Raw genomic sequence first — 57,671 nt, forward strand, 5'->3', positions numbered from 1 at the left:
TAATGAGCTGGATGAGCCAGTGGAAGTGACGGTGGTGGGGCAGGACTATACGGCGCCGTTTCCGGATGATGAGGAGCGGCAGTTTGAGATTGGAGACATGGTTTATGACGAAGCTCATAACCGCCTGCTTTTACTGGGTCTCGACCAAGATGAAATGGAAGCTGAGGACCGCTCTGTGTTGGCGGTGGACCTGAGTACTGGTATACGCTCTGTATTCGTCACAAATGGTGGAGAGAACGAGTCTCTTGGTTTTTCGAGTTTGAATGTCGGTTCCATTGATACAAAGAATAATCGATTAATAGCCACCCGTGATATTGGAAGCGTTATCTATGAGATAGATCTTGAAACTGGCGTCGCTGATGAAGTTCTACGGTCAAAATCCGGGGATAGTGCTTCCGCTTTTGACTGGCCTTTGGGGGTCTCAGTAGCTTCTTCAGAGCCGGAGAGCATCTATATTTTCTCGGGAAGTAATGCGGGAAGTATTGATGGCAATTTCAATCGCCTTCTGAAAGTCAATTTGGAATCCCGTGAAAGTGAGGTCATTTCAGATCCGGAAGCGGGCGTGGGTGCGGGTCCTGACTTTGGAGCAGGTGACGGACTTATAGTCAGAAGTGACGAAGAGTTTGGGTATATATACGATCAATCCGCGCTCTACAAAGTTAATCTGACTAGCGGCGACAGGGAAAGTATTCCCCTGGACTTTCCAACCGATAACATCATATCCATTAAAAATATGTTCCTTTCGAATGACGATGACGATCTATATGTTATCGAGTTATACAAGGGGTTAATGAAGCTGGATGTTTCTACTGGGAAATGGGCCGTGTTGCACCCCTACACTGAGAACGATCAATTTGATTCAGGAATGGCGGAAGGCGTTCATTTTATGCCGAAGGACGACTACTTCTTTGTGGCCCAAGATCTTTATAAAGCGGTTTCTGCTTACGATCTGATTACAAATGAGTTTGTAGTCATTACCCGATATTCTGAATAAACGCCGTAAGCTATAGAAATGAAATCAGGCCCGAGCCGATCTCTCGGGCCTTACGTCTGATAAGGATTGTTACCATGACGCCTCTCTCGCCCCGCGCCAACACCCTGATGTCCTTTTCCAAACGAAAGCTTTATATGGCCATGCTGGCCTGTTCTCCTTTGGTTATGTCTCAGTCGGCCGTGGCTGGCCCGGAGGGGGGCCGCATTACCGGAGGCTCAGGGCAGATATCGGCGGAACAGAAGCAGACGTTGATCGAGCAGTATTCGGACCGGATCGCCATCGACTGGGACAGCTTTGATCTGGATGCCGATGAGGTGGTGAGCTTTCTGCAGCCAGGGGCGGATTCGGTGGCGCTTAACCGCATATTAAGTGAGTCGGACTCGGTTATTCGTGGGCGTATTGATGCCAATGGTCATGTGGTGTTGGTCAACCCCCGAGGCATAGTGTTCGGCGAGTCGGCTCAGGTCAATGTGGGCGGGCTGCTGGCCAGCGGTCTCGATATCGGCGTTGATGATTTTATGAATGGCGATTTTGCCTTTTCCGCGCTGGACGGAGCCGAAGGCGCGGTCATCAACCAGGGGACATTGCAGGCATCATTGGGTGGTTCGGTCGGTGAGGGCAAGAACTGAATCACACAATCGCCGTTGAGGTTATGGCATAATTCGCGCTGCAAATGACAGGGATTACAAGGAGTGGCTGAGTCATGCTACCTGCAAGTGTGCCTTACCTGAACGACCTGCTTGGTCGATATTACCGCTTTTATCACCCCAGCCAGGGATCTCGCCCGACATCGCGACTGATGTGGTTTGGCGACAACTTCTATGCGCATCAATTTCTGATCGGCCTGGATTGCGACCCCGATTTCTGGTTGCAACTGTTGGTCAGTCTCGGCGAGGAGTATCCTCCCGTTGACCCCGACGACGCCCGCCGTCTGATAGCCGACTGGATCGCCCAAGGACGCGTGCAGGTGTACCCAAGCGCCAATCCGGCACTGCTCAACAGCCTGAGTGGCCTGACCCGCTTCCGCAATAACCAGGACAGCGCCTGGGCACTGATGCCGGCCGCAAACGCTACCAAGAGCGACCATCCCGCCCGGTCTTTTGTCAGCCTGAGCGACGCTAAAGCCTTTGTGCAGAGCCTCAATCCCAGCGCCCAACAACTCAAAGCCACCGGAAAATTGCTCCCGGCTGGCCAATGGCAAGCACAGGCCCCGCTTCAGTCCATTGCCCAGGCGCTGCACGAAGGTGAGCTGGTGGTAGTGGAGGAGCCAATACAGACGGGCGCCGGTAAACCCGGAGGCGACACCAATCTGGTAGAAGAGCTGCTGGAAGCCACGGCCGGAAATGCTCCCGCCACATTGGGCCCCCACGCCGACGACAGTGGCGATGGCGCACACAATGATGACCCCGTTGAAGAAATTCCCGTGTGCGAGCTGCAAAAGTTCATGCTGCGCTGCGCCCACTACGGATCGCGCGGCTACATGCTCGACGTGCTCAATGGCGAGCCCAATATGAACGGCACCCAGAAAGTGCTGCAGGTGATCACCCAGGACGATCAGCCCGACAAAATCACCGTCGACTTCGCCGGCGCCTGCGGTCACGGCAAAAACGCCTGTCCCTCCATCAACCTGAGCGGCCCCGACGGCGACAGCGTCATCAAACAAAGTGGTAAAGAAGTAGCGGTGCTGCCGCCAAGCAACGACCAGCCGGTGGAAACCTTCCGGGACTTTCTGCGCCGTTATCTGTTACCGGGTGATATCGACTTCAACACCTACCGTTTCAGCTCCTCCGGCTGCTCAGAAATCGAGCAGGTGGAGGGAACTGTACATGCGTTTCCGACGGTTAAGTGGGAAGGTGGGGTTAAAGCGGGGTACAAGCAAATCAGCACCCCGGAAACCGTTATGAGCAACGATGCGCCCACGGGGGAATGGGGCATTTCCGGCAGCATTAGCGGACAAGTCAATACCCACCACTGGAATCTTGGTTCAGATAAAAAGCTGACGGTTAATGATTGCTTCCCCGAAATACGTTCAATGATGGACGGCGTTGTCGAGCGAATAGGCGATTACACCAATCATAAGGGAGAGCGACAAGAAGCAAACAGGACCAAGGTAGAACTCACATGGCCAACGGTGGAGCTAAAAGGCGGTGTTGAGCTCAAAGAGGTTGAGCAGAGCCACGACATAGGCATCGCCGGATCCGTCTCGTTAAATATGGCGCCGCTGCTGAAAGCGGACGTACGTGTTGACGTGTTGAACTATTTGATCAAGTTTGCGGGGCCTCATTCAGTAATCCTCGAAGAGATTCGGGAGCGAGCGCATAAGGGGCTAAAAACCGAGGATATCGAAGCAAGCGCGATTATTGGTTTGGACCTGCTCCTCAACGGCGAAATATCCGGCTCTTTGTCTTGGGAAAAAGAGGCTGGACGGTCTTGGCTTGCCAAAGATGGGGTTTCTGCAACTAACAGGGGAGCTGTTAGCCTGACCGTAGGACTTGATGCGAGAATTGAGGCGAAGGCAAAGATATTCTTTGTTGAGGTCAAGATCGGAATGGCTATGGCCCTGAAGAGTGCTGGCTCCGAGTCGCAAGGAATCGGTGCTGTGTTCGAGCTGGTGTCAACCGTAAAAGATGGTAAGCCGGCGATAGGCGGAAGCATATTGTTTACGGGAGCAGCGCTTTACTATACGTATTATGCGGAGGTCTCTAAGGAAACGGTGGACTCAGAGGGGGCAAGCGATGAAGATTTCTCCAGTATGGGAAATCCTTTTGATGTCGAGGAAAAGAAAATCTCAAAGTACGAAGAGAAAGAGATGAAGAAGTTCAGGGAGTTACTTCCTGAGGCTAGATTCCCAAAGGAGAAAAAAGAGTATGCTCTCGATAGTGCGCCGCTCTAGACTACATATAGTCAGTCTGATTTTTTCGTGTTTTCTAACATCGTGCTCAAAAAGTGAAGGTAAAGAAATGAGTATTCTAAACGGCAAGCCTCTATTTTCTCTATCAATCAAAGCTTCAGATGTGCGCGCATTTATTGAAGTTAATGGAATCTATGTGCACACTGTGAACAGCTCAAGCGGTTCTTCCTCTGTCGAAATTCCCGTCAATCACTACTTTCATCCTGAAACAAACTATTTGGGGGTCGTCGTTTTTCCTCTGGCTGAGGGAGAAAAACGATCAGCTAAGAGCACTGTTAATCTAACGCTATCTGTAAAGTCAGACGAAAATCCTAATAATAAGTATGACATTGCAGAAATAGAATATCGCGCGAGCCAAGATGATCCCTCAGGTTATAATGGCAGTAATAGTCCGGTGTTCTTGAGCTCAATTGATGCGTTCGCTGAGAAGGACGAGGGTGATGTGGTGGTCCACCCTGTGGTAGTGGATGATTCAGAAGGAATTAGTATTTCTAGAAAAATCGAAGTTCCGAATAGTCTTCCAGTTTGGGGGTTCTTTGAGAGTGATGACCTGCCGGACTATTTTCGTATAAGCAAAGACGATTACGCCAGGGATAAAGATGCGCTCTACGAAATCTACAAAGTGATTGAGCAGTCGTTGTCAGTCGGCGAGGTAGATGAAATTCTGGATCTTTTCGAGGAGCGAAATAGAGAAACAGATCAAGCATTTTATCTTGATCAAGGAGAGACAAGGGACTCTCTAAAGCAAAGCTTTCTGAGTAGTGTAAATAACGAAAATATCCAGCTTTTAGAGTCTGATAGTATAAAGTTCGGACTTCGTCCAGAGCCTGGTCGGAAATTGGTTAGATTTATCCGGGCAGACAGGCGCGGTGCCATCGCCTTCAATTTTATTGGCGAAGAAGGCTCAGTGCGGTATGACCTGGTGTTCCGAAAGCAAGATGGAGAATGGATAATATCTCGATGATCGTTGAGCAACCGTTTTCGATCGCTGGTTCTTTGAAAGGGTCTGGTAGACTACTAAAAACTTGTCAATGGATACGAGCAAGATGAATTATACGCCGAATGTGCGACCATGCCGTGGCATCGCACGCCAATTTTAACTGCATCACACAAAAATGGATAAAGGGCTGGCATAATGCCGCCCTTTGAAGACTGACACGGAACACAAGGAGTGCACGTCATGCCCCTCGCTTTACTGCGCCAGCTTACTCTGGCTTCTCTGATGACCTTTGGTTTGACCGCCTGTGGCGGCAGTGGTGGGGGTGGCCCGGAGCCCGGCTCGTCCAGCAGTCAATCGTCCAATTCATCCTCGTCTTCCAGCGTGTCGCAGACAAGCTCAAGCTCGTCTGAGTCCTCTGTCAGTTCCAGTTCCAGCTCAACTTCCAGTTCAGTATCAAGCTCCAGTAGCTCGAGCCAACCCGCTGACCTTGAGCCCGCCCCTTTCTCGTTCGAGCCTCAATTTGATGTAGAGCCTGGTGCCACACTGACCAGCAATACCGTCACCGTCAGCGGTATTGATGCCGTTACCACGATTTCGGTTACCGGCGGTCAATACAGTATCGGCGGTGGCGCTTATACCGACGCCGACGGCGAGGTGGACCTGGATGACGAAGTCAGGGTTCAAGTGACGGCCTCCGGGAATTTCAGCACCGAAGCGTCTGCCACACTGACGATTGGTGGGATTAGCGGCACCTTTACCGTTACCACCGAAGCCGAAGATACGACACCAAATGCCTTCGGCTTTGCCCCCCAGGAAGGGTTGGCGCCCGAAACAGAGGTAACCAGTGAAGAGGTCGAGATCAGCGGGATCAACACCCCCGTGGCCGTCAATATCACCGGTGGTGAGTACCGGGTCAACGGTGGAGAGTTCACCACCGAAGCGGGAGAGCTTCAGTCGGGAGATGCTGTCTCACTGCGTGCAGTAACGCTTAGTGGTCCTGACCAAACCCGGGAGGTGACGATCACCATCGGAACCGAAACCGTCGAGTGGGCGTTGACCACCGCCCCGGATGAAGAGCCTCCGGTTGGTGAAATCGCGTTCCCGCCCCCCATGAGCGCCAGCGGCGCTGAAACCCTGACTATCCGTGGTCGTGCTTCCGATGAACTCAGTGATGTCGCCGAAGTTACCTTGACCGTACACCACCAGGACAGCACCGTTCCCTATACCCTGGAACCTGATGAGGAAACCGGCTTTGCCGAATGGCAGCAGAGCATCACCCTGGCCCCAGGTGAAAACCGGGTATCGCTTCAGGTCATAGACGAAGCGGGCAATGAGCTGGAAGAGCCGGTGGAAGTGACGGTGGTGGGGCAGGACTATACGGCGCCGTTTCCGGATGATGAGCAAGCGCTGTTTTCGATTGAAGAAATGCTTTATGACGAGGTTCATAACCGTCTTCTTTTACTGGGTATCGACCAAGATGGTGGGGAGGCTGGATATCGCTCTGTGTTAGCGGTGGACCTGAGTACCGGTATGCGCTCTCCTTTCGCTGAAAATGACGGAGAGAACGAGTCTCTTGGTTTCTCGAATCTTGGTGTTGGTGCCATTGATCCTGAGCATAATCGTCTGATAGCCGCTAGTAGCCGCGGAGGGGACATTTACGAGATTGACCTCGATACTGGTATTGGCGCAGTGCTTCTGAAATCGAAGTCCGGAGACAGTGCTTCGGCTTTTGACTTTCCTGAAGACATTGTTCTGTCTCGTATAGAAGCTGAGGTTATATATATCCTTTCTGCAAGTAGTGCGGGAAGTATTGACGGGGATCACAACCGACTTTTGAAGGTAAATTTGGCCACCGGTGACCGTGAGGTCATTTCAGATCCAGAGGCGGGCGTCGGTTCAGGCCCTGACTTTGGGGTTTCGTTACGACTTGCAGTCAGTAAAGAAGAAGAGTGGGCGTACCTACAAAATCGTAATGAACTATTCAAAGTCAGTTTAACTAACGGTGACAGGGAAAGTATTCCCCTGGATTTCCCCACCGATAACAGCATATCCATTAAAAATATGTTCCTTTCGGATGAAGATGACGAGTTATATATCATCGAGTTATACAAGGGTTTAATGAAACTGGATAATTCCACAGGCGAATGGACTGTATTGCATCCCTACACTGAAGGTGATGATTTCGATTCAGGGTTGGCAGAAGGCGTCCATCTTGTGCCGAAGGACGATTACTTGTTTGTGGCCCAAGATATGTATAAAGCGGTTTCTGCGTACGATTTGATTACAAATGAATTCGTGGTCATTACCCGCTACTCCGAATAACTTCCGGAAGCTATTGAAATTAAAGCAGGCCCGATCTGATCTCTCGGGCCTTACGTCTGATAAGGATTGTTACCATGACGCCTCCCTCCTCTCGCGCGAATACCGCTCTGTCCTTCTCCAAGCGCAAGCTCTATTTGGCCATGCTGGCCTGTTCTCCATTGGTTATGTCTCAGCCGGCGGCAGCTGGCCCGGAAGGGGGGCGCATTACCGGAGGCTCAGCCCAGATATCGGCAGAGCAGAAGCAGACCCTGATTGAGCAATACTCGGATCGAATTGCAATCGACTGGGACAGCTTTGATCTGGATGCCGACGAGGTGGTCAGCTTTCTACAGCCAGGCGCGGATTCGGTGGCGCTTAACCGCATACTGAGCGAATCGGCCTCGGATATTCGTGGACGTATCAATGCCAACGGCCATGTGGTGCTGGTCAACCCCCGAGGCATAGTGTTCGGTGAGTCGGCTCAGGTCAATGTGGGCGGCCTGCTGGCCAGCGGTCTCGATATCGGCGTTGATGATTTTATGAATGGCGATTTTGCCTTTTCCGCGCTGGACGGAGCCGAAGGTGCGGTCATCAACCAGGGAACGCTGCAGGCGTCACTGGGTGGTTCGATAGGGCTGCTGGGTAAAGCCGTCACTAACGAAGGGCTGATCCGCGCTGAACTGGGGTCGGTAACGCTGGCCGCGGGTAAAGAGGCGGTGATGACGTTCGATAGCGACGGCCTGATGGGTATACGGGTAACCGAGTCCATTCTTCAGAATGAGTTGGGCGTCGATCCCGCGGTACTGAATGAAGGTTCCATTGAAGCCAAGGGTGGCCGAGTACTTCTGACTGCTTCAGCCAGCCGGGACGTATTCTCCCAGGCGGTCAATACTGGTTCGCTGGCGGAGGCGCGCAGCGTGGTTATGCATGATGATGGCAGCTTTACGCTGCGCGAAGGGGCGGATCTGGTCAATACGGGTGAGATTCGGGTCGGGCACTCGCAGCACGCCGGTAGCGCGGTCCTGTTGGGCGAGAACGTCACTCAGAGTGGCCTCGTTGAAGCCAATACCGAAGATGGTGGTGGCGGGCGAGTTGAGCTCAATGCTCGGGATACGACCTTACTGAAACGCGGCAGCGAAACTCAGGCGCAGTCCTCTGTTGACGGGCAGGGTGGTGAAGTCATGGTGCTGGGCCAATATGTAGGCGCTGAGGCCACTGCGTCTGTAGGCGCTTCAGGAGCGGAAGGCGGCGGGCGCATTTATCTTGGGGGCGACTATCGGGGTGAAAATCCCTGGTTGCCCAATGCAGAAAAAACGATTGTGCAGGCACAAGTCGAGCTAAAGGCCAGCGCCGCGGCTAGTGGCGACGGTGGTCGAATTATCGTCTGGGCTGACGAGAGTACAAGGTTTGATGGTCATATCGAAGCTACCGGCGCATCGGATGGCTTGGGTGGCTTTGCGGAGGTGTCCGGGAAGAGACAGTTGGCTTTCTCTGGAAAGGCTGACTTGTTCGGGGGAAACGGTGCGGGAACGCTTCTTCTGGATCCAGACGAAATTGTCATTGTCGAGAGAAGCGACGGGAGTCTGGAGTACGATGAAGACGGAAGTTACCAAATCGAATTTGATGGTGGGGATCCAGTATTTAGCATTTCTCCGGGAACAATAGTAAGTAACTTGCAGAGCAATGGCGGATCAAATGTCATTCTTCAAGCTACTAACAGCATTTCGGTAGATGACGCTATAAATGCCCGTACGAACACATCTGATTCATGGCTTAAATTCCAATCCGGTGGAAGTATATCGATAAAACAGAATATTTCCTTGGGAAGTAGTAGCTTCGAGGCAATCGCTGGGCATGAAACCTGTGGTGATGCGTTATGCCAAGGCGAAGTAGGGAGCAGGGCCATTACTCTTGCTCCCGGGAAATCGATACAGTCGTCCGGAGAGATCGTTCTAAACGCTACAGATAGTATTGAACTGGAGGGAGGTGACGATAGCCAAATTTCAGGTTCCTCCATCACACTAAAATCCCGCAATACCATCAATGTCGGCGCGAACCTTACATCGGAAGAAGGCAGTATCCGTATTCACGCAGGCGACAGCTCCCTTGAGGTCCAGGATCTAAACTATGACTCCGAAGGCGATCATGTCTTCACCGGAGACCTTACAATCTCCGGAGCACTGAACTCCAGCGGCTCTGATATCTTCCTGGACGCCGCAGGCTCGGTCCAACTCTTTGGTGAGGCTCAAACCGTCGGCGGTGACTTTAACGTTGGGAGCTATCATGCTCCAGGGGCATTCTATAGCTTGGAATACGCGGACTCGAATTCAGACGAACGTGTAGCGCTTGACGAAATCACCCGCGAGGGCTCTATAGATACCTCGTCTACTCTTGGCGGCGGGAAGGTTATCATCAAAACCGACGGTTCTGGGTCGGCTAGTGGCGATGTCCGGGTTGGTAGCCTGTTCTTTGGCTACCCCTACAGCGTTGACAGCGAGGACAATGAAAATCCCATTCATCAGCAGACCGGTGGGGTAGATATTACGGCCGCCGGGGATATTAATTTCTCCCGGGTGATCAACTTCAATGATACGGGTCCCAGAGATTCCGATGGGAATGTTGTTGGGGGGCACACTGGGGAGGAAGCGTATTTAACGGCTAAGGCGAACGGTAGTATTAGTTTTGACGCTGACGTCGACTCGCAGAACGCGACTTCGGAAAACGGGTGGTCCAGTACGGCCGGGAGCGCCGTCATTTTTGATCTTTACGGGGATGCTCGGGATGCCCTGAATATTTCGTTGACCGCGGATGCCGATGACGGCGGAGATGGATCAATTACCACATCCGGCGATATCTATACCTCAGGCGGTAATTTTAGCGCCTCGGGTCAGACCATAAACTTTGGTGGCGCCGTTATAACCCGGTACGCAAATGCGCTTGAGGATGGAGAGATTGAGGTCAACGATGAGAAGCGTTATGGAGTGGCTGACTGGTCCACGGGGGGTAACGTCGAACTGAGCGTTTCGGAAGAAGTGTCGCTGGGAACCATTGTGACGGCGGATAGTTGTACTAACGGTGGCTGCGAAGGAAATTTCACCCTGTCGATGGATGTGGAGGGTTCCCCCTCCGAAGAGCTCCTGGTGGATCAAACCTCCGAATCACGCCTGGATATTGTCGGCAATTTCGTATTTGAAAACCTCAATGAGAACGCCGTGGTGAATCTTGACTTGCGTGGGACAGGAAACCGCCTCCACGGAGGGGGCGCGGCGCATTCGGCGAAAATCACCACCACCGGCGATGTGAGTCTATTTAGCACTACGGATCTCGTTCTGACTGATTTTGATGCGGGAGGATCGCTCTCCGCTGCTGTCCTTGGCGCAATCAATATCGACAGTGACAACGATCTGACGCTGGGCTCCATCACCACTCAACAAGAGGGACAGAACGGATCCAATATTACCATCAATTCCGATGGCTCCCTGTCATTGGAGGACGGAGCGGAGATCAATGCATCGGCCGGGTCCCGTACCGATGGGGGCCCCGGGTTTAACGGTGGGTCCATTGTGGTCACGGCCGATGACAATATCGAACTTGGCGGGAATCTGATTTCCACGGGCGGAGCGGGCAATGATACCAGTACCTTTGGTGACGGAGAACATGGTGGGTCCGGTGGAAAGGTGGAAATCAGGTCTGAGGCTGGCCGCGTAACTCTGTCAGAAATAAACACTAGTGGTGGCAATGGACACTCAGAAAGCCACGCTTGGCGGGCCAATACAGCCAACGGAGGCAGCGGGGGTGACATCATAGTTACTGCCGCTAACGGGATTACCTTAACGGGTGACGTGAGATCCTCAGGCGGTGCGCTGTCGTCGAATGACGCTGAACCCGATGCCTCTCATGGTGAAGGTGGACGTATAGGCTTGAATGACGATGTACTCGTTGATTCTTCGGCACTGGTGATTCGCAATGACGCCGGTCCGATTGACGTCGAGGGGTTGGCGCATGATTCCGATATCCAAGCGGGTGACTTCACCATCACCGGGTCGTTGGGTGCGGTAAATTCGGATTCAGCCTTGACCTTGCATACAGGAAAGACCACGTTCGGTGGCACTGTCGGTGACTCCAATGCCGTTAATTTTACTGAATTGACGATCAATAGCTACGGCGATGTCCAGTTCGGTGGAAACTCGGCCCCGGTCGCGGACAGGATTCAAGTCAATGCGACTGGCACTGGCGGGCAATCGCTGGCGCTGACGAATACGGTCAATCATTGGGTTCTGAATGATGGTGTTGAGAGCGACAGCTCTATAACGTTCAAAGAGGAACAGAATCCCCACTTTCATTTCAATGGTTTCTCCGCGCTGATTGGCGGTAGCGGGACAGATCACTTCGCGGTGTCGCATAGTGATGCGGTTTACACCATCACGGACAATGGTGGTGAGGGAAATTCGGTCTCCTCTTATTCTGAAGACGCCCACCTGTGGACTTTGACCGGCGACGGTTCGGCGAACAGTCTGACGTCACGAACGGGCTCATCCACCAGTATCACGTTTTCCGGTATCCAGGTGCTGAAAGGCTCTGGCGACGACCACCTACAGGGACGCAACAGCAACACCGATTGGGTCTACAGCGTTGACGATCGGTGGACGCTCTTTGAGCCGGACACGAACACGAATCCATTGGTTGCCTTTGATGGTATGAGCACAGTGGTCGGTGGTGACGGCAATGACCGCTTCACCCTGTCGGTCGATGCGGTCTACACCGGCGCAATCGATGGCGGTGAGCAAGCGGCTGGTTCGGCCAGCACCAACAGCCTGACCATTAACGGCAATCCCAATCTTTGGTATCTGGATGGTCGTACTGAGAGTGCGGTGGTCGAGCGTGATGCAACAGCCAATTTACGACTCGGGAGTTTCAGCCGTATACAACGGCTGGAAGGTACGGGCCAAGACCAGGTCCAGGGCCGCAATGAGGCCACCGATTGGGTCTATGGCGCTGACAGTCAGTGGACCCTCTATGAACCGGATACCACCAATAACGCCCTGATATCGCTGATTGGCATGAGCAAGGTTACCGGTGGTGCGGGTGCGGATCGGTTCATGCTGGTCGAGAACGCCTATTTCGCGGGTGAGGTCGACGGTGGGTCTGAAGCGGGCAATACTCTCTCGGTCAATGGCGGGACCAATCACTGGTACCTGGACCACTCGGCGGCCGATAGGGCGGCCGTACAGGAAGGGGGTGATACCCGGGTCGAAGCCTTTCGTGGTATTCAAACACTGGAAGGCGCGGGAGCAGACACTTTTTACGGACGCGACCAGGGTACCGACTGGGAGCTTACCGCGGGTACGACCTTGTCGGATAACCAATGGACTCTGAACGAAGTCGACGCGGAGGGTCTTAAGAATCTGACACTGTCGGGTATGGCTTCGTTGGTGGGTGGGTCAGCCGAGGACAGCTTTACACTCACAGCCGGAACCGCGTTTGACGGCGCACTGGATGGAGGCCTCACGGCGAGTAACAGGCTCAGTCTGGCCAGTGATGATAATCACTGGACCGTCACGCACTTTGGCGATAATGGCGCGACCGGTTCTGTGGTCGATCGAATCAATCAGTTTGTATCATTCGGCACGCTGTCCGGTAGTGGTGGAGATGTATTTGCCGCACCTGATGTCGCCAATGTGTGGATGTTGGGCGGCGCTGGTTCGGGCACTCTGGCCCCCGTTTCTGATCCCGACGAAATGATTCAGTTTGATGGTATGGCAGCCCTGGTCGGCGGCGTTACTACCGATACCTTTACCGTCTCAGGTGATACGCTCTTTGCTGGCGTGATTGATGGTGGTGCTGGCGCTAACGACACGCTGAATCTTGAAGGCCTGACGCAAGCCGTCACCGTGGGGATGCTGGCGCCGGATAACCAGGCGTCAGGTTGGGTGGCCCGGACTGACGACGATATCACTATCCGCAATATCGAAACCCTGACCGCCGCCGAAGCTGGCAATGACGTTGCCGGCGGTACCGGCAATCAGCTTTTGGGGCCCCTGTCGGGCTATTACCTGTGGACTCTGACCGGCGAAAATACCGGCACTGTTCAACCCACCTCGGGCGAGTCCCAACCCAATAACAGCGCTGATCGCGTACTGGATTTTTCCGGCTTTGCTTATCTGGTGGGTGGCGAGGACAGCGATTTCCGCTTTGACGGCGGAGATGCCGTGGGCGGAATAACCGGTGGTAGCGGCAATACCTGGCTGGATTATTCACTGGCGATCGGAGACCTGTGCGTCAACCTGCTTGCGGGCAGTGAAGCCTGCGATGGTCCTCTGTTGGATAACATCGATGGGGTGATTGGCAACAGCAGTTCTGGCTTCAACAGTCAGTTGCGGGCCAATGGTAATGAGGATTACGTCTGGCGAATTCAAAATAATGGACACAGCCGTGCTGATGGGATCAATGACGGGGCCTTCGAATACGACGGGGACGACGTCGAATTTATTGACTTCAATCAGCTGGTGGGTGGTGCCAGTGTGGATACCTTCCTGTTTGAAAGTGGAGGAAGACTGACCGGTTACGTCGATGGCCGGGCCGGCAGTGACATCGTTGATACCCGGCAACTTGGTGCCGCCGTGGCGTTTCGGCTCAGGGAGCAGGCTCCAGACGGCACCAGTGGTTCACCCTTATGGCTCAAGGGTATGGAAACCATTCGGGCCCACACTGATCGTGAGAATCTGTTGATCGGCCCGGACCTCCAAAGTGACTGGATAATTGATCGGGCCAATGGTGGTCGTCTGGTAGCCGAGGGTCAGACGGTCAGCTTCACGGGCATCCAGACCCTTTGGGGTGGCTCGAATCAAGATGATTTCACCTTGGTACGAAATGGCGGGCAGACCGGCTCCTTAAGCGGCGGCGTTAATGGTGGCGAGGGCACAGATACTCTGACCATTGGCAGCGCCGATGGCGAGGCAATCGACTGGACGGTGGACGGTTTTGCCGCAGGCAGTGCCGATCGGGCTGGTACCTTCACGGGTATCGAGGTTTTGGCCGGAGGTCAGGGGGATGATCGCGTTACCTTGACCGGCGCTCAGGCCTGGGTGCAAAGCATCGCCGCCGGCGCCGGTACCAACACGCTCACCTACGATGTCGATCCTAACGACGTGAACGCAGCGACCTGGGCTTTGAGTGGGCCTCGCAACGGCTCGGTGACATTGGGTGATGCGGAAAACGGTATCAACTTTACCGCCACCAGTGCGCTGACGGGGTCGGGCAACGACACTCTGCGAGGTACCGATAACCCCAGCGAATGGACCATCTCCGGCGCGCATGAGGGCACGCTGGAAACATCGGCTTCGGGCGACGAGCAAGCCCTAAGCTTCGCCGGCATAAGCACCCTCTCTGGTGGCAGCGGTGACAATACCCTGACCGCCAGCGGCCCAAACACTTGGGTGCTGACCGACACAGGTACCGGCAGCCTCAATGAAGTGCTGAACTTCAATGGTATGGATGAATTGGTCGGTGATGGCGAGAACAACTCCCTGCAGGGTCCGAACCGAGATAACTATTGGCTCCTGACCGGTTCGGATCAGGGAGTAGTTTCTGCTGCGAGCGGAGATGCAGCCAGCCCCGCCGTGGAAGGAACCGCCACTGACTTTGTCGGCATGATGACATTGGTTGGTGGGCAAGAGGGCGACCAGTTTGTGGCGTCAGCCACGGGCGCTTTGTTCTCCGGTCTGCTCAACGGAGGTGAGCCCGTCGGTCAAGTGGATGATCGAGACAGTGTCGACCTGAGCCAACGTTCGTCAAACGAGCGGATCACCGTGGGAATGGGGGATGCCCTGGATGTCGATGTGAGCATCGTCAATATCGAAACCCTCACAGCCAACCCTGATGCCAATAGCGGGAATCAGGGACACATTCTGAAAGGTCCTCAAGAGGGTACCTACCAGTGGATTATTACCGACATTAACACCGGTAAGGTGTTCCCCGAGAACAATGAGCGGACCGACACCATCCTGGCCTTTCATGACTTTGCTTTTCTGGAAGGCAGTGAGAACAATGTGTTTGCCTTCGAAGGCGGAGACCTGACCGGCGGGGTAACCGGTGGCAGTGGCTCCAACTTCCTGGATTACTCCAATAGCGACGAGGATATCTGCATCGCCCTGCTGGGCGGAGTCTCCGGGTGCGATGGCATGGCCATGGAGGGGATCAACGGTATTATCGGCAATCACACCGATAACGCGTCACCCAACAGTACGTTGCGCGTGGTGGGTGACGGCGATTACACCTGGAGCGTGCAGAAACTTGACGAGCTGGCCTCCAGCGATGGCATCAACGACGGCATCTTCGACATCGGTGGCGATAATGAAATCCGTTTTATCGACTTCAATCATCTGGTGGGCAGTGACGGCAATAACCGGTTCGAGTTTGTCGGCTCCGGCGAGATCACCGGCTCAGTGGACGGCGGTGCCACTCGCGGGAATGGCCGCAATGTGATCGATACCACTGGCTCTGATTATGGTTTTGCCTTCTGGCAGTCAACGCCGTCGGGGTCAGGCGAGACGGACACCGCTTTGAGGGTACAGAACATTCAAACGCTGAGCGCACGCAACGACCGGCATAATGTGCTTCACGGTGTTGACAGCGAGGCTACCTGGACGGTCACCGGCACGGACTCGGGCTACCTGGGTAACGATTCGCTTCGCTTCGAGGGGGTTCAACATCTGAAGGGCGGTTCTGCAAGGGATACCTTTGTGGTGAACACCGGGGGACTAATCACCGGCGCCATCGACGGTGGCGGAAACGATGACACCCTTGAGGTAACGAGTGAAGGTGACGACTCGATTCACTGGAGGGTCAGCGGGAAAGATCAGGGCTCGGTCGAGGATCGTGTTGCGTCCTTTACGGGCCTGTCCGACCTTCTTGGCGGTGAAGGCGATGATCGCTTTACCCTGACATCGGCGGCACAGGTCTCCGGCATCGACGGTGGTAACGGCGACAATGGATTGGCGTATCAACTTTCCGATAGCGAAACTGCCGAGCAGGCGGCCCAGTGGCGGCTGACCGGTCAGTATGACGGCGAGATTGAAACGGCGAATGGCAGGATCAGTGGCTTTGAAAACATTCACTCACTGGCTGGTTCCGGTCACGATACTCTGACCGGCGACAATGTGGCGACGCGTTGGCTGATCAGTCATTCGGATGGCGGTTCGGTGGGGGCGGAATCCACGGTAAGCCAACACTATATGGCCTTTGAAGGCATGGCCACGCTTGTGGGCAATACCCAAGCGGATCACTTCTCGATTCTCGACAGCGGCAACGACTTCAGCGGTGTGTTGAAAGGCGGTGCCAGTGGCAATAATCGTCTCAGCGCAAATCAACACAATAACGCCTGGGCTCTGAGCGGTGCTGGCCGTGGAACGCTCAATGAATCAATTGTATTCGAGGCAATCCAGACGCTGGTCGGCGGTGGTGAGGGCAACACCTTGAGAGGGCCCAACCGGGATAACCGTTGGTTATTGACGGAGGCAAGGCGCGGCACGGTATCCGAACAGGGCATCAGTGGCACCAGCACTGAGTTTGTCGGGATGGAAACCCTGGAGGGCGGCGCTCGCAATGATCTGTTCGTAGCGGGCGGCGCACTGACGGTCGGCCAGTTGGCCAGCTTTGAACAGCTACGCGGCGGAACTCAATCTGAGGGAGGCGTCAATGCGTTGGACCTTACCGCGCTGTCTGACAATGGGCCGGTCTCGGTCGGACTCGATGGGCTCAACGACGTCGACATTCAGGTGGCCGGAATTGAACAGATTGATGCCCAGGGCGCTGGCAATCGCCTGTACGGTGCCTCCGACGCGGCCTACTCCTGGGTGGTTAATGCGCTCAATGCCGGGCAGGTTTCCCCAACCGCATCCGGCGCGAGTGACGCGGGTGTCACATTCACGGGTTTCACTGAGCTGACCGGCGGCACCCATAGCGATACCTTTGCATTGCTGGGCACCGGCAATGTGGACGGTACTATTGAAGGCGGCGATGGCGATGGTATCGATCTGGTGGACTATTCCAATCAGGCCGGCGATGTCGTGGTCACCGTGGGCGATATCGATTCGGATATTCTCGGCATTGAGGGCGTGGTCGGAAAAAGTGGCACCGGTGCCAGCGACACCACCAGTACCTTGAAAGTTGCAGACGGAGTGACGGATTCGGTTGCCTGGACCATCCAGCGATTGGCCGATCTGCCTAACAGCGATGGCGTAAACGACGGAGAGGTGGCCATCGACAATCACCAGCCGTTCTATTTTATCGACTTCAATGTGCTGGAAGGTGGTGACGGGCAGGATGCGTTTGTTCTTCGGAACGAAGGCCAGCTGGTCGGTCAGATCAATGGGCGGGGCGATTTCAATACGGTATCCACTCAGGAAGCGGAGCTGGCGCACCGGTTTACGGTGGGCGATCGCGAGAACAACGAAACCCGGTTGGTCAATATCGACTCGTTGACCGCCAGCCTGGATCGCGACCATCAACTGGTCGGTACCGGCGAGGGAAACACCTGGCGTTTACAGGAGCGCGGTGCGGGTGAACTCGAAGGACAATTGAGCTTTCGGGGTATCGATCATCTGGTGGGTGGAAACGGTACTGACAATTTCATTTTTTCGGGCGATGGTCTGGTCAGTCGCATTGAGGGGCGCGGCGCTCTGGCAGACAATATCCTCAATATCGAGAACACCGCCGAGCCGCTGCTGATCTCCCTGGACCTCAACAACCAGGGCGCTGATGTTCGTGTCAGCGGCGTTGGTAGCCTGGTTGGCAACCGCGACATCAATCACCGGCTTCAGGGCGAAGACCGATCCAACACCTGGGTGATCGATGGTCAGGACAGCGGTTCGCTCAATGGTGATATCCGTTTCGCCGGCTTTGTCGACCTGCTCGGCAATAGCAAGACGGATCGTTTCGAACTGCATGGTATCGGAGCCGTGAGCGGCGCAATTGACGGCGCGGGTGGTGAAGACACCCTCGATCTGTTTGAGCTGGCCGACGATCGAAAACTCAAGTTGGCGGTGGAATCTCCGTCCTCAGAGGACGCACCGACGGCTGATCTGCAGGTGTTCAATATCGATACCCTGGCGGCACCTACGGCCGCCGGTCATACCCTGATCGGGCGCGCGGACGAAAACCTCTGGGTGCTGGACGGCGAGAATCGGGGCACACTCGGTGACCTCAATTTCACGGGAGTGGCCAATCTGATCGGCGGTAATGGCACCGATGTCGTCGAGTTTCTGTCGGGCGGGTCGTTGCAGGGCTATATCGATGGTCGCGACGGCGACAACACCGTGGACATGTCCGAGGTCAACCGGCTCGTGGCTGTGACAGTGGGGGAAGCCCGCGGAGACCTGCGCAACATCACCCATTTCATCGGGAACAATACCAAAACCACCTTGACTTCTCTGCACGCCGACAACAGCTGGCGGCTTGATCGGGGCGAAAACGCCGGTACGCTCAACACCCGCCTGAGTTTCGAGGGCGTTACCGACCTGATTGGAGGCGAGGGCGTTGATACGTTCCGTCTCGACGGCGGTGGCGTGACCGGCCTGATTGACGGTGCTTCCGGCAATGACCAGTTTCTGATGAACCTGCCCACCGGTGTCGAAGGCAATCAGCGTCTGAGCGGCGGCGCAGGCGATGATGAGTTGCGGGTGTCTGGCGGTGATGCCGATTATCAGGTGACCTACAGCCCGCGCACTGGTGGTGAGGAACAGCTACGCTACACGGCCGGCAATGGCAATGTCTTCGGTGTTGAGTTCTCGCAGCTGGCACAGGTGCAGGATAATGTGCTGGCCAATGTGTTGACCATCAATACTCGCCTGAATCCGGATACGGTGGTGGCGAACAATAATCGGGTTCAAGTCAGTGATCTGGCGCAGCTCAATTACACCAACAAAACCAACCTCACTCTCGCCGCCAATACCGACGATGTGGTGGATCTGGTCGGTGCCCTGTCCGTGCCCGGGCGCCTGGAAATTCGCAACGCCCGGGTAACCCAGAGTGCGGACGAGGCCTTGTCCGCACGCGAGCTGCGTCTGGTCTCGGTCAGCGAGTTTGGCTCCGTCGAGAGCCCCATCGAGACCGGGATTGAAACCCTGATGGCGGATGTCGGCACCGGTGGCCTGGCGCTGCGTAATAGCGAAGCCCTGGTGTTGAAAGAACTGCGCAGCCTGGGGCGTGCGCAGGTGACGGCTCGAGGCAATCTTACCAGCGACGCGGATCTTTCCGTCGCGGGTGTCACTCACTTTGCGTCCGAGCAGGCGGGTATCTATCTGGATGGCGGCAACCGTTTCAGCAATACCGTTCATCTTGATGCCGCCCACGACATTGAGCTGCATCATCAACGCGAGTTGTTGTTGGGCGATGTGCAGGCTCAGACCTTCGCACTCAGTAATCGCGGCGATGTTACCCAGAGTGATGGCACTTGGACGATCGACATCCTGGATCTGTCCGTTGATGGAAACCTGCAGGCCATGAACGAGAACAACCGCATTCAGGGACTGCGTGCGGACCGGGTGGGTGATCTGACGTTGAACAGTCGTGAGGCATTGCGTCTGGATAGCATCGACAGCGACGGTCAGGTGCGGGTTGGTGGTCGGGGCCTGTCGATTGAAAACCGGATCAGCGCCGAAAGCCTGAATCTCGATGCACAAAACGGCAGCCTGGCCATCAATCGTTCAATAACCGCAAACGATATTCAGCTTGCCGGTGAGCGGATCGTGCAGGACGCCGAGGTGATCAGTGGTGGCGCCCTGAGCATTAACGCCCAGGACGCTATTGAACAGAATGCTCGACTGACGGCGGTGGCGGATATTCAGTTGGACGCCGGGGGTGAGCTGACCATGAGCCGCTCGGCGCGCACCGAAACCCGATCCGGCAACATTGAGTACGCCGCGGGCGACAGTCTGACCGTCAGTTACCTCGACAACCCTGAGGGCACCATTGCGCTGCGCAGTGGCCGGCGCATTGAATCCGCTCTGGAAGCGCAGACGACAGGCGTGATTGCCCAGCGAATCGAACTGGCGGCCATTGACGGCATCGGTGCTGGACAGACCATCGCGCTTGATACCCGTGAACTGCACGCCACCAATAACCGGGGCCGGATCGACCTGGGCAATACCGGGGACGTGCGGATCGATCGCCTGGCCAACAATGACGATATTGTGTTTTTCAACGAAGGCACGGTGACCCTGGATAACCGGGAAGGGCCGGTATTTGATCGTTCCGCCGAGGGTGCCATTGAGGCCGGCGGTGTGGTGAATGCCAACTACGATGTCGGTACCGTGCGTTTTACCGTCGCGGAGGGCAGCCTGCTGGGACTGGGTGCCATCAATGTGAACAAGCCGGACCTGGTCGGCCGGCGAGGCCTTTTTGTTGTGAGTGGCGATATCGGGTCGGTGGCCCGGCCGCTGGTCATGTACTTCAAGGACTCGCTGGTTCTGCAGGGCATTCGGAGCTGGCAGCCTGTCTGGGGCTTTGGCCAGATACCGGAAACATTCGAAAACAACTCGGCCATTCAGTTCAGCAATCAGGAGCTGACCAGTGCCGGTGAACAGATGGTGGAAGTGGAAAGCCTGGAAGACATTGACCCCGCCATTTTCACCGCAGTACGCAACTACAGTTTCGACGAAGTCTCGATTCTTATGCCACCGGATCAGCGCTACGGCAATGAGGAGGAAGACGAGGAACGGTATTCCGCGTACTGAGTGTGTTCAATCATAACGATCAAAAAACAGGGATTAAAGGACGTTTCATGAGTGCCGTATCAACAGCTCTGAAAGTGGTGGGTCTGGCCTGCCTGGGCTTCGCCACCACGCCATGCCTGGCGGGCAGTTTTCTGGAAATGCCGGATACCACCGAGGTGCCGGATCTGGAAGAGCAGAGTCTGCGTCTGGATCTGGATGTGCCCCCCGTGCGTGACCGCAGCCCCGACCCCCAGGCAGGCCCCCGGCTGAACGTGCGCGAATTTCGCGTGCAGGGTCTGGTGGAATACCCGGAACTGGGCATTACCCGGGCCGAAGTGATGGAGAAAGTCGAAGCGTTGCGCTTCGATATGATGGATGAGGATGCCATGCTGGAATCGGGCTATACGCTCGATGAGCTGGCATCGCTATCGGATCTGATTGCGGAAATCGAAGAGGACACCAAAGATCGCCACGTCGGTCCGCTGGAAGTGCAGCGCGTGGTGTTTCATGTGCGTGAGCAGCGGCGGCAACGGGGCATTACTCTGGGCATGATTGAAACCGTTGCCGATACCATCACCCGGTATTATCGCGAGCGGGGCTTCATTCTCGCCAAAGCCTATATTCCCGAACAGCGTGTGCGCGACGGCGTGGTCAACCTCACCGTGCTGATGGGCAACCTTGGCGAGGTGCGGGTGGAGAACAATGACCACTATCGGGACCGTACCCTGGCTCGGGTGTTCGATGGCGTGCTGGATAAACCGGTAAAAGCGGGCGTCATTGAAGAGCGCCTGTTTTTTGTCAACGATTTGCCCGGTGTGCGGGCGCGCGGTTTCTTTGAGCCCGGTCAACAGGTGGGCGATTCGCGCATGGTCCTGAATGTCACCGACGAGCGTCGGCTCGATGCCAACCTGCGCATCGATAACCACGGCTCGGAATCCTCCGGCGAGTATCGACTGTACGGCGATGTCTATTGGCACAACCCACTGGGTATTGGCGATCAACTGCAGGTCGGGGTGCTCAACTCCTACGAGCCGGACAACTCCCTGTATGGCATGTTCCGCTACCGGGTGCCCGTCTACTTTCCGCGCCTGAAGTTTTCGGTGGGCGCCTCCAGCAATGACTTCGTGGTCGGGCAGTCGAGTTCCGATGATATTGATGCATTGAATATTGAAGGTCGTTCAGAGGTGCTCGACGCGGCGCTGGACTATCAACTGCGTCGCACCCGTCTTAAGAACCGGTCGGTACACCTGCGCTGGGCGGAAATCGGCTCGGAAATGGACTTTGTCAACTCGGCGTTGGTGCGGCACAGCGTTGTTCGCAATCTGACGCTGGAGTACCGCTTCGATCGCCTGGATGAAGCGCGACGCTTGCTGCACCAAGGGGGGCTGAGCGTTACCCGAAGCGAGTTCAGCAAGGTGGACCCGATGGATGAGCAGTTACCTCAGACGCCGACCCTGGTGAATATGGACTATACCCTGCTCGGCTTCTGGCGGTTACCCTTCACCGAGTTGGGGACCCGGGTGATCAGTCGCACCTCACTGCAGTACTCGGGCGAAGCGCTTTCGTCGGTGAATCAGTTCTCTCTGTCCGGTCCGCGCAAGGCGCGCGCTTATGCCCTCAATGCCTATTTTGCGGACGACGGTGTACACACCGGTGTCGACTGGATTTTCCCCGGTTTCGGGCCACTGAAAGACGCGTTGCAGCCCATGCTGTTTGCTGACTATGGCTACGGGCAGCGTTACGCGATCCTGGAAGGGGATGAGGACACCGAGGGGGAGTTCAGCAATATTGGTCTGGGTTTTCGGGTCAGTGTGGCCGGGGTGCGTGGCTCGCTCACCCTGGCTAAGTCCCTCGCGGCCCGCAATACGGCGCTGGAGGATGATAGCGATATTGAGGACGACGTCCGGGCCTACTTCGATCTCCAGTATAGTTTTTAGATGTCGTAGACCACTTAACATTCGAAAAAAGGTGCCGGTTGGGGTATGGTTACCCTCAAGTAGATGGTCATATTGAATATAAGGGCCTTCTGCGATTCCACGATAACGAGGGGTAACCATGATAAAGAGAGTGAAGTCCTTATTCAGACCCGTGGCGGTCGGGCTATGCGCCGCCGCGCTGGTCACGGCCTGCGCGACCCAGCCCGGCAGCGACACCCTGACGCTCAACGAGCGTGACTACTTCGAGCGCCCCGGCGTCAACGTGTTGGCGTTCGCCAACCCGCCCGGCGGCCTGTTCTTCGACGCCAAAACCAGTGGTGTGGAAATCATCCACCACGGTGAACGCACCGCCACCAACGGCGATGTGCGCCTGCTGCCCACCCCCGAACAGTGGGACGGTATGGGCCAATTGGTCGAGCGCCGGGTCATTCGGGACGGCCAGCGGGTGGAAACCCAGTTGGCCTATCCGGAACACGACTTTGAATACACCGTAGTGACCGAGGCCCACGGCGACAAGGTGCGGATGCGCGTGGTGCTTGATGAGCCGCTGCCCGCGTCCCTGGAAGGCAAGGCTGGCCTGAACATGGAATTTGTCCCGGCGGCCTATTTCGGCAAGGGTTACCTGGCCGATGGCGTGGCCGGCACTTTCCCGCGCCACCCCGCCGGCCCGATGATCGTCAAAGATGGCCTCACCGAGTCCACCCCCTTTGCCCAGGGCCAGCACCTGGTACTGGCGCCGGAAGACCCCAAACGCACCGTGAGCATCCGCAACCTGCGCGATGAGCGCGAACTGATGCTCTACGACGGTCGCAACAAGGCCCAGAACGGCTGGTACGTGGTGCGCAGCCTGCTGCCCGCCGGGGAGTCCGGGGTGGTGGCCGAGTGGGAACTGGATATCAACGGCATCCCCGGCTGGACCCGGGATCCGGTCATCAGTTATTCCCAACTGGGCTATCATCCGGCGCAGAACAAGCGTGCCATCATTGAGCTGGACGCCAATGCCCAGCCCGAGGGGGCGGCGCGTCTGCTGCGGGTCAAGGACAGCGGCGCCACTGAGGTGGTCAAGCAGGGTACCCCGGAGACCTGGGGCGACTACCTGCGCTACCAGTATCTGACCTTCGATTTCTCCGATGTCACCGAGCCCGGCCTTTACCAGTTGGCCTATGGCGACCAGACCACGCTGCCCTTTCCGATTGACGATAAGGTGCATGAGAACACCTGGCAGCTGACCCTGGATGTGTTCTTCCCGGTGCAGATGGACCATATGAAAGTGCGTGAAGCCTATCGGGTCTGGCACGGTGCTTCGCATCTGGACGATGCCCTGCAGGCACCACCCAACTACGAGCACTTTGACCTCTTTGCCCACGATGAAAATACCGATACCGACTTCGAGCCCTTCGAGCATATTCCGGGCCTGAACTACGGCGGTTGGTACGACGCCGGTGACTACGATATCCGCACCCAGTCCCAGTACTTCACCGTGCAGCATCTGGTGCACACCTGGGAGCAGTTCGGTATCGATCGGGATAACACCACCGTGTTGCAGGATAAGCGCTACGCGGAAATCCATCGCCCCGACGGCAAGTCCGACATTCTCCAACAAATCGAACACGGTACCCTGGCGCTGATCGCCCAGCACCGGGCCATCGGGCACGCCATTCCGGGCATTGTCGCCTCGCACCTGTACCAGTACCCGCACCTGGGTGACGGTTCCACCAAAACCGACAACAAGGTCTACGACCCGGCGCTGGATCCTCACGCTGACGAACGCGGTGTGGGCGAGATGTACGAGCCATCCACCATTGATCCGACGCCCACCGAAGACGTGATGCCCTCGGACACTATGCGCAGTGGTCGATTTGACGACCGTTGGGCTTTCACCACCAACACCACCGCGCTCAACTACGGCTCCGCCGCCGCATTGGCCGCCGCCAGTCGGGCCCTGAGCGGCTACAACGACGAGCTGGCTGAAGAGAGCCTGCAGACCGCCCGGAACGTCTGGGAGTACGAGCAGGGGCGCGAGCCCAACACCTTCCGCAACGCCAACACCACCGGCGGACGGATTGAGGAAGAGCAACTGAAAGCGGCCGTGGAATTGTTGCTCAGCACTCAGGAGGAAAAATACGCGGACGCGGTGCGCGCGCTGTTGCCGCAGGTCTCCGAGCGCTTTGCCCAGAACGCCTTCATGCTGGCGGCGGCCCTGCCGCTGATGGATGAGGCCTACGAGCGCGACCTGCGCGAACTGACCCAGGCCTATCGGGACAGCATCGGCGAGTTCGAAGCCGAGAACCCCTTCGGCGTGCCCATCACTCGCGGCGGCTGGGCCGGTGCCGGTACCGTGATCAGCTTCGGTATTGCCAACTACTGGTTGAATCAGGCCTTCCCGGAGATCGTTGAGGCGGACCTGGTGCACCGCAGCCTGAACTTCGTGTTCGGTCAGCACCCGGCCTCCAATTACTCGTTTGTGTCGGGCCTGGGGCCGGACTCGGCCACTGTCGCGTACGGCAACAACCGGGCGGATTTCTCCTTCATCCCGGGCGGTATCATCCCGGGCATTCTGGTGCTGCCACCGGACTTCCCGGAAAACAAAAACAACTGGCCGTTCTTCTGGGGTCAGAATGAGTACGTGATTACCGTGGGCGGCAGCTATCTGTTTCTGTCCAACGCGGTGCGCTCGATGTTTGCTCAACCCTGATTGACGCATCAGCCACGCATCGAAAGCGGCGCCGGTATGGCGCCGTTTTTTCTGGAGCGGGAAAAGTAGCTCCGCACCGGACTAACAAAAAATAACGCGGATTTTCCGCAACCCGCTTTGAGTCCTGCAGTCAAACCGTTAAAGTACCCCTTCGATGGATGACCTGTGCCCGGACTGACGTTTTGCTGACTTTCTGCTCCCGCCCGATGTCCACTCTGGCCAGTGCCACTGTGGGCGCCTTGCTGATTTGCTTTGCCCCCCTGCTCTGGGCCGCATCGCCCGACATCCGAATAGAAGGCGGCAGCGATCGCCTGCGCGACAATGTGCGCAGTTTCATTACCATTGCCGATGAGCCATGCGACACACCCCTGTGGCGTATGCGCGCCCGGCTGCGGGAGTTGAACCGTCAGGTACAGTCGGCAGCCCAGGCTCTGGGTTACTATCACCTGAGCAGCGACCATGAACTCAGTCGGAGCGAGGACTGCTGGGCACTGACCCTGACCCTGGAGCCCGGTGAGCCGGTCCGGCTGGCGCAGGTGAAGGTGGTCATCAAGGGCGAGGGCGAAAACGACGGGGCGTTTCAGTCCATTCGCAATCAGCCGGGGCTGCGGGTGGGGGATATTCTGGACCACGGCCGGTACGAATCGCTCAAAAGCCGCTTCGGCGTGATCGCCTCGGCGCGGGGTTATTTCGAGGGACGCTTTGAGCGCTCTCGGGTCGTTGTCGATAAAGACGCGAATACGGCGGATCTGGAGCTGGTCTACCACACCGGCCCCCGGTATCAGTTTGGCGAGCTTCGCCTTGAACACGACATTCTCGATACCTCCTTCATCCAGCGTTATTACACCTTCCAGTCGGGCGCCCCCTATGACACTGAGCCCATGCTTGAGCTGAAAAGCCGGCTCAATGCCAGTGATTACTTTCGCTCGGTTCGGGTCAACCCTCTCCTTCAGGAACTCGACGGTCAGACGGTGCCGGTGTCGATCGAACTGGAAGGGCGCAAGCGTCACGGCTATTCGATCGGGGCCGGTTATGCCACCGACACCGGACCGCGCCTGCTGCTGGGGTACGAAAACCGCTATGTGAACAACCGGGGCCACGCGTTCAACGCCGATATCAAAGTGTCGGAAGTGGGCACTAATGTGGAAGCGGCCTACAGCATTCCGATGAGTCGGCCCGCCAATGAGCTGGTGCGCCTGTATACCGGTTACCAGAACGAGAAAACCGACGACACCCTCAGCGCCATCAACACTGTGGGTGCCAGCTATACCCGCTCCGAAGAGGACAGCGACTGGCTGCAGACCTACTCGCTCAATTATGAACGGGAATACTACGAGGTCGGCGGGCAGCCGGAACGACGCTCGGACCTGTTGATCCCGGCGTTCAGCCTGTCCCGCACCCGCAGTGACGGCAACAACTACCCGCTCTCGGGCTGGAGCTTTCTGGGGCGGATATCCGGTTCACCGTCCAGTCTGGGTTCCGACACGAGTTTTGTGCAGCTCTACGCTCGGGTCAAAGGGGTTTACGGCATTGGCCCCGGGCGGTTGCTATTGCGCGCCGAAGGGGGCATCACCGAAGTGGCCGAGTTCAACGACCTGCCCGTATCACAACGTTTCTTTGCCGGTGGTGATGCCAGCGTGCGGGGTTACGACTACAAGTCCATCGGGCCCGTGGAGTTGAGCGAAGAAGACAACGAGCCGGTCGTGGTCGGGGGCAATCACCTGTTGACCACCAGTGTGGAATACGACTACCGCATCATGAATAACTGGGCGATCGCCGCCTTTGTGGATCAGGGCAATGCGTTCAACAATTCGGATTTCGATTTCAAACGCAGCGTCGGGTTGGGCGTTCGCTGGATTTCCCCCATTGGCCCGGTGCGGGTGGATTTCGCCCGGGCGCTGGATGACCACGAAGGTTGGCGCCTGCATTTGAGTATGGGGCCGGATCTATGAAGCCCTGGTTCTGGAAGGCGTTCAAGTACCTGCGCTGGACGCTCTATAGCGTCCTGACGGTATTGATTCTGCTGTTGGCGCTGGTCAGCGCGATCGTGGCGACCGAGCCCGGCAGCCGCTGGGCGCTGAACCAGGTGGCCCAGCGGCTGCCCCTGACCTTTGAGCGTATGAGCGGCAACCTGATTACCGGGCTGGACCTCGGTTGGGTGGAATACCGCATGGAGGACCAGCACTACCGGGTGGAAGACCTCTCGTTCCGCTGGCAGCCCCTGGCATTGCTGTACAGCGCCGTGTCGGTGCAGTCCCTGCGGGCCAGTGCGGTGGAATTACACCTGCCACCCCCTGCGGAGGAGGCCGCCCCGGAACCCGACGGACCTCGGGAGTGGCCCACCCTGGCGCTGCCGGTGCGGATTGAATTGGGTGGAGTCGACTTGCGCAACATCCGCATCCGCCAGCAGGAACAGGTAACCGAGCTCTACGGCATCAGCGGCACGCTCAGTCTGGGAACCTTCAACCTGCGGGTGTGGGATCTTGCCGCCGTGGGGCCGGAGTTCGAGGTGAGACTTAACGGTCGCACCGCACTGCGCTACCCCTACGACTCGAATCTGGCGTTGGCCTGGCGCTACACCCTGCCGGAGTTGGGAGGACAGCCCATGACCTTCCGGGGGGAGGCGGATATCGAGGGTGATCTGACCAGCGTCACCGCCGAGCACCGTCTTACCGCACCGGCCACCATGACCAGTGATCTTCGCTTCTGGCCCAATCTGGATGACGAACAAACCCAGCCACAGTTGGTGCTGGATACGCTCTGGCCGGAGCAGCTGTTGCCGCCGGCATTGTTCCCCGCCGACTGGCCGGCGCTGGAAACCGGCGGACGGCTGCAGCTGTCCGGCTGGCTCAACGATTACCATCTGGAGGTCGCCTTCTCTGGCCAGGGGCCGGGCCTTCCGTCGGTGAGCGCGCGTGCCAAAGGGCTCGGCAGTCTCGAGCATGTAGCACTGGAAACGCTGGCCATTGACCTGCCCGACGGAGGGCTGAATGCCAGCGGCACACTGCGCTGGGCGCCGCAACTGGAATGGGATGTGGGCGTTGAGTTCCAGAAAATCAATCCCGCCGAACTGCCGGTGCCAGCCCTCGCCGGTTGGCCCGGAGAGATAGAGGGGCAGTTCAATAGCGAGGGGCAGCAGGTGGATGGCGACCTGCACGCCTCCGTAACCGACCTCAATGTCGCCGGCCAGTTGCGCGCCATGGCGTTGCTGTTGCGTGGCGATATCGATGTGGAACAGGGGCGACTGCTGACCCGGGAGCTCAGGCTGGCACTCGGAGCCAATCAGATGGTCCTGAACGGGGCCCTGGGGGAGCAGCTCGACCTTCAGGCGCAATTGCAGGCGCCCATTCTCTCGCAACTGGATCCCGCCCTTCAGGGAAGCCTGAATGCGGACCTGACATTGAGTGGGCCAATGAAAGATCCCCGAGGCGAGGTGACCTTGAGCGGTCAGTCCCTGGCCTGGACGGACTATCAGGTGGGCCAGTTGGACCTGAGCCTGGCGCGCACCGGTGGTGACTTCAACGCTCAGTTGAGCGCCTCGCACTTGACGCTGGCGGGGCAGTCGCTTGAAACGATATCGCTGGAGGGCCGGGGACGGGTGCAGGAGCACCAACTGGATCTGGCGCTGGTTTCCGAGAACTGGGGCAGCGCCGCCGCATCCCTGTCCGGCGGTTACAGTGAGGAGCGCTGGGAAGGGGCTTTGACCCGCATGGACCTGGAACCCCCCGACCCCCTACTGTGGGAGCTCGATCGCCCGGCCCCTCTGGTGCTGTCGGCCCGCGAGGTGGTCATTCAGTCGCTCTGTCTGAGCCCGGTACCGCGTTGGCAGCGTCGGGAAGGGGTTGCCGCCACCGAGGCGCCGGAAGGACGGATCTGCCTGGATGGACAGTGGCAACCGGATGGCGGCGCCAGTGCCCTGGCGCTGGTTGAGGGATTGCCGCTTCGACTGGCGCAGCGTTGGCTGGAGCCCGAAGTATCGCTTGAAGGCACCCTGGAGGGTCGGCTGGAGTTGCTGATGCCGGCCTCGGGGGCTGCCAATGCCCGGCTGAGACTGGAAACCCGAGAGGGGGCCTTGCGCTATCAGTTCGGCGAAGATGATGAGGAGGTCTACCCCTGGCAGACCACCCGTCTGGAGGCTGACTGGCAGAATCAGAAAGTCGAGGCATTGCTGGAGAGCGACTGGGGCGAGATTGGGCGCATTCAGGCGAAGGCCGACTGGGCCACGGATAGTGGCGCTCTCGAGGGAACCCTGCAGGCGGGTATCGACTCCCTGACTCCGCTTGAGGCTCTGGTGCCACAGTTGCAGGATGTCGCAGGCCGTCTGTCGGCGGATATGACGCTGGGCGGGCGTGTCAGTCAGCCGCTGTTGACCGGTGAGATCACTTTGCGCGAGGGCGCCGCCAAGGTGCCGGCGGTGGGTCTGAGCCTGCAGGGGTTGCAGCTCTCGGCGCGCGCCATGGAGCAGCAGTTGGCGCTGCAGGGGCAGGTGACCTCGGGCGACGGACAGTTGCAGCTCGAGGGCCGGGTCGAGAATCCCTGGAGTGCGGATCGGCGGGTGACCGGCCAACTGACCGGCGAGCGCTTTCAGGCGCTGAACACCCGGGAGCTGATGGTCCTGCTGAGCCCGGACTTGCAACTGACCATGACTGGCGAGCGCATCAATCTGAGCGGCAATGCGGTGATCCCCAAGGCATTGGTGCAACTCAAATCCCTGCCGGAGTCGGCGACCCGGGTGTCTGACGATGTGGTCCTGAAGGATCCGAACGGCAATGGCGAGGAGTCCAGTGGGCCCCAGTTGTTTGTGGATCTGAATCTGGCCCTGGGCGATGACGTGCGCTTTGAGGGGTTCGGCCTGACCGCCCGCCTGTCCGGTGAGCTGCAGGTACTGCAAAGCCCTGAGCGGGGGCTGCTCACGGTGGGCGAGGTCGGGGTGGCCGAGGGGCGCTATAAAGCCTACGGTCAGGACCTGGACATCGAAAGGGGCCGCCTGATCTTCCAGGGGCCTTACGACAATCCGGGGCTGGACATTCGCGCGACCCGCGAAACGGATGACGTGACCGCGGGGCTGGAAATTGGTGGCACCTTGCAGCGGCCCCGTAGCCGGGTATTTTCCACGCCATCACTGCCGGACAGCGAAGCCATGGCGATACTGCTGACCGGCAAGTCCCTCAACAACTCCTCCTCGGCGGATGCCTCCATGCTGGTTAACGCCATCGGCGGACTGGGGCTTGAACGCAGCGGCTTCATCACCGCCGAAATCGCCGAAACCTTTGGCCTCGACGAGTTTCGGATTCAGCCCGAGGATGACGTGACAGAGAGCTCCTTGCACATTGGCAAATACCTGACGCCGCGACTGTTTGTCCGCTACGTCGTGGGGCTGTTCGATCAGACCAACAGTCTGGGACTGCGCTATGAGATTACCGAAGAGTTACGGCTGGAAGCTGAGTCCGGGGTCACCCAGAGCGTGGATATGATCTACAAATTCGAACGCTAGAATTGCCCGCATGGGGCGCTAGCGCAGGGACGCCACCGTCTCGCGCAAAAACGCCTCCGCATCGGCGGCGTTGATCGGGCGGCTGAACAGGTAGCCCTGAATGTCGTGGCAGCCGAGACGACGCAGAAATTCCCGCTGTGCCTGGGTTTCCACCCCTTCGGCGATGACGCGCAAGCCCAGGCTCTGGGACAGAGTGATGATGGTACTGATGATCACCCGATCGTCGTTGTCATTGGTAATGTCGCGGACAAACGACTGATCGATTTTCAGCTTGCTGATCTTGAACCGCTTCAGATAGCTCAGCGATGAGTAGCCGGTACCGAAGTCATCAATGGACAGGCTGATACCGGCCCCATGGAGACGGTTGATCATGGTGATCGCCCGCTCGGGATCATCCATGGTGATGCTCTCGGTCAATTCCAGCTCCAGGTATTCCGGTGGCAGGGCCGCATCGTCCAGAATGCTCAAGACCATATCCGGCAGGTTGGGCTGGTGGAACTGGGCTGCCGAAAGATTGATGGCAATTTTCGGCGGCGCGATGCCGGCATCGATCCAGCGTCTCAACTGCTGGGTGGCCTCGCGTAGCACCCACTCACCAATGGGCACGATCAACCCACTGCTCTCGGCAATGGGAATGAATTCCGCCGGGGATACCCGTCCCAGGTCGGGGTGGTTCCAGCGCAGCAGCGCCTCAAAACCGATGACGGTGCCGGTGTGCAATTCCTGTTGCGGTTGGTAGTGCAGCTCGAACTGGTTGTGCTCCAAGGCCTGGCGCAAGGCATTCTCCACTCGCATCAGCCGGACGTAATGGGTCTGCAGTTCGGGCGTGAAAAAGCTGTAGGTGTTGCGGCCTTTCTGTTTGGCCCGGTACATGGCGATGTCGGCATTGGTGTACAGCTCACTCAGATGGGTGCCGTCTTCGGGGTAAAGGGCGATGCCCACGGAGCTGGTAACCGAAAGATCGTAGCCGTCAATACGGAAGGGGCGGTTCAGTAGCGATAACAGTTTCTGCGCCGCATGAGCGGCGCCGCTGGCATCGGTGGCGGGCAGCAGCAGAATGAACTCGTCGCCGCCGGGGCGGGCGAAGGTGTCTTCCTCGCGCACCATTCCCTGCAGACGATCGGCGAAGGCCTGGAGCAGGCGATCGCCGGCTTTGTGCCCCAGAGAGTCGTTGATGTTCTTGAAGTTGTCCAGGTCCAGAAACAGCAGCGCCAGGGTATCGTTGTTGCGCTGTGCGATTCTCAGGGCAAAAGCGGCGCGCTCTTCCAGTAAGGAGCGGTTGGGCAGGCTGGTCAACGGGTCGTAATAGGCCAGGCGGTGAATTTCTTCCTGGTCCTCTTTCAGCCGACTGATGTCGCTGACAATACCGATGTAATAGGTGGGCACACCATCGTCGGTGGTGATCTGGCTGATGCTCAACCACTCCGGGTAGATTTCGCCGTTCTTGCGCCGGTTCCACACCTCGCCCTGCCAGAATCCGCGGCGGGTGATATCATGCCACATCTCTTGATAGAACGCCTGGTCGTGACGCCCGGAGGCGAGCATTTTGGGAGTCTGACCCAAGGCTTCCTCCTCGGTGTAGCCGGTGATCCGGGTGAAGGCGTTATTGACCATGACGATTTTCTGCTCGGCATCTGTGATCAGTACCCCTTCACTGCCGCGCTCGAAGACCTTGGCTGCCAGCTCCAACTGCGCCTCGCTTTGTACTTGCTGGCTGATATCAATATGGGTACCCACGGTAATTCCCCGCAACTCTCCTTCCTCGTTACGCAGGGACTGCCCCCGGGACAGCACCCACACCCAGCGGCCATCGGCGTGGGTCATCCGGAAGCGGTTTTCGTAGGTGCCTTCGGCGCCCTGATCGATGTAGTCCTTGAACACCGCGACGGCGTTGGCGCGGTCCTCGGGGTGGATCAGCTCGGCCCAGACCTGGGTCAGGTTGGGGCGGCCGTCCATGGGGTAGTCGCTCAGGTAGCGGCCCAGCATGGAAAAGTACTCCGGACTGCACTCCAGGTAGTCATCGGCGTGGAAGTATTCCCAGGCGCCGGTATTGGACGCGGCGATCAACGAGCGGTAGCGGTCCAGACTGGTCAACAGCTCGTCGGTTCGGCTGGCTACCTCGCGCTCCAGATGGCGCTTGTGCCAGCGCAGCTCGAACAGTACCTTGGCGAGATAACCCAATAGCATGGGAAGTAGCAGAGCAATTCCCCAGGCCATGTAGTACCAGGAACCCTGAAGCCAACCGCCGGCGGGGGCAATGGAGAGTATCCAGGGGTTGTTGGGCACGTCAATGCGCTGCTCCACCGGCTGATTCAGAGGCTGAGGTGCATTGCCCGAGATGATGGCAGGTTCGCCGGGGGCTTGCTCCAGCCGTTTCAGCTCATAGTGGTACCCTTGGCGCTCCAGCTCGTCGAGCCGGGCGACCTCCAACAGGCGGTCCAGTCGCATAGTGACGTTGGCGAACCCCCAGAAGGCACCTTTTACCTCAACGGGGTAGCGCCCCACGATGCCGTCCATACCTTGTACCAGCCGCAAAGGGCCGGCGACTCGCAGCTCGTTGTCCTCCAAGGTCAATCGGCTTTCCCGTCCCTGTATCGGGTCGGCAAGTTGGTTGAATCCGATCGCCGCACGGTTTTGGTCCAGTGGGCTGGCATAGCGAATAATGCCTCCCGGTGACAAGGACAGGCTTTGCACGTCCGGGAAATAGCGCAGCATATCGTCGGTCACGGCCTGAAACCGCTCACCGACATTCTCGACGTTGCGCACGTAGGTGGCCAGGGTGTAGGCCGCCGAGAGCGAGTGGCGCAGGTTGGCTTCAATGATTCGGGCGTGGTTGGCCGCAAGGGTGCTGGCGAGCAGTCGCTGCTCGCGAATCAGGGAGTCGCGCTCCTTGCTCATCCAGGCGATGGTCAGCGCGCCGCTGGCAATCAGGGTCACGAGTGCCACAATCCAACTGAGGGTTTTGGGGTGGCGCTGTTCAAGGGAGCGAAAATTCATGGGTAGCCGTGGGTAACCCTGGTGGGGGATGCGTCGGTCATACTGGCGAGTATAGCGGCAACGGCGCCGGTTTGGCCAAGTATTCGAGTCGAGAGGCTGAGCGACGCTTTGTTATGATGGCCGCCGATTCTGCAAGTGGGAGCGTCATCATGATCGATATTGGAGTGAATCTGACCTCGGGCCGTTTCAACAAGGACCGCGAGCAGGTGCTGGAAAGCGCCTGGGCGCAGGGCATCAATGCGCTGATCATTACCGGCACCTCGGTGGAGGGCAGTCGGGACGCGGCGGCGCTGGCGGCGTCGGATAGCCGGCGATTGTTCGCGACCGCCGGGGTGCACCCACATGAGGCGAAAACCTGGGATGAGGCGGCCGCGCAGCAGCTCCGGACTCTGGTACAGCAGCCCCAGGTGGTGGCGATAGGGGAGTGTGGGTTGGATTTCAACCGCGATTTCTCCCCTCGCCCCGATCAGTTGGCCTGCTTTGAGGCGCAACTGGCATTGGCGGCGGACGTCGGCAAACCCGTATTTCTGCATCAGCGGGATGCTCACGCGGCGTTTATGCCCATTCTCCGTCGCTATCGGGATCAGCTGCCGGGTGCCGTGGTGCACTGCTTTACCGGTACGGGGGAAGAGCTGGAGGATTACCTGTCACTGGATTGCCATGTCGGCGTGACCGGTTGGGTGTGCGATGAAAAGCGCGGTGGCGAGTTGCGTGAGCTGGTGAGCCGGATTCCGGCCGATCGCCTGTTGGTGGAAACCGATGCTCCCTACCTGACGCCTCACAATCTGCCCAAAAAACCCAAAGGCAATCGCAACGAGCCGGCGTTTTTGACTTATGTAATCAGTAAAATTGCGGAGTGCCGCGACGAACCCTTTGCGATGGTGGCCGAAGCAACGGCTCACAACGCCGAACGATTTTTCCAATTGTCCCGGGGCCGAGAGGTTGCGTAGGGCGGGTAAGGCCAAAGGCCGCACCCGCCGTAACAAAAAGCTCACCTACGGCACCCAGCGGTGCGGTTTAACGACGCACTACCAGACCTGAGGCGGCGTATCCGGATTGATCACTTCTTCGGAAACACCGCTGCCGAGTTGGACCTCATCTTCCTCGATGTTGCCGCCGTCAATAAAAATGGCACCGGAGTACCGGCCCTCAACCCGCAGCGGCCCGCCGCTGACATTGTCGGTCAGGCTGACGTTATTGAGGTGCACCTCGTAGGCATCATCAATAGTCATGGCCAATGAGTCGGACTCAATGGAGACGTTTTCCAACGTCAGGTTTTTCATGCGCACGATACGCGCGCCCATCTCGGCATTTTTCACCGTGACATTGGTCAGGGTCACATCTTCCACCCATTTCTCGGGCAGGCCGATCAGGGAAATGGCCGTGGGCACGCCATCAATCGATACGTCGCTGATATGGATGTTACGGGCGGTCGGTGCCACGCCCATGGCCTCCGGTCCGGTGTAGAAGCTGTTGAAATTGATCGCCTCATAAGTGATGTTCTTCATCACCACATCGCGCACAAAAATATTCTCGATCACATTGCCCCGGCCGCGCTCAGTCTTGAAGCGAATGCCGCGATCCGCGCCATCGAAGTAGGCGTCGTGGACGTAGACATTGCGAATGCCGCCGGACGTCTCGCTACCGAATACCACGCCGCCACTGCCGGTACGCACATTTTTCGCTTCGAAATGACGAACGACGACGTTTTCGGTGGGGATGTTGATCTCCAGCGCCTCTTCATTGAAGCCGGATTTCAGCACCACCGCGTCATCACCGGTCTGGAAGTGGTTGTACTCGATCAGGACATTCTTCGAGGAGTCCACGACCACTCCGTCACCATTGGGCGCGCGCAGACTGTCAATGCGTACATCGCGAACAATGATGTTCTCGCTGTAAATCAGGTGCACGTTCCACATCGGCGAATCGAGCAGCTTCACGCCCTCGACCAGAATGTCCTCGGACTCCCAGAACACCATAAAACTCGGGCGCATGCCTTCTTTCTCGGCGCCCTTGCCCCAGTCACGGCGGGACAGGGGCACCTGGGTGGCGATACCGCGAGGCGGTGGGCCGTACTCTTCGAACCACTCCCACCAGTGATCGCCCTGGGCGTTCAGCAGGCCTTTACCGGTGATGGCCACATTTTTGACATTGGCCGCATAAATCATCGGTGCATAGTTGTAGGCTTCGACGCCCTCGTGGCGTTGGTGCACCACCGGCAGATAGTCGTCTTTATCGGTGCTGAACAGCACCTCGGCGCCTTCTTCCAGGTGCAGGTTGATATTGGATTTGAGGTGCAGTGAGCCGCTGAGCCATTTGCCCTTGGGGATAACCACCCGGCCGCCGCCGGCGCTGTGGGCCGCATCAATGGCCTGATGCACGGCATCGGTAATCTGGTTGCGGCGATCACCCGTCATTTCGCTCGCGCCGAAATCACGAATATTGAAAGTCCGGTCGGGGAAGGTCGGGCGCTTGAGCTGGGGCATTTCAAAGGGCGGGCTCAGGGGGGCGATCTCCTGCGGGACCGGTCCCATCTGGGCTGCCAGAGGCAGGCTGGTGGCAGCGAGTACGCCGGCGACCAGCCAGGCTCGCAGTCTCCCCAGGGACCCTCGCCGATGTTCAGGTGTTGATAAATGCATAGGTTACTCCCGGTTAAACAACACTGTTGTTGGTTGTTTTTGGTTATTGGCATAGCGCACGCCCGGTGCGGGCGAGCCCGGAGGCTCTCACTTCCTCCGGGAGAGGGAATATTAGCACTTTTGACCGGGGCTGTTGACTGATTGGGCCCGCTATGGAGGGGTTAAGTTTTGTCAAAAACGCCAAAGACGGGTGATCAGCAGCGCCGCGGCGCAGGACAGTCCGACAATCAGGGCCAGCCAGAAGCCATCCGCCCCCTGGGCGGGCACCAGCCAGTCGGTGAACGTCAGCACATAACCCAGCGGCAGACAGATGCCCCAGAACGACAGCAGCATGATCAGCAGGGGCAGACGGGTGTCCTTGTAGCCGCGCAGCGCACTGATTGCGGTCACCTGCAGAATATCCGCGAGCTGGAAAATGGCGGCAAATACCAGTAATTGTGCGGCCACCGTAATTACCGCTGAATCACTGGTGTAAAGAGACACCAGCAGGTGCCGGCCCAGCAGCAGGATGGGCATATGAATCAGGGCGATGGTCAGCCCCAACAGCAGCGTGCTGCGCGCCAGCAGACGGGCGGTGTCCGGAGTGCCGGCACCAACCAGAAAGCTCACGCGCAGGGTAAGGGCCATCCCCAGGCTGAGGGGCACCATAAAGAGCACGGAGGTGATGTTGAGCACGATCTGGTGCCCCGCCACCACAATGGCGCCCAACGGTGCCAGGAACAGGGCGATGACACCGAACATGCTCACTTCGACAAACATGCTGGCGCCGATGGGCAGCCCCAGTTTGAGCAGGGAGCGGATGCGGTGCCAACTGGGGGCCACCCAGTCGGCCAGCAGATGATAGGCACGGTAATAGCGGCTGAAATTCAGGTAGCCGAGCATGACCAGGGCAGCCGCCGTGTTGGAAATGGCCGTCGCCCAGCCACATCCCACGCCACCCAGCTCCGGGGCGCCCAACTTGCCGTAAATCAGAATGTAATTGAGCGGCAGGTTGATCAGGGTCGATATCAGCGAGATCACCATGATCACGCGGGTGTGGCCCAGACCATCGGTCAGGCCGCGCAGTGAGGTAATCAGCAGGAGCCCGGGTATCCCCCAGACAAAGGCCTGCAGGTAGCCTCGCGTGACGGCTGAGGTGACCTCGTCGAGCCCCAGTAGCGGCATCAGGGGGCCGGCGCTGAGGAGCAGCCCGGCCATCAGCACCATGGACACCAGAGCAATGTACAGTCCCTGCCAGGTGACCGGCATGATCTGCTCCTGCTGGCCCGCGCCCCGGTGCCCGGAGATGGTGGGCTGTTGGGCGCTCAGCACGCCGTAAAAGAACAGTAGCAGGGGCATCCAGAGGCTGCTGCCGATGCCGACCGCGGCGAGATCCTCGGCGCTGTAGTGGCCCGCCATGATGGTATCGATCACACCATTGGCCATTTGCGCGAGTTGGGCAACCAGAATCGGGCCGCCGAGCAGCGCCAGGGTTTTCCACTCGGTCAGTATCTGGGCGACGCGGCCACCACTGGGACGTGTAGGGAGTGGCTGGTGGTTTTCGTCCATCGGGACAGCATTCCTGGTTCAGAACAACGGACGCATCACTATACCCGAGTTGCGCACCGGTTTGGCAAAAGCCCTTGACCTTGGATGGGCAAGCGCCACAATAGGCCGGCATTCGGCGGCCGGTTCGGCATTAGAAGGGTGCTCCTGCATGTTTGGTTCTGGCTGCGGCGGATGCGGGCTTTGCCCTTATCCGTATATGGTCTCCTCCCCGTTTGCAAGGTCTCAGTGCTCGATGTCAGGGACAGGTTGGCTCCCGTATATCCGGCCTGTTGAACGAGGCGGCTTTGTCGCCTCTGGCCTTGATGGAAGATGCGCGCCTGCCGTCCTCATCGCCCTAACGGCCTTTGGGGCCCTCGGATAAGTCAGGTTTTCGGCAGGCCGGTCTGACCTGTTATGCCATCGATCGCTGTGACCCTCGCAACCTGAGGGAAGGTTTACCTCCGTAACTATCTACGTCGCCTCGTTTGTCTATTCCACTCGCTCCCTGATTAACTTATCCGGCCATTCGCTCCTCGATCGGCCGGTACCGCTCGCCTCGGGCGATGATCACCCAGGCCATGCGGACTAACTTGTTGGCCAGCGCTACGGTGGCTTTGTTGAACCCCCGCTCGGCCTTGATGCGCTGGATCCAGCGGCTGAGCGGGTCGCTTTTCTGGTCCGCTCGTGACACCACCGCCCGAGCTCCGTGGATCACCTGCGCCCGCACATAGGGATCACCCCGTTTGCTGATCCCCAGAAGGACCTCCTTGCCACCGGTGCTGTTCTGTCTCGGTATTACCCCCAGTGCCGCCGAGGCATCCCGCCCCCGGCCGAACTGCTGGCCATCGCCCATCCAGCCTTTGAGCTGGCTGGCTACCACCGGGCCAACACCCGGCAGCGCATCCAGGCGTTGGCAGACCTCATCGGCTTTGGCCTGTCGCTTCACCTCCTGGTCATACCAGGCCAACTCCTCTTCTACCTCCAGGAAGCGCTGATACTGACGGTGCAGCAACTGCCGAGCCCGTGGGCTCAACTCGTTCTCGGCATCCTCCAGCGCCAGGGGCAGTTCCCGGCGCAGGGCCGCTATCCCCTCAGGGATGATGACACCGTACTCGGCGAGCAAGCCTCGCAGCCGGTTGCCCATCCGGGTGCGCTCAGCGATCACGCTGCGGCGCAGCTTGTGCAGCATCTGCTCATCCTGCTGCTCGATACTCTTGATCGCCACCGGGCGGATTCGTCCGTGCTCACAGGCCTCGGCGATCGCCTGGGCATCGTTGTAGTCGTTCTTCTGGCCCCGCAGATACGCCTTCACATGCTGGGCCGGCAGCAGCTTCACTTCGTGCCCCAGTGCCTGTAGCTTGCGCCCCCAGTAATGGGCGCTGGCGCAGGCTTCCATGGCTACCTTGCAAGGGGCCAGCTTTGCCATCTGATTAAGCAGTTGCTTGCGGCGCAATTTGCGCCTCCACCCGCACTGGCCATTCGGGCCCAGTCCGTACACTGCAAACTCATTCTTTGCGAGGTCAATGCCAATCGTTGTAAGCTTTGCCATGGTCTCCTCCCACTCATCTCAGATAGGAACTTATTCCTCCCCTATCTTGGCGCATCGCGACGCCGATTAGGAGGGGAGGAGACCATCTCATCGCCCTACGCAACCCGCCGTGCTATCCGTAGGGCGGATAAGCGCCGATAGGCGCGCATCCGCCGTTCCCCAAACCGCGATAACCTATCAACCCGGAGCTCAATCTTGGCCAGCAAATCCAAAACCAAAACCGCCTACGTGTGCAACGAGTGCGGCGCCGACTTCACCAAATGGCAGGGCCAGTGCAGCGAATGCGGCACCTGGAACAGTCTGTCGGAAGTGCGCCTCGGGCCCACCCCGAGCAATCGCAGTGCCCGCTTTGAGGGCTATGCGGGGGCGCCGGCCAGCGAGGTGCAGACGCTGGCGGAGATCAGCCTGGAGGATCTGCCGCGCCTGAGTTCCGGGGCCGGGGAGTTCGATCGGGTGCTGGGCGGTGGTTTTGTGGCCGGCTCAGTGGTGCTGATCGGTGGCCATCCGGGCGCCGGCAAGAGTACCCTGCTGCTACAGACCCTGTGCCATCTGGCCGGGCAGATGCCGGCGCTGTATGTCACTGGCGAGGAGTCCCTGCAGCAGGTGGCCATGCGCGCCCAGCGCCTGGGGGTGCCCACGGACAAGCTGCAGATGCTGAGCGAGACCAACGTCGAGAGCATTTGCGCCACGGCCCAGAAGATTGCGCCCAAGGTGATGGTGGTGGACTCCATCCAGGTGGTGCACATGAGCGATATCCAGTCCGCGCCCGGGTCCGTCTCCCAGGTGCGGGAAAGTGCGGCTTACCTGACCCGGTTTGCCAAGCAGACCGGTACCGTGGTGATTCTGGTCGGGCACGTGACCAAGGACGGCTCCCTGGCCGGGCCCAAGGTGCTGGAGCATATGATTGACTGCTCCATTCTGCTGGAGGGCGACAATGACTCGCGCTTTCGCACCCTGCGGGGCAATAAAAACCGCTTTGGGGCGGTGAACGAGCTGGGGGTGTTCGCCATGACCGAACAGGGCATGAAAGCGGTGAACAACCCCTCGGCCATCTTTCTCCAGCGCGCCGATGAGATCGCCTCCGGCTCGGTGGTGATGGTGATGTGGGAGGGCACCCGTCCGCTGCTGGTGGAAATTCAGGCGCTGGTCGACGACAGCCATACCGGCAACCCTCGCCGGGTCGCGGTGGGGCTGGATCAGAACCGCCTGGCCATGCTGCTGGCGGTATTGCACCGTCACGGCGGCATCATGATGGCGGATCAGGATGTGTTTGTGAACGTGGTCGGCGGTGTGCGGGTAATGGAAACCAGCGCGGACCTGGCACTGTTGCTGGCGATTGTGTCCAGTTTCCGCGATCGCGCCCTGCCGGAGGACCTGATGGTTTTCGGTGAAGTGGGCTTGTCCGGGGAGATCCGCCCGGTGCCCAGCGGCCAGGAGCGGCTGCGCGAGGCCGCCAAGCATGGCTTCAGAAAGGCGATCGTGCCCAAGGGGAATGCGCCCCGCGAAAAAAAAGAAGGCCTGGAAGTGATCGCTGTGCGCTCTTTGGCCGAAGCACTGGATGCGATTGAATAGTGCCTGGGCGCGGGATGACGGCCTGCGGCCTTATGCCGCCCTACAATTGCGCGGCACCGAACCACGCGGTGCCGATTTATACACTATAGTTTCTAAAGCCGGTGTGACCTGACACCGAACACCTAAGATTCAAAGGCATACCGGTTCTCCCGCGCATCGACACCCGGTGTCGATTTTCACTTGCATAAGGAGGACGCGTGGCAAAGCGATCATCGCACTTCTTGGGGGCCACGGCGCTCACCGCGGCCAGTCTGATTCTGCCCGCGACCGCCCTGGCGGAAAACACCTTCTCAGCCGGCGTCTGGGGCACCTACGCCTACTTGCCGGACGACGATACCAGCCAAGACACTTGGGGCGCCTTCGAAGGTGAAGCCCTGATCCTGTACGCTGACGGTAATGCCGAGCCAAATGAAGGGCGCTGGCTCTATTCGGCGGAAATGCGCCTGGGCCCGGGCAGCTTCACCGATCCGGCCAACAACTCCACCGGCGATCAATTCACACTGCACAAGGCCTGGGTGGGCTGGCAGTTGGATGATGACCATGTGGTCAAGGTTGGTAAGAGTCAGGTGCCCTTCGGTTGGAAGACCGTCAACTTCTGGCCCGGCGACGTGCTGCTGGCCGGGTTTGGCGATCAGATGGACGTCGGGGTCAAACTCTCCGGCGAGCGCGATGCCTGGCACTACGATGCGGCGCTGTACCTGGCTGATGACTGGGGCGGCACCAGCACCGATACCGTGGATGACAACGGCCACTGGGGTAGCTCAACGACTTTCCGTAAGGTGCAGACCTGGGTCGGCAATGTTGAGTACGAGTGGGTGGAAAACCACTCCGTTGGTCTTTCACTGCAGAGCGGCAAGCTGCAGGATCTGACCGGGCTTGGCAACAACGGTGTGGATGGTAGCCATGACGCCGCGGTGTTGCATTATCAGGGGCGTTTCGACGCCTTCTACGCCAAGGCCTCCTACATCACCATGTCCCGGGATTTACCGTCGCTCTATCGGGACGATGCCGGCCTGCCGGGCACCATTGAAAACCAGCGCGTGGCGGTGGAGCTTGGCTACGATGTCGGCCCCTGGTCCTATTACATCGACCTGAGCAATGCCAACCCAGACACCGCGGGCAGCTCCGCCGGCCGGGTCAATGCCATTGCGCCCGGATTACGCTATGACTACGGCCCCGGTTGGGTGTATGTCGAATACCTGACGCAAGACGGTTTCGTTGACCGCAATGGCCAGGTCGGCGAGGGCGACTTCGATGCGCTGTATGTCTCGTTGGACTTCTATCTGTAAGTTCGTCCATTTGTAAATTCACATTCTCTAGCTAGGGGTTACTATGGCTGACGATAACACCAAACCTGAGCGTGCCTCCGCGACTCCGGAGGAGGCTCAAAACGCGTTACCGAGCTGGATCAAGATCAATCCGCCGGTCTTTTACGGTTCGGCCATTTTATGTCTGCTGTTTGTACTGGGAACCATCATCGCCCCTGAGCGGGCCGGTGAACTGTTCACCAGTGTGCAGGACTGGGTGGTTAACACGGCCGGCTGGTTCTACATTCTCGCCGTTGCCCTGTTTCTGATTTTTGTTGTAGTGCTGGCTATGTCCAGCTACGGAAAGATTAAGCTTGGACCGGATCACAGTGAACCGGATTACACGTACATGTCCTGGTTTGCCATGCTGTTTTCAGCCGGTATGGGGATCGGGCTGATGTTCTTCGGTGTAGCCGAACCGGTGATGCACCTGATGACGCCGCCGGGGGCCGATCCGGCGACGGCGGAAGCGGCACGCGAGGCCATGCGCATTACCTTCTTTCATTGGGGGATGCATGCCTGGGCCATTTACGCCGTGGTCGCGCTGTCGTTGGCGTACTTTGCGTTCCGTCAAAACCTGCCACTGACCATCCGCTCGGCGTTGTATCCCTTGATTGGCGAACGAATTTACGGGCCTATTGGTCACGCGGTGGATATTTTTGCGGTGTTGGGCACCCTGTTCGGGGTCGCGACGTCGCTGGGTCTCGGGGTCATGCAGATCAACTCCGGGCTCAATTACCTGTTCGATGTCCCCAGTAACGTCGCCGTGCAGATTTTGCTGATTGTCGGGGTAACCGGTTTGGCTACCATTTCGGTGGTGCTCGGTTTGGATGGCGGCATTCGTCGGATCTCGGAGTTGAACCTGATACTGGCGGTTGTTCTGGTGCTGTTTGTGTTGGCCGTCGGCCCCACGGTGTACCTGTTACAGACGTTCGTTCAGAACACGGGTTACTACCTGTCGCGCCTGGTGGACACCACCTTTAACCTCAACGCTTACGAGCCCAAGGGCTGGCTGGGCGGTTGGACACTGTTCTACTGGGGTTGGTGGATTGCCTGGTCGCCGTTCGTGGGCATGTTTATCGCGCGGGTGTCCCGTGGGCGCAGCATACGTGAGTTCGTCACCGGTGTGCTTTTGGTGCCGGTGGGTTTCACCTTTATGTGGATGACCTTTTTCGGTAACACCGGTATCCACATGATTCTGGAGCAGGGCATTACCCAGCTGTCAGATGCGGTTGCGGCGGATTCGTCGGTGGCGCTGTTTCAGTTCTTTGAGTATCTGCCGCTGACCACCATCGCCTCCCTGATTGCCACGGTGCTGGTGATCACGTTTTTTGTTACCTCCTCGGACTCCGGTTCCCTGGTGGTGGATATGCTCACCTCCGGCGGCACCGACGATGAGTCGCCGGTATGGCAGCGAATTTTCTGGTCAGTTACCGAGGGTGTCATCGCCGCGGCGCTGTTGTTGGCCGGTGGTTTGAGTGCCCTGCAGACGGCGACCATTGCCAGTGCCTTGCCATTTACGATCATCATGTTGCTGATGTGCTGGGGATTGTTGCGTGCTCTGCGGTTGGAAATCGCCAAGCGTACCAGCCTCAAAGAGGCCATGCTGGCCCCTCGGGTGTCCTCTCAGGCGGATTCCTGGCAGCGGCGTTTGGCGCGGGTCATTCGCCATCCCAAGCGCGATGATGTGCTGGCGTTTATCGAACAGACCGTTCGTCCGGCCCTGGAGCAGGTGTGCAAGGAATTTGAGAAGCAGTCCCTCACCGCACGGGTGGCGCAGGATGATCAGGACCGCTGTTGGATTGAGGTGTCCCACGGTGAGGAGATGGACTTTTTCTATTCGGTGCATGCCCGGCCCTATACACCGCCGACCTTTGTGATGAGCGATGTTCGTACCAAGCGCGGCGAGCAGCTTCGCTACTATCGGGCGGAGGTGTATTTGCGCGAAGGTGGACAGGATTACGATGTCATGGGCTGGACGCCGGAGCAGATCATTGCCGATGTGATTGATCAGTACGAAAAGCACATGCACTTCCTGCAAAGCGTTCGCTAGTGTTCGCTCCGGGCCTTTAAGAGCCCAAGGATTTTCACGCCGTTTCCGGATCGGGACGGCGTGAAAATTTTCCTTCCCTGTTAACCACCCCACATTGTCGATAATTCCTGGCATTGATTGTCACGACTGACTGGCGCTGCGGTGTTGAGCCGCTATCATGCGCCCGACAATTTTGGTCGTGATCGACAGGGTGGATTTCATGGCGACAATAACAATAATCCGCTGGTACCGCCTGGCGGCCAGTGCCGTCGGCGGTGGTTGTCTGGGTGTGTTTCCAGCGTTTTCTCATGCACATGTCAAATGGTTTTCGGAACCCGTGGCCGAGCCGGCGCCAGCGTTGCCGGACCGCACCACCTTGATAGTACTCTGTGCTCTGATTGTGGTGGGTACCTTAGCGGCAAAAGCGGTGGACCTGCTGAGCCGGGCCTATTCCCTGACTCCGCGCTGCCTGTGCAGTCGCTCCACGGGCCCGCTGCGGCTCGTGTATTACCTGATCGCTGGCTATTTTCTCGGCGCGGCCCTGACCGGAACGTTTCTGGTGCCTCACCTTCAGGTTGCCGAACCCTTGTTGACCTTGGGGGTGGCGGCGCAGTTGGTGATTTATAGCGCCTTGTTGCTCGAACGGGGTCGGGCGTTGTGTGCGTCGCTGATTGTGGTGCTGTTTGTCCTGGCGGGGCTGCACGATCCGCTTTTTGTCATGGAATACCCGGTGCTGTTGGGTCTGGCGTGGGTGGTATTGTTCGCCGATAAAACGCCCACGCCGCTGGGCATTTTTCTGGTCCGCTGTCTGCTCGGTGCCTCACTGATCAGTCTGGCCTTTACCGAAAAACTGCATGATCCCACGCGAGCCGTCGCGCTTCTGGATCACTACTCGCTCAATTTCATGAGTGAGTTGGGGCTGGCCTACAGTGACCGGTTGTTTGTCTACTCGGCCGGCGTGGTGGAGCTGCTTATTGGGGTGGTTTTTCTCAGCGGCTGGGTGACCCGGCTGACGGTTGGCGTTCTGTTCGCCTTTATGGTGGCCACCAACAGTTACTTTTTCTGGATCGGAGAGTACCGCATGGCGATGATCGAACTGGTCGGACACTTGCCGATCTTTGCCTGTGGAATACTGTTACTGTTTTATCATCCGGTCAGTGATAAAACCGGTTCTGTCATCAGTCATCCGGGCGTGCCAGCAACAGCGTCAGAAGCACCTGGTCGACCTCGCTGAGCGGGCGGTACTCCACTCCCGCGGCCAGCCCGCTATCGGTTTCCTGACAGTGCACCAGAGTTCCGCGCAGGCGGACGAGTTTACGCGACTGGTACGCGAGTACGTCGGATACGTCGGGTGAATCAAAGTCTTCCAGCTCGATGGTCAGTGTGATTTCATCCCCGTCGTCCAGGGGTAAGGTCTCCTGAAGGTAGAGGCGTGCCCCGTTGAATGACATATCCACCACTTCAACCGAGCAGCAACGGTTGGCTTGTGCCACCCGGGCTATGGCTCGAACCGGGTGACGAGCGTGCTCGCGACGTTCTGGGGGCGCCATAGCGGGCATGGTGGCATCCTCGAAGTACGACGGGTTCAGGGTTGTTGACTGGGGGCGATGAGCTCGCACAACTCCCGTTCCATGGCGTCCGAACTTCCGATGTTGAGCTCAATCAGACGACGCAAGTGCTGTATGCTCTCCAGATCAATGGATTGGCACTCCAGGCCCAATCGGCCCGATTCCTGATGGGCCACGCGGCCCTGCATGAAGATATCGATCTGGTCGCTCAGGTGGATATCGACGGAAATGGGGGTGTCGACGTTGACCGAGTGGCTGGCGGGCCACTCAAACAAGGCGCCTTTCAACGACAGGTCCAACACCTCGGCTTCAAAGGTGTCGGAGCCAATGGTCAGTTGTGCGGGAGCATTGAAATGAATGCGGCTGAACGGGCGTCGCTCCTGATGTTGCGGCATACCGGGCCTCACTGACGGGGTTATCTCCTAAGTGTAGTCGTTTTTTGATTGGCCACAAGGGGTGTTTGCTCTGGATGATACCGGTTACCTATAATCGGACCCCCGATAATGAACGACGAGCCCCTGTTATGACGCAGTTTCGAATCGGTATTGATCTCGGTGGTACCAAAACCGAGGTGATTCTTCTCAATGGCGACAGTGACACGCTGTTCCGCACCCGTATTCCCACGGTCAAGGGGGATTATCAGGCGACGCTGTCGGCCATTGCCGATCTGGTGGCGCAAGCGGAGGCAAAGGTCGACCTGCAGGGGTTGCCGGTCGGCGTGGGAATTCCCGGGTCGGTTTCCCGAAAGACCGGGAAAGTGAAAAATGCCAACTCGACCTGGTTGAATGGGCAACCGCTGCATACGGACCTGTCCCGCCGGCTCGAACGCGATGTCAAAGTGGTCAATGATGCCAACTGCCTGGCGGTGTCCGAGGCCACCGATGGTGCCGCCGCCGGATACGAGTGGACCTTCGCGGCGATTCTGGGCACTGGCTGTGGCGCCGGACTGGCCTGGCGCGGACAGGCAGTGGTAGGCCCCAATGGTGTTGCCGGGGAGTGGGGCCACAACCCGCTGCCCTGGACATCGGACACCGAGTTGCAGTCCCGCCGCTGTTACTGTGGCCGCTTTGGCTGTCAGGAAACCTTCCTCTCGGGCACGGGGCTGTGTCTGTCCTATGAACGGATGACCGGAGAGTCTCTCACGGGGCAGCTCATTGCGGAACGGGCCGGGTCGGGTGAGTGCGCAGCGGTGACGGTGGTGAATCACTATCTGGATGGATTGGCGCGCGGGCTGGCGGCGGTGATCAACGTGCTGGACCCGGACGTGATTGTGCTCGGCGGAGGTGTGTCCAACCTGTCGGTGATTTACGAGCGGGTGCCCGAGTTGCTGCCGCGCTATGTGTTTGGAGGGGAGTGCGACACGCCGGTGGTGCAGGCCGTGCACGGGGATTCCAGTGGTGTGAGAGGGGCCGCCTGGCTGAACCCCATCGTGTCATGAGGGGCAACCAGGCGGAAGCGTTTTACCCAAACAGGTTGAAGCTCTTTATCCAAATAAGCTGAAGCTCTCCACATTCAGCCACAGGTGGACAAAGATACTGGCGATGTAACCCAGGGCGATTACCGGGGTCCACTTCAGGTGGCCGAAGAAGGTGTAGGCACCGCGGGCCTGGCCCATCAGGGCCACGCCGGCGGCGGAACCGATCGACAGCATGCTGCCGCCGGTACCCGCGGTCAGGGTGATCAGCAACCACTGGCCGTGGGACATTTCCGGTTCCATGGTCAGTACCGCGAACATCACCGGAATGTTATCAATCAGCGCCGAGGCGACACCCAGCGTCACGTTGGCGAAGGTCGGGCCCCAGCCGTTGTAGAGAATGTCGGACATCATCGCCAGGTATCCCATAAAGCCCAGGCCGCCCACACACATCACCACGCCGTAGAAAAACAGCAGGGTATCCCATTCCGCGCGGGCCACCCGGTTGAACACATCGAAAGGCACCACACTCCCCAGTCGACGCAGGGCGGCCTCGTCACCCGCGCGTTCGGCGAGCGCCCGTTTGCGGGCGAGGGAGCCGGGCAGGGTGCGGCGCAGGAAGTAACCGAAGAACTGCAGATAGCCCAGGCCCATCATCATGCCGGCGACCGGGGGCAGATGCAGGAAGGTGTGGCAGGCCACGGCGGTGGCGACGGTAAACAGGAACAACGTCATGATACGCAGGGCGCCGCGTTTCAGTTCCACCTCTTCCACCACCGCGTGGGGTTTGCGGTTCTCGACGAAGAAACTCATCACCAACGCCGGGATACCGTAATTTACCAGGGCGGGAATAAACAACGAGAAGAACTCCTGGAATTGAACAATGCCGGCCTGCCAGACCATCAGGGTGGTGATGTCGCCGAAGGGGCTGAAGGCACCGCCGGCGTTGGCGGCGATGACGATATTGATACAGCACAGATTGATGAAACGGTTGTCGTCCGGGGCCATTTTGGTGACCACGGCACACATTAGCAGAGCCGTGGTCAGGTTGTCGGCAATGGGCGAGATCATGAATGACAGTATCCCGGTCATCCAGAACAGCGTTTTGTAGTTGAAGCCTTTGCGCACCATCCAGGCCCTGAGCACATCGAACAGGCGCCGCTCTTCCAGGGCGTTGATGTAGGTCATGGCCACCAGCAGGAACAGCATCAACTCGGCAAATTCCAGCAGGGTATGACGGAAAGCAGACTCGGATTCGGAGGACATGCCGCCCTGCACATACACCCAGCCAATCATCATCCAGATGATACCGGCCGCCACCAGTACCGGTTTGGATTTACGCAGGTGCAGTTTTTCTTCGCCCATGACCAGCAGATAGGCAATGACGAAGACGGTCAGGGCCACATAGCCGACACCGCTGTCGGTAAGATTCATGCTGCCGACGGCAGCGAATGTCTGGGGACTGAATAGCGCGAGCAAAACGCCCGCTAATACCGAAGTAAGCGCGAATGTTTGGGGCATTGTGAATTCCGTGTTGTGAGAGTCGGAAAAGAATAACCGAGGGCGGATTAACGCGGGCGCGATACTACCATAACGTCTTTCCAAAATCCCCTCTAAAGCCCGCCACTCTGGGGTTTGCTACCCATTGAGAAGTAGTCCGAATTACCATTTTTGTGCTGTGAGTGGCGATCAAAGTGTCTGCTCAGTCACAGCATTGCCCGGTCATGAGGTGTACGCTGACGTCCATCGATGTATTCAATGAGGCAATCCTCCCATGGCCCTTTTATCTCGTACCCAATCGGACGCTCCGGTCGAAGAAACCCGTGACTGGTTGGTCGCGGAAATTGCTCCGCATCAGTTCAGTGCCCACCGCTCCGCACTGGTTCAGGGGAGCTGGACGGGCTGGTTTGATATGGCGGTCTGGCTGAAAACGCCGGCGGGTGCCATGCAGCCGCTGCAACTGGAGTTGGTCTATCGCGATAGTACCGGGGAGCAGCGGGTGGCCATTGACCGGTGTCCGGTCGGGGGGCACCGCACGGTTCTGTTGAACGCCTCGCTACCACTGACCTTTTCCGGGCGTGTCCAGTGGGCGGCCTTTGTCCTCAAGCGGCTGGCGCCGGAAGCCAAGGTCAGCCTGGATATGTGCCACCTGGTTCCCCAAGAGCGTCGCCCGCGTTTCGCCTGATCCATTGCCCTGATGACCGCCTGCTATACTGAGGGCTCTGTTCGGAGTCCTCAGTATGTCTATTGTTTTTCTACGGTTGGGCGCGTTTGTGATTTGGATGGCCTCCCTGCCGGTTTTTGCCACCAATGTTCAGCTCGGCACCAATGTGTCGGACTTTGAGCAGTTCTACAATCGCGGTGGCGGCTCCGTCGAACACATTCAATGTATTTTCGACCACTTGGGATATACCCCCGAGGTTCAGCGTATGCCCTGGAGACGCGCCCGACAGGAGGTGTCCACGGGCAAGATCGATGGGTTTTTTACCGCGATTCACACCCCTGAAGTGGACAAGTACGCCACTCTGTCGTCTCCCCTGTTACTGGAAAACTGGTACTGGTATTGGCCCGCGGGCACGAAAGCGCCGGGCGAAGCGCGCCGTGGGGGACTCCGGATAGGCGCCATTCTGGGCAGTCACCAGGCGGTCTGGCTGGATCAGCAGGGCTACCCGATCCACATGCGGATCAACAGCTTGCCGCAGTTGCTCAAGCTGCTCTTGAGCGGCCGCATTGATGCGTTTATCGCCGACCGGGACCACATGAGGGCGGTGGTCGAGGCGCTGGGGGTCGACCAAAACCAGTATCAGGAGCGGTTTTTACGTTACATGCCGCTGGGCGTGTACTTTGGCGACGAGTTTCTGACCTCCCGTCCGGAATTTCTGAAGGCCTTCAACCGGTATATCATCGAGTGCACGGAGAGCGGGTTTGTCATGTCCGCCCTCGAGCAGGCTGAGCTGCACAGCTGGCTGTCGCCCCTGTTGAGTGAGTGGCAGCACACCCCAGGGTTGGTCACAGCACTGAGAGCACAGAATCGGCGGCACTCCGACCTGGTACAAGAGGCGTTGGTGCAAATGGATCAACTTTGGCAGGAGGCCTTCCGCCAAGGGGCTTATGAGGAGGTTCAATCCTGGCTGGATCGGGGACTGTCGGATCGACTGCGGGCCCTGGCCGTCGATGCCGATGGCCGCATCACCGAGGTGATTCTCGCCGACTTGAAGGGCCTCAATGTGGCCATCAGTGATATGACGTCAGACTATTGGCAGGGTGACGAGGCCAAATTTCAGCGGGCGCTCGCGCTGAGCGCCGGGCAGTTGAATTTCGAACCGGTGGAGTACGATGAGTCCACCCGGCGCTTTCAGGTGCATGTCAGTCAGCCGGTGATGGACCCGGACAGTGGCGAGCTGCTGGGGGTGCTGATTGTCGGAGTGGACATCGACAAGGCCATGTCCCGCCCCCACTGACCGGGGCGTCTTAGGCCTTGACCACCTCTGGTTCGGTGTCGCCCGCCTCGGCGGCCCGGCGCACTTCGTTTTTGCGCTGGGTTTCGGCCACCAGCACCGAGCCCCAGCTCCGCAACCGCTCAAACACCCACAGGCAGAAGCCCAGGGCGGCCACCGCCAGTGCGATTCCGACCAGCCCCAGGGCCTCCTGTTCGGCAAAACAGGTCCAGACAAACTGCCCGACACACAGGGTTGCCACCACCAGCAGGATCGGCTTGCGGCCGACTTTCTCAACGATGAACACGCCCAGAGGCGCGCCCAGAGCGACCACCGGTGCCGCGGCCAGCCAGTTCTCAAACACACCGGGTTGCCAGCTGTGGGTGACGCTCTTGATCAGGACCCCGTACACGGAGGCCAGGGCCATAATGACCACCGAGGTGGGAATCGCGATCTTCAGGTCCGCCCGGCACAGCAGTACCAGGGCGGCGTAGAGCACCATGTCGACGCCCACCCCGGTGACCGATACGGCCAGCAGACAGGCCACCAGGCCGAGGACAAAGCCCACGCGGTGATCCCAGTGCTCGTCGAACTCGGTCATGCCGACATGGCCCGCAATTTCACCAATCCGGTACAGGTGCAGCACGCCAAAGCTGCCCCAGAGCACCGCGAAGGTGACCTTGATCCACAGGTCCGGAATCAGGGGGGCGAAGAAAATGATGCCAATCGGGGTGCCAATCAGACCCCCCACCACGGCGCCCTTGAGCATGGACCAGGCCAGTGGCTGGCGGCGCGCCAGGATGAAAATGGTGGCGCTCACCATGCCGATGGACTGCACGGCGAAGCTGAAATCCCGGCCGAGCGTGGCGGGCATATCGAACAGCAACACCAGCACCGGAAAGCCGACAGTGCCCCCGCCCATGGGGGTGGAGCCCGCCGCATAGCTGCCGACCGCCATGGCCAGGGCCATGGGCCAGTGATCCTTCGCCGTCTGCCAGTGGCCGTCCATCTGCACCAGAAACAGCCAGGCGGTGTAAAACAACCCCAGCCAGAGAAACCAGACCCATAAGTGGCGCTTGGGCGGCGCTTTGATGTTCATCTTATTTCAACGGCTTGTACTTCACCCGCCGCGGCTGCGCATTCTCACCTTTACGCTTCACAAAGTCCTCGTGGTACTCGGTGTAATTGCCCTCAAAGAACACCACCTCCGAATCCCCCTCGTAGGCGAGAATGTGGGTGGCCACCCGGTCCAGGAACCAGCGGTCGTGCGAGATCACCATCACACAACCGGGGAACGCCAGAATGGCCTCCTCCAACGCGCGCAGGGTTTCAATGTCCAGATCGTTGGACGGTTCGTCCAACAGCAACACGTTGGCGCCCTGCTTGAGGGTGTTGGCCAGGTGCAGACGGCCGCGCTCACCACCGGAGAGTTCGCCCACACGTTTCTGCTGGTCCGAACCCTTGAAGTTGAAGCGGCCCACATAGGAGCGCGAGTTCACTTCGTAGTTGCCGATGCGCAGAATGTCCTGGCCACCGGAGATGGCTTCCCAGACGGTCTGGTCATCCTTCAGGTTTTCCCGGCTCTGTTCCACGTAGGCCACCTGCACGGTCTCGCCCAGCTCGATCTTGCCGCTGTCGGGCTGCTCGGTACCGGCGATCATCCGGAACAGGGTGGACTTACCGGCACCGTTACCACCGACAATACCGACCACGGCACCTTTGGGAACGCTCATGGTCAGGTTGTCGATCAGCAGGCGGTCGCCGTAGCCCTTGGAGACATTTTCCAGTTCGATCACTTTGTCCCCCAGGCGCTCGCCCGGCGGAATGTAGATTTCGTTGGTCTCGTTGCGGGCCTGGAATTCCTGGCTCTGCAGCTCATCGAAGCGGGACAGGCGGGCTTTGTTCTTGGCCTGACGGCCCTTGGGGTTCTGACGTACCCATTCCAATTCCGCCTTCACGGCCTTCTGATGCGCGGCTTCAGACTTGGCTTCCTGCTCCAGGCGCTTCTCTTTGGCCTCCAGCCAGTCACTGTAGTTGCCCTCATAGGGAATGCCGTGGCCGCGGTCCAGCTCCAGAATCCAGCCGGCGGCATTGTCCAGGAAGTAGCGGTCGTGGGTGATGGCCACCACGGTACCGGGGAACTGCTGCAGGAACTGCTCCAGCCAGTAGACACTCTCGGCGTCCAGGTGGTTGGTGGGCTCGTCCAGCAGCAGCATGTCCGGGCGGGACAGCAGCAGGCGGCACAGGGCCACCCGGCGGCGTTCACCCCCGGAGAGTTTGGTTACATCTGCATCCCAGGGCGGCAGGCGCAGGGCGTCGGCGGCCACTTCCAGCTTGTGGTCCAGGTTGTGGGCATCCCAGGCGGAGATGATGTCTTCCAGCTCGCCCTGACGCTTGGCCAACGCATCGAAATCCGCGTCCGGCTCGGCGTAGGCGGCGTAAATCTGGTCCAGCTCAGCCAAGGCGTCCACCGCCTCGCGCACGCCGTCTTCCACATTGCCGCGTACGTTTTTTTCCGGGTCCAGTTGAGGCTCCTGGGGCAGGTAGCCCACGGAGATACCCGGCATGGGCCGCGCCTCACCGTTATAGTCCTTGTCCACCCCGGCCATGATCCGCAACAGGGTGGATTTACCGGCGCCGTTCAGGCCCAGAACACCGATTTTCGCGCCAGGGAAGAAGGACAGGGAGATGTCTTTCAGGATCTCTTTCTTGGGCGGCACCACCTTGCCAACCCGATTCATGCTATAGACGTAAGAGCCTGTTTGTCCGTGTTTGTCACCTTTTGCCATCTTAAATAACACCTATAAGTCAGAGATTGCGTGGCTTTTGGGGGGTTTTTAAGCACACGACACAAGTTTAAAAAAGTACGCTTTTGATTGTGCGGAATCCAATTCGTTACTATACTGAAAAAAGTTACGTTTTGGAGAAGAATCGTGGGTCATCAAACCGCAGAGATAAGGATCAATGGTGCTAGAAGAAAGGTGTTAGTGCAAGAGCGCATGCCTGTCTACTACCCAAACCTTTATGTGACTCTCGAACAGTCAGGTCGGGCATTATACACACAGCAAAAGTATCTTGAGCACATCGGACGGTTTGAGGACTTTCTGGAATATGAGTCGATTGACTTGATCAACCGCCTGGAGGAGCGCCCCGAGTCGCGCTACTTAACTGATAGTGAGATTTCTCGCTTTGTCGTGAACGCGACATTAAATAAATCAACCCTGGACAGTAAGTATATAGGCGCACGCCTGCTTCCAGCGGCCTACAAAACAGTGGGTAGGGCCCATGCGCAGCAGCGACTCGAAGCCGTGCGTGACTACCTCAAGTTCCTGTACGACAAGCTGGGTGACGAGGCGACGCGAGATGCAGCCGTTGATGATGTCGAGCGGCGCTTCAACCGCAAGATAAAGGCGGCCAGGCCAGCCTGGAAGAAGAGCAAAAATGATGACATGAAAGGGCTGACCAATCAGGAGCGAGATCGCTTGTTGGAGGTTATGCACCCTGAGAGTGCCGAGAACCCCTTTACAAACGAAGCACTGAAGCTGCGTAATTACATAATCTTACTCTTGGGTCTTGATATGGGGCTGCGTCGCTCTGAAATGCTTCTGATTAAGCTCAGCGATATTCATTGGCACAACGGGCAGCTCTCTGTTGTCGATCTTGAGAGTGATGAAATAGATCCGCGCACCTTGGCTCCGCAATTCAAGACACACGAGCGCATGCTACAAATGAATGACGACCTTGTCTGGGTAATACGCGAGTATGTGGACACCTACCGAGTCTTGAAGAAGGGGCCTTCTAAGGCAACAAATCATCCTTTTTTGCTGGTGTCCCATCGACGTAATGAAGGCAGTCCGATGAGTGTTAAAGCGCTTGATGGCATTCTGCCTAGAGTTCGCAAAGTAGTACCTGAGTTGGCGCATGTTCATCCTCATATATTGCGTCATGATGCGGTCTACACACTATTAGAGAGCATGCGAGAGGAGCTGGAAGCACTTACCCCAGAGGACCGCACGACACAAGTTCAAAAAGTCCTCACATATGCCTTTGGGTGGAGTCCCGAATCTAATATGCCGAGCCTCTACGGAGCGAAATTCTGGAAGGAAGAAGCCGATAAGGCGATGAAAAAGCGCTCGGATAAATTCAAGGCAATCAGAGAGGGTGTAGAGACTGAAATTCGCAAGGGAGACGTTAAATGAATATCGAAGTTTCAGCACTTAAAGCACCGACGCAGGACTCTCTCGATGCGTGGCTGAGTAAACCTAGACCCGCGAAATGCGGTGAATTGTTCACTCCCACTGAACCGATGTGGTGGCCTGACAGGGCAGCTCGCAACTCGGTCAATTGGCAAGCCGCAATCGCTTGTGTTCCGTCGGATAGGCAAAGCTGGTTACACGCCGCCTTAGCCTACCGAATGGGGGAGGTCTCTCAGGCCACTATTGGACTAACTACTTCAATTCTGTCGCGCGCGGCGCAGGTGGGGTTAGATCCCCTCAATGAGGACCATCTAATCGATTTGCGCGTGCGCTTTAATATGGTCGAATTTTCTTTGCTTGTCGGTTTTATGGAGTTCTGGCAGGCGTGCGAATCACTTGAACAGCGACCTTCGCAAGCCCTGATTGATGCTTATTGCGCGCTGCCCAGAAAGAAGCGGCGCCGCAACGATGTCATTTTACGCTTAGATCCAAAGCAGGGTCCGTTCACGCAGGTGGAACAAGATGCCCTGCACCAGTGGGCGCACGAGCAGTTCTCTCACGGCAATTTAGATCCTGAGCGCTATCTCTATTTGCGTCTGGCGATGATTTACGGGCAGCGTGGTACACAGTTGCGCATGATGGTCTTTGATGACTTTATCAAAACCGAGCGGGGCTGTCAGATTCGAATCTTCTGGGCGAAGCAGAAAGGCGATGACGCGGGATGGCGAACAAAGTCCGAGACCTTCAGCTTGGATGAGGATCTTTACGATGCGGTTCAGGCCTACAAGGCGATTGTCCTCGCCCGGCTTGAGCAGGAGTATCCTGGTCGAGCCGATTGGAATAAAGCGATTAAGCATGTGCCACTCTTTCGTCGCAAGCTGGATCGCCCAAGAAGAGGTTCCGAATCACTCCCCGTGCTAGTTGACTTTCCTGATCAGAAAGCGTTGGAGCAGGCACCAAAAGTGCAGTTTCATGCTGCCGCTATAGCTATAAATCGTTGGCTACTCCAAATGGAGAGTATGCCTGGCTTTCCAATTTCCTCGCGTACACATCAACCTCTGAAAATCAGTAAAGGCCATCGCTTCAGGCATACGCTCGGCACCGATCTTTCAAATGCAGGGCTGGATGAGTGGTCAATCGCTAGCGCATTGATGCACTCTCGTACCACCACCGTCCGTAAATACCGAGCGGTATCGGCTGAGTTGATGAATTTGATTGACGAGAAGATGACTGATCATCTCGCACTGGTCGTGAGTGCTTTTACGGGCACCATCGTGAAGGATCGTGCGTTAGCCAAAAATGGGGATCGAATGGACCGTCAGATTGAGGATGTTGCTGTTTGCGGGGCCGATAAAGTCTGCCATCTGGATGCCCCATTTACCTGCTATGGATGCAGCAAATTTCAGCCGCTACTTTACGCAGATCACAGCGCTGCACTTGAGCGGATGGAACGTCGCCGTGCGCAAACCATCGCCAATGATAAAACCACGGGTGTGCTCTGGGATCGTGCTATCTTGGCGTGTCGCAAGGTAATTCTCGATTGCAACGCGCTGCGTGCATTAGGAGAAGCAGACGGAAGTGACAGATGAGTCACTTAATCGATTTTAAGCCTAAGGGCCACCTTAAGGCCTCAGCGCAACTGGACGCCTTTATCGCGTGGGCACAAGCCACTTTGCCCAAAGGCATTCCTAGTAAACGGGTCCATGCTGGGATTCGATGGGATATGAGCTCGTGGCACAGCTGGGGGTTGAGAGGTTGCACTTTCACTGCTTATGGATTAACTGGAAGTACTAGGGCGAAAGACAAAAAGTATATGCAGCCGCCATTCGTGGATTTTGCCAAGGCATTAATTGTGTATTATGGGGTTTTTCATGGAAAAAAATCTGCTGAGTCTTGGCTTCAGGCTTTAAGGATTCTTGAGGTTGCGCTTATCGAGGTTTCTGGAGCAGGGGACGTGACAAAAGTATCGGCTGCAATCTGCAATAGGGCCTGCGAGCACCTACAAGCCAATTATCCTGATGGCAATATTGCATACTGTCGGAGCCGTTCTCTCACAAAGATAGTCCAATTAATGAGGGAAAAGGGATTACTCGAGAAGCGCTTTCGATGGAGTTCACCACTGAAATGGAAGCGTTCAGGTACGCTGAAGGAGCAGAAGAAAAATCGCGAAAGAAAACTTCCGAGCCGTGATTCACTTCTTGCTTTGGGTGAGCTGTTCAATAGCGATCTGACCAGTCCGTTGGACATTATAACCACTTCAGCGTGTGCCCTCTTGCTCAGTCAGCCGAGTCGCATCGGTGAATTATCCGATGTTGAGCGTGATTGTGTGGTGTTAAAAGACGATGCTCATGGTAATCAGCGCATGTTCCTGCGATGGCACGCCGAGAAGGGTTTTGGAGCGACAACTAAGCCCGTAGTTAAAGGTATGGAACCTTCAGTGGAGCGCGTT

At 58.0% G+C, this 57,671-nt stretch carries 30 protein-coding genes (2 of these 30 only partly in view); 21 read left to right on the top strand and 9 right to left on the bottom strand.

All coding sequences use genetic code 11. From position 1 onward, the window contains the following. From OOT55_RS16190 to OOT55_RS16235, 10 genes are all read left to right on the top strand, one after another. Nucleotides 1-994, top strand: partial view of a hypothetical protein gene (locus tag OOT55_RS16190; RefSeq protein WP_265366877.1) — the end only. 1,082 nt of this gene lie to the left of the window's left edge; the window shows 994 of its 2,076 coding nt (coding positions 1,083-2,076); its start codon lies beyond the left edge, outside the window; its stop codon occupies nucleotides 992-994. A gap of 74 nt (nucleotides 995-1,068) precedes the next feature. Continuing rightward, nucleotides 1,069-1,623 (top strand): filamentous hemagglutinin N-terminal domain-containing protein, encoded by a 555-nt coding sequence (locus OOT55_RS16195; protein ID WP_265366878.1) that lies wholly within the window; start codon nucleotides 1,069-1,071, stop codon nucleotides 1,621-1,623. Between the two features lie 74 nt (nucleotides 1,624-1,697). Continuing rightward, nucleotides 1,698-3,887 carry a hypothetical protein gene (locus OOT55_RS16200; protein WP_265366879.1) on the top strand — a complete coding sequence of 730 codons (2,190 nt, stop codon included), beginning with the start codon at nucleotides 1,698-1,700 and terminating at the stop codon, nucleotides 3,885-3,887. Between the two features lie 67 nt (nucleotides 3,888-3,954). Further along, complete coding sequence (locus tag OOT55_RS16205; RefSeq protein ID WP_265366880.1) at nucleotides 3,955-4,869, top strand: hypothetical protein; 915 nt, start codon at nucleotides 3,955-3,957, stop codon at nucleotides 4,867-4,869. Between the two features lie 216 nt (nucleotides 4,870-5,085). Next, nucleotides 5,086-7,167: a hypothetical protein gene (locus tag OOT55_RS16210; RefSeq protein WP_265366881.1), complete on the top strand. Its 2,082-nt coding sequence runs from the start codon at nucleotides 5,086-5,088 to the stop codon at nucleotides 7,165-7,167. 74 nt (nucleotides 7,168-7,241) lie between these two features. Further along, nucleotides 7,242-20,879, top strand: a complete 13,638-nt coding sequence (locus OOT55_RS16215) for a filamentous hemagglutinin N-terminal domain-containing protein (RefSeq protein ID WP_265366882.1) — start codon at nucleotides 7,242-7,244, stop codon at nucleotides 20,877-20,879. Nucleotides 20,880-20,926: 47 nt separating this feature from the next. Further along, nucleotides 20,927-22,795 (top strand): ShlB/FhaC/HecB family hemolysin secretion/activation protein, encoded by a 1,869-nt coding sequence (locus OOT55_RS16220; protein ID WP_265366883.1) that lies wholly within the window; start codon nucleotides 20,927-20,929, stop codon nucleotides 22,793-22,795. A 130-nt stretch (nucleotides 22,796-22,925) separates the two neighbouring features. Next, nucleotides 22,926-25,490: a glycoside hydrolase family 9 protein gene (locus OOT55_RS16225; RefSeq protein ID WP_265366884.1), complete on the top strand. Its 2,565-nt coding sequence runs from the start codon at nucleotides 22,926-22,928 to the stop codon at nucleotides 25,488-25,490. Between the two features lie 182 nt (nucleotides 25,491-25,672). Next, a complete protein-coding gene (locus OOT55_RS16230; protein ID WP_265366885.1) occupies nucleotides 25,673-27,442 on the top strand; it encodes an autotransporter assembly complex protein TamA in 1,770 nt (589 codons plus the stop codon). After that, entirely contained in the window at nucleotides 27,439-30,984 is a 3,546-nt protein-coding gene (locus OOT55_RS16235) for a translocation/assembly module TamB domain-containing protein (RefSeq protein WP_265366886.1), read from the top strand. The genes OOT55_RS16230 and OOT55_RS16235 overlap by 4 nt, the downstream gene beginning before the upstream one ends. Nucleotides 30,985-31,002: 18 nt before the next feature. Here the strand turns inward: OOT55_RS16235 and OOT55_RS16240 are convergent, their stop codons facing one another. Beyond that, complete coding sequence (locus OOT55_RS16240) at nucleotides 31,003-33,981, bottom strand: EAL domain-containing protein (protein ID WP_265366887.1); 2,979 nt, start codon at nucleotides 33,979-33,981, stop codon at nucleotides 31,003-31,005. Nucleotides 33,982-34,130: 149 nt separating this feature from the next. Between OOT55_RS16240 and OOT55_RS16245 the strand changes: the two genes are divergently transcribed. Further along, a complete protein-coding gene (locus OOT55_RS16245) occupies nucleotides 34,131-34,931 on the top strand; it encodes a TatD family hydrolase (protein WP_265366888.1) in 801 nt (266 codons plus the stop codon). 78 nt (nucleotides 34,932-35,009) lie between these two features. Here OOT55_RS16245 and OOT55_RS16250 read toward each other — a convergent pair whose 3' ends face one another. From OOT55_RS16250 to OOT55_RS16260, 3 genes are all read right to left on the bottom strand, one after another. Further along, the gene (locus OOT55_RS16250) at nucleotides 35,010-36,620 is read right to left on the bottom strand and encodes a glycoside hydrolase family 28 protein (protein WP_265366889.1); all 1,611 of its coding nucleotides are present in this window, start codon (nucleotides 36,618-36,620) and stop codon (nucleotides 35,010-35,012) included. A gap of 171 nt (nucleotides 36,621-36,791) precedes the next feature. Continuing rightward, nucleotides 36,792-38,168, bottom strand: coding sequence for an MATE family efflux transporter (locus OOT55_RS16255; RefSeq protein WP_265366890.1), 1,377 nt, complete (start codon nucleotides 38,166-38,168; stop codon nucleotides 36,792-36,794). Nucleotides 38,169-38,661: 493 nt separating this feature from the next. Next, nucleotides 38,662-39,696 (bottom strand): IS110 family transposase, encoded by a 1,035-nt coding sequence (locus OOT55_RS16260; RefSeq protein WP_265365857.1) that lies wholly within the window; start codon nucleotides 39,694-39,696, stop codon nucleotides 38,662-38,664. A gap of 195 nt (nucleotides 39,697-39,891) precedes the next feature. Between OOT55_RS16260 and radA the strand changes: the two genes are divergently transcribed. The 4 genes from radA to OOT55_RS16280 all read left to right on the top strand — a co-directional run bounded on the left by radA (nucleotide 39,892) and on the right by OOT55_RS16280 (nucleotide 45,841). Beyond that, entirely contained in the window at nucleotides 39,892-41,268 is a 1,377-nt protein-coding gene (radA, locus tag OOT55_RS16265; protein ID WP_265366891.1) for a DNA repair protein RadA, read from the top strand. 197 nt (nucleotides 41,269-41,465) lie between these two features. Then, a complete protein-coding gene (locus tag OOT55_RS16270; RefSeq protein WP_265366892.1) occupies nucleotides 41,466-42,557 on the top strand; it encodes a porin in 1,092 nt (363 codons plus the stop codon). A 43-nt stretch (nucleotides 42,558-42,600) separates the two neighbouring features. Continuing rightward, nucleotides 42,601-44,628, top strand: coding sequence for a BCCT family transporter (locus tag OOT55_RS16275; RefSeq protein ID WP_265366893.1), 2,028 nt, complete (start codon nucleotides 42,601-42,603; stop codon nucleotides 44,626-44,628). Nucleotides 44,629-44,785: 157 nt separating this feature from the next. Further along, nucleotides 44,786-45,841 carry a DoxX family membrane protein gene (locus tag OOT55_RS16280; RefSeq protein WP_265366894.1) on the top strand — a complete coding sequence of 352 codons (1,056 nt, stop codon included), beginning with the start codon at nucleotides 44,786-44,788 and terminating at the stop codon, nucleotides 45,839-45,841. Here the strand turns inward: OOT55_RS16280 and OOT55_RS16285 are convergent. Together OOT55_RS16285 and OOT55_RS16290 are read right to left on the bottom strand one after the other, a co-directional pair. Beyond that, the gene (locus tag OOT55_RS16285) at nucleotides 45,786-46,166 is read right to left on the bottom strand and encodes a PilZ domain-containing protein (protein WP_265366895.1); all 381 of its coding nucleotides are present in this window, start codon (nucleotides 46,164-46,166) and stop codon (nucleotides 45,786-45,788) included. The two genes, OOT55_RS16280 and OOT55_RS16285, sit on opposite strands and share 56 nt — an antisense overlap. 26 nt (nucleotides 46,167-46,192) lie before the next feature. Continuing rightward, on the bottom strand, nucleotides 46,193-46,570 hold the full coding sequence (locus tag OOT55_RS16290) for a PilZ domain-containing protein (RefSeq protein WP_024462171.1): 378 nt from the start codon (nucleotides 46,568-46,570) through the stop codon (nucleotides 46,193-46,195). A gap of 128 nt (nucleotides 46,571-46,698) precedes the next feature. Between OOT55_RS16290 and OOT55_RS16295 the strand changes: the two genes are divergently transcribed. Next, a complete protein-coding gene (locus OOT55_RS16295) occupies nucleotides 46,699-47,613 on the top strand; it encodes an ROK family protein (protein ID WP_265366896.1) in 915 nt (304 codons plus the stop codon). Nucleotides 47,614-47,658: 45 nt separating this feature from the next. Here OOT55_RS16295 and nhaD read toward each other — a convergent pair whose 3' ends face one another. Further along, nucleotides 47,659-49,110, bottom strand: coding sequence for a sodium:proton antiporter NhaD (nhaD, locus tag OOT55_RS16300; protein WP_265366897.1), 1,452 nt, complete (start codon nucleotides 49,108-49,110; stop codon nucleotides 47,659-47,661). A gap of 253 nt (nucleotides 49,111-49,363) precedes the next feature. Between nhaD and OOT55_RS16305 the strand changes: the two genes are divergently transcribed. Together OOT55_RS16305 and OOT55_RS16310 are read left to right on the top strand one after the other, a co-directional pair. Beyond that, nucleotides 49,364-49,774 (top strand): hypothetical protein, encoded by a 411-nt coding sequence (locus OOT55_RS16305; protein ID WP_265366898.1) that lies wholly within the window; start codon nucleotides 49,364-49,366, stop codon nucleotides 49,772-49,774. Between the two features lie 55 nt (nucleotides 49,775-49,829). Beyond that, the gene (locus OOT55_RS16310) at nucleotides 49,830-51,050 is read left to right on the top strand and encodes a transporter substrate-binding domain-containing protein (protein ID WP_265366899.1); all 1,221 of its coding nucleotides are present in this window, start codon (nucleotides 49,830-49,832) and stop codon (nucleotides 51,048-51,050) included. A 10-nt stretch (nucleotides 51,051-51,060) separates the two neighbouring features. Here the strand turns inward: OOT55_RS16310 and OOT55_RS16315 are convergent, their stop codons facing one another. Together OOT55_RS16315 and ettA are read right to left on the bottom strand one after the other, a co-directional pair. After that, nucleotides 51,061-52,125, bottom strand: coding sequence for a sulfite exporter TauE/SafE family protein (locus OOT55_RS16315; RefSeq protein WP_265366900.1), 1,065 nt, complete (start codon nucleotides 52,123-52,125; stop codon nucleotides 51,061-51,063). Between the two features lies 1 nt (nucleotide 52,126). Next, nucleotides 52,127-53,815, bottom strand: coding sequence for an energy-dependent translational throttle protein EttA (gene ettA, locus OOT55_RS16320; RefSeq protein ID WP_265366901.1), 1,689 nt, complete (start codon nucleotides 53,813-53,815; stop codon nucleotides 52,127-52,129). A gap of 144 nt (nucleotides 53,816-53,959) precedes the next feature. On the opposite strand from ettA, the gene OOT55_RS16325 reads away from it, so the two are divergent. The 3 genes in view from OOT55_RS16325 to OOT55_RS16335 are tightly spaced (each overlapping or abutting the next) and all read left to right on the top strand, a layout consistent with a single transcriptional unit that may run on beyond the window. Continuing rightward, the gene (locus OOT55_RS16325; protein WP_265366902.1) at nucleotides 53,960-55,225 is read left to right on the top strand and encodes a tyrosine-type recombinase/integrase; all 1,266 of its coding nucleotides are present in this window, start codon (nucleotides 53,960-53,962) and stop codon (nucleotides 55,223-55,225) included. Next, entirely contained in the window at nucleotides 55,222-56,811 is a 1,590-nt protein-coding gene (locus OOT55_RS16330; protein WP_265366903.1) for a hypothetical protein, read from the top strand. Before OOT55_RS16325 ends, OOT55_RS16330 begins: the two co-directional genes overlap by 4 nt. Beyond that, nucleotides 56,808-57,671: the 5' portion of a hypothetical protein gene (locus tag OOT55_RS16335; protein WP_265366904.1), read on the top strand. The gene runs 1,347 nt beyond the window's last position; the window shows 864 of its 2,211 coding nt (coding positions 1-864); its start codon is at nucleotides 56,808-56,810; the stop codon falls past the right edge of the window. The genes OOT55_RS16330 and OOT55_RS16335 overlap by 4 nt, the downstream gene beginning before the upstream one ends.

It is taken from the genome of Marinimicrobium sp. C6131 (assembly GCF_026153455.1).
GTDB lineage: Bacteria > Pseudomonadota > Gammaproteobacteria > Pseudomonadales > Cellvibrionaceae > Marinimicrobium.

Excerpts from the sequence above, each read along its gene's own strand:
- OOT55_RS16315 (WP_265366900.1), bottom strand. The coding sequence starts at position 52,125 with ATGAACATCAAAGCGCCGCCCAAGCGCCACTTATGGGTCTGGTTTCTC.
- OOT55_RS16280 (WP_265366894.1), top strand. The coding sequence starts at position 44,786 with ATGCGCCCGACAATTTTGGTCGTGATCGACAGGGTGGATTTCATGGCG.
- OOT55_RS16200 (WP_265366879.1), top strand. The coding sequence starts at position 1,698 with ATGCTACCTGCAAGTGTGCCTTACCTGAACGACCTGCTTGGTCGATAT.
- OOT55_RS16285 (WP_265366895.1), bottom strand. The coding sequence starts at position 46,166 with ATGCCCGCTATGGCGCCCCCAGAACGTCGCGAGCACGCTCGTCACCCG.
- OOT55_RS16290 (WP_024462171.1), bottom strand. The coding sequence starts at position 46,570 with ATGCCGCAACATCAGGAGCGACGCCCGTTCAGCCGCATTCATTTCAAT.
- ettA (WP_265366901.1), bottom strand. The coding sequence starts at position 53,815 with ATGGCAAAAGGTGACAAACACGGACAAACAGGCTCTTACGTCTATAGC.
- OOT55_RS16195 (WP_265366878.1), top strand. The coding sequence starts at position 1,069 with ATGACGCCTCTCTCGCCCCGCGCCAACACCCTGATGTCCTTTTCCAAA.
- OOT55_RS16250 (WP_265366889.1), bottom strand. The coding sequence starts at position 36,620 with ATGCATTTATCAACACCTGAACATCGGCGAGGGTCCCTGGGGAGACTG.
- OOT55_RS16235 (WP_265366886.1), top strand. The coding sequence starts at position 27,439 with ATGAAGCCCTGGTTCTGGAAGGCGTTCAAGTACCTGCGCTGGACGCTC.
- OOT55_RS16330 (WP_265366903.1), top strand. The coding sequence starts at position 55,222 with ATGAATATCGAAGTTTCAGCACTTAAAGCACCGACGCAGGACTCTCTC.
- nhaD (WP_265366897.1), bottom strand. The coding sequence starts at position 49,110 with ATGCCCCAAACATTCGCGCTTACTTCGGTATTAGCGGGCGTTTTGCTC.
- OOT55_RS16240 (WP_265366887.1), bottom strand. The coding sequence starts at position 33,981 with ATGAATTTTCGCTCCCTTGAACAGCGCCACCCCAAAACCCTCAGTTGG.
- OOT55_RS16255 (WP_265366890.1), bottom strand. The coding sequence starts at position 38,168 with ATGGACGAAAACCACCAGCCACTCCCTACACGTCCCAGTGGTGGCCGC.
- OOT55_RS16220 (WP_265366883.1), top strand. The coding sequence starts at position 20,927 with ATGAGTGCCGTATCAACAGCTCTGAAAGTGGTGGGTCTGGCCTGCCTG.
- OOT55_RS16245 (WP_265366888.1), top strand. The coding sequence starts at position 34,131 with ATGATCGATATTGGAGTGAATCTGACCTCGGGCCGTTTCAACAAGGAC.
- OOT55_RS16210 (WP_265366881.1), top strand. The coding sequence starts at position 5,086 with ATGCCCCTCGCTTTACTGCGCCAGCTTACTCTGGCTTCTCTGATGACC.
- OOT55_RS16260 (WP_265365857.1), bottom strand. The coding sequence starts at position 39,696 with ATGGCAAAGCTTACAACGATTGGCATTGACCTCGCAAAGAATGAGTTT.
- OOT55_RS16205 (WP_265366880.1), top strand. The coding sequence starts at position 3,955 with ATGAGTATTCTAAACGGCAAGCCTCTATTTTCTCTATCAATCAAAGCT.
- OOT55_RS16295 (WP_265366896.1), top strand. The coding sequence starts at position 46,699 with ATGACGCAGTTTCGAATCGGTATTGATCTCGGTGGTACCAAAACCGAG.
- OOT55_RS16215 (WP_265366882.1), top strand. The coding sequence starts at position 7,242 with ATGACGCCTCCCTCCTCTCGCGCGAATACCGCTCTGTCCTTCTCCAAG.
- OOT55_RS16310 (WP_265366899.1), top strand. The coding sequence starts at position 49,830 with ATGTCTATTGTTTTTCTACGGTTGGGCGCGTTTGTGATTTGGATGGCC.
- OOT55_RS16275 (WP_265366893.1), top strand. The coding sequence starts at position 42,601 with ATGGCTGACGATAACACCAAACCTGAGCGTGCCTCCGCGACTCCGGAG.
- OOT55_RS16305 (WP_265366898.1), top strand. The coding sequence starts at position 49,364 with ATGGCCCTTTTATCTCGTACCCAATCGGACGCTCCGGTCGAAGAAACC.